Raw genomic sequence first — 57,671 nt, forward strand, 5'->3', positions numbered from 1 at the left:
CTCCTTGGGGTTGGACCGTGGGCCGGCCTCCCCGAAGGAAGGACGGCCCACCATGTGGGTTATAAATAGTCAGAGTGAAACCAGGGGGCGTCTTCCACATTTGAAAGTAAGGCATCGCGCAGGTCATCGGGATCGAGCTCGGCAGCACTGCAGCAAACGTAAAACGTGAAAGGGCCTAGTTCATCAGACTTGATCCATTCCAGCATCTCCTCGTGATTTATCCGGGGATCGGCAAGAGAATCAAGCGTAGTGACAAGAAGATGCACTCTCATGGAGATGATGTCTTCTTTTGTCCAGTGATAGTCGTTGCTATTCACTTCGGCCGGGCGTCCCCTCCCCCTTTTTGCTGGCTCAGCCGGCAAGGGTTTGGCAACATTAGGGGCTGGGAATGGAACCACCTTGCGACCAATCGATCGTAGAGTCGTAGGTCGGTCAGAAAGCTCAAGATCGACATCAAAACTGAAATCAAACCCGAGCTGAATCTCGCTGCGCAGTACCGAAAGTTTCTTGTGGCTGGAGTTTGTCATAGCACACCTCACAAAACGTGAGGGCAGCTACCCCCAAAGGGAGTAACTACCCTCTGGGTCATAATGCGTTAAAGCTTTATGCGGTATGGATGTCGTGCCCGGCTTGCGCCAAGGCCTTCATGTCCAGGTCGTTGAAGTCGCTCGGAAGTGTTCCTTCGATAGCACTCTCCACCAAACCAAGTTTGCAATCGTAAAGCGACTTGGTCGTGATAGTGATAATGGCTTGTGCCATGGCTTCGAGTTCTTGTAGAACAATATCCAGCCCGATCTCTTCAAACTTATGCCATACATTCGCGATTGACTCGTCCAGATCGGCAAAGTCGTTGTAGTAAGTCAAAAGTCTGGTATAGGCCTCGTAATGCTTGGCAGGATCGTCCCACTTATCGGCAATGATGAAGTAGTGAGAAAACGCATAAGCGTAGGCGCGCTGCTCTGTAGCAGTAGCTGTAGTGGATTGGGTCATGTTCATGCTCCGTAGTTCGGAAAGTACGGACTCACCACCCTAACGGGAAGTAAGGCCCGTGAAGGGAAAGAATCGAGTAAAGATTGTTACCCGATAGTCAAAGGGGAGAGATACGTACAAGGATATGATTGCGCGTGGCATCCTTCTGTACGTGGTACCGAACCTTCTGCATCAAGGCATCCCAATATGGGGCTGGCATGTCGCTATCAGTGCCTTCGCCATTGAGCGAAGGATCAACGCCGACAAATATGTCGGGATAACCCTCAGCGTCGTGACCATCGACACCCCAGCTTGCTGTCCCTTTGAGTCGAGCCTGATCAGCCCAACTTCGGAAGAGGGCATGTTCAAACCAGTCAACGGATAGGTGTACCGCTGGCTCAAGTGACGATTCAGCGACCAATGGAACTATAGCCTGTGTACCATGAATCATTTCAGAGTCATGTGTGTTTCCGCTAGGCATGGTGTTCTCCTAAGGTAGTTACGCTTAAGCGTGACCCTAACGGGCCGAGATCAAGACGTTGTATGCCACGGTGGGCAAAGGGATTCGTTCACTTCGGTGCACGTAGGCTAGCCCTGTGCAGCGGAAGGTTCGGAAGAAGTGGGATCAAGCTTCTCGATAAGGCCGTTGATTTCATCATGAATATCGTCAGCATTTACCAGTGTTAGGTAGTCCTGAAGGTTCTCAATGATGGAATCGGCAGTTTCGAGATCAAGTATGACGTTCTGTGACATGGATGAGCTCCAATTCAAGATCGGACTCATCCCCATAAGGGCGAAGAGCCCGGAAGGGATAGGTAGTGTAATGCAAGAATACTGGTTGGTTAGCGTGGCCAGTGCTACCACGTCAGTTCGCTGATGAGCGAATGAATGCCTAATATAGCATGATCATTTGAGGGTTCCATCCCCTATTAACGGAGGATGGCCCAGTAAGCTTCGATGGAGTTATTGAGTGAGCCCAAGGTGACACGATGAATTGGCGTTGGTGCTATCAGCGTATAAGGGCCCGCTTGTAAATGCGGTTCGAAAGCGAAGTCCATATAACTTTATTGACTACAGCTACTGCTATACGCTGAAAATCTACGAAGAAGAACTATTCCCTATTGAGTCCACGTTCTTTCCGAGTTTATCTCTCTCCTCGGAACGGGTTGAGTGATTATCTGTGGGTATTCGTAGTGCTCCCACGTCCTGAAGCATTGCCTGGCGAAACCTTATCGCCTGCCGACTGGTTATGGTTCCGGACTCATTGAAGCTGTTTTCTATGTCCAGGAGAGTCTCTCCATCGACAAACTCCCAGTTAGCATTGATAAACGCATAATCTGATTGAGAGGCTTCGCTGTGGAGCTGGCCATACGCAATTCCCATTGATAAAGCTGGGGGCAAACACAGCGCTAATAAATAAAGTGAATGCTTACGGCTCAACATTTTGTTCCCTCGTATCTTTAGAGAAAGTCTCTGACATTGAAGTCCAAAGACCAGTGTCAATCTGCCAGACGCGCCTCTCCAAGCCTATCCAGCCACAGCGGACGAACACACCATTGCCCTTCTCATATATTTCCAGTGGGCCTTCACATAATAGAGAAAGGTCCTGGACAGATTGTGCATCAGTTGGCAACGAGCGCGATAGCCACTGAGGATAGGTATCCCCATTTACCCACCAGAATCGTTCGACACCTGAAAGGGCTATATATCCTAGACCAAGCCCGAGAGCCAAGGTCAATGCATATCCAGCTTTCTTGAAGTAACCACCGGACGTGGTTAGCCAGGAGATAATACTCGGAGCGGCCAAGAGTAACGGGTAGAAAGAGAGTTCCCATAGCATTGAGAGGCGGTCGGATCGAACGGAAATGTAACCCACCACCGTGAGGTACAGAGAACATAAGATCGCCAGGGTCCAAAGCAGAGATTTTGTTTCACTGCGCAAAGTTAAACTCATTTATTCAAACTCGACATTGGTTAAGGCATTGTACGCCAATTCTGTGATGCTACGAACAACCGCCAGTTAGGTTTGAGGTTCGCTGTTGCGTTTAATTACGTCGATGCCATCTGTTACCGACAAGATCATGCTTGCGTTGAAGGCTGAGAGCTCCCGCCCAGACACCAGTAGGGATTGTACTTTCACCTGACTGACATCCTCTGTCATACGCGGGGCGCGCCAGTATAGCACTTGTCCAGCTTCTGCCAGCTTAGCAGGACCTTTTGACCTGATCTCATTAGTCGCCATAAAAAAACAAAGGGCACAACTTCTCAATTGAGAAGTTGTGCCCTTAGGGAGGGAATAAGAAGATCCGGGTTAAGGCTTAACGTTCGACATCAGCATGCGTTTCAGCGAGGAAATTATCTTCAGCAGTTTCAATTGCATGAAGAAAATCATTGTCATCTATTACGGCAAAATGCATACCGTCGCATAACAAGTCACTTAGCATCGATTGAACATCAAAATCAGCGTCACCCCGTAACATAGCATAAAACTTCAAAACCGCCTCAAATCGCTGAGTACGAATATCCAGCGAATCTACCGCGTTAATAGGTTCTTTGAGCTGGTTTAGGAATGAGGTAAGGAGAGCTTCAAAGCCAGGCCGGACGGAGCTACTTGCCAGCGATACCATCAATCGTTTGAAGTCAGGTGGGAGAACGTGATACTCAGAAAGCAAGGTCTCTGCCATGGCGAATGACCAAACTTTAGTATCATCACAGACTAGCTTGTAACCTCCGTCACGCCCCATGGGCTGTTCGATGCGCCATAGAGAACCGTCATGGGTAACGCGCTCTTCACCGTCTGAGTGATCATTTAAGAAGGGTTTTTTTCTTATCAACAACGTTCCAACGTCAAGACGTGTTGGGTCAACAGGGGTAGAGAAAAGAGTTAGATCGGTCATGAGAAATGCCCTTTGCAGAATGCCTAGGCACTTCTCCCGCTATCGGGTGAAGTGCCCGAATGGCGAGGTAGGAAAATGCTGGATAGTTTTGCGTGGTCAGCGCTACCACGATTACTCACTAAAGAGTGAGAATTGCCCAAAGGTAGCGTAATACAATACTCTAGGCAATATTTCTCCGGGAGCTTAATGGCTCACGCTCAAATCGGACCACGATAGCCCCAAGGCTTTTCCTATGTCGTTGCGAGGCTATTAATCGGGACCGGCCTCACTATCCTGGCGAGTCACATTGATGGCGAATACTTCAACCTCTTCGGTTCCGAAGTGAGCATGCGTAATGTTTCTTAGCCGGTATCCCTTCCATGGTAACGTCAATCGTCTAGTGCTATCACCGCGCTTAGGGTAACCACGGGTAAGCTCAATGTTGTCATATTGACGCCCTTCCAACCTTTTTTTCCAATACGGCGTAACACGGCGAAATTCTTCATTTTTAGTGCCCGCTTTAATCTCATCAAAGTACTCACCCTTCAGGGCTAATGTCAGAGTGGCCACAACATTTCCTATCTCATTTTATTAAAAATCAGTGTCAATGGGATTTAGTGGATTGCGTCTTGTCCACGTTTGTAGCGGTCTATCCTCAAACTCATCCAACTTGATTGTTCTTAAAGGTTTTCTGCTGAAAGCCCTCCTTCCATCTATAATTATAAAGCTTAGTAGTAGTGTTCCCATGCATAAGTAAAACAATTCTTTCATTTTATCTCCTTAAATTTGGTAGTTGCAGTCGACTGGCGAATAGCCCGGCCACAGTCACTCGCAGTGGTTGTCAACGTAGCACTGCGTCTCATTAATGTAATCTGGGTGCAACCCTGGCTGAAGGCGCTGGCCAGCGATCAGACGCTGCGCAGGCTCACAGTCCTGGGCGACGGTAATAGCCAAATAGGCATACATCAGCTCCTGCATCCGATTCCCTTTCTCGCTCATGTGGCTCAGAAGCCCCAGGACGGGGTGATTGAAGCGGGCACCGACAAGCGGTGCAGCCTCGGCTTGAAGCTGGTCGGTCAGGTAGGCCAGCAGCTCCGCTTCGGCGCTAGCGAACTCCTGGCCAGCCCGCTTCTGCCAGTCACTAAATTCTTCGATGGAATCGCTGAGGGCGCCCCAGGTAACTTGCTGGTTCGGCAACGTCTCTACTTGCATCGTGTTAGCTCCTTTCCTCGATCAGTTCACTATCTCAAACAGGAAGTCTTCGTGAGTCAGCCCGCGGCAGTATGGGGGGTTATCGTGGTCTGTTTCTGAAACGCCAATTTCATACGTGCTTCCTGAACTTTTCCACTGACCATTTACAAAATGTGGTTTTGTATCATGGACAAAACAACAGCCATCGTAACCACCCGCCACCTCTTTAACGTAAAACCGAGGTACGAACCAATCTGGGAAAGGAACGTTATGCAGATCCAATTGCGTTAATGTTGCTTGCTTAATGTTCACGGCCGATGTGTCAACCACTGCCTTCCCAGCACGAACCAAGTCGTAGAATACCTGGTTGTCTGGATGCCATGCTACGTTCTGCCCTGTTGCTCCATCAAGTAGCTCATCGACCAACTGTCCCAACATATTGGCGTCGTCCAGATAAATATTAAAATGCAATTTCTCTACTGCTGTCACGATGTCGTGACGTGGGTTTGTTGAGGTCGGTGGTTGATCGGCAGCGAGGTCTTGGGCAGTACAGATCAAAGTACGAAGGGCATTGGTAACATTACAAACATAATCTTCCTGATATTCATATTGATGCTCTCCCAGTATATTGAGTATATCCAACGCCACCAGACGGCATTTAACAGCCTGCAACTTGAGCCGGTAGGCGAGTTCCCCCTCTGTTCGACAATACGCTTCTTGCTCCCATGGTAGAGCTAAATAATGATAAAGCGCCCTGGGGTCACCCTGAGCAAGTCCACCATTGATATCCATAATAGGGAAGTACTCACCCTTCCAGTATTGCCCCTCACCCTCTTCAGCAGTTAGCCAAGTATCTCCGCGTACTAGCTGCTCCAGATGCACCATTTCATGGCGAAGAGCGGTGTCTCGAACATCCTCGGGAAGCCCGTCAAGGCCGTCACTTATAAGTAGCTTCGGGAGTGGGTACAGAATTACTGCACAGGGGTGGTTACAGAAGTTAATCTTCATGGCACGTTTGTCGTTATCACTTAGATCGGACGCTTGAATATACTCCGAAAAGAGTTCGCAATATTCGACCTCGACTCCCGCCAGCAAAGGAAATTCAGAGGCTATACGCTGCACCCTGTCTAAATGTATGAATTTTTGTTGGCGAGATACTGTATCCAGTAACCCCAGAGCTTTGGGCAGGTTTTCGTATGCTTGTGCATCAACCGCATCGTAAGAAAGCTGCATTCCAGTAATGATATTCAGTGCCATCGTGATCCTTGTTATTGAACATACTACGCATAAGTCATGACCGGCCAAAGGCCTTGAAACAAGCGCTGCTTTGCAACCTGAGGGACTTTACCTAGCCCAGTTTAAAATGCTTACAGGTCGTGGCGCTTGGAAAATTCACACCCACGCCCCTCTCAGTGGATGCTTTCGATAGAGGCCGACTTGATGATCGGCTATCGGAAGGCCCCTAGCCAGCCAGGGGCTTTTCCTTGAGCTATTCAAAGTGTGGCTTGAACAGGAAGTCGCAATTACATGCAGGGCACGTTACTCCATAGGTAACTGCCGGCGAGACAATGAATACGCCATCTGGATTGATCTTTTGCCAGGAAGTTGCGAAATGATAACGCGGAGCACTGCACTCCGGGCATGCCAGCTCTACACTGGACGTACCGGTAGAGATTGTTTGCTCAATCTCTGTCAGCTCTGAGATTGGCGTAGCTGCTTGCTCTGTCATGCTGTGGAATCCATTGTGGTGGTTACTTTCGACAAACGGTCTTTACTAGACCGGCTACCGGAAGGCCCCGGCGTGCCAAGACTGGCTTTGCCCTTGACTCATCTTCAAGCCTGCGGATATATCGTATCGGGCGCTTGTGGCCACTCTTGGCGAATCAACTCCCAGTCGCTTAGTTGCCAAGCTGTTAGGAACGCCTTCGGGGCCTCAAGGGTCAGTGCAAAATTTATCGCCTCTAACGGAGCAAAGCTTCCGCCTTTTGTTTCGGAAACCGCCTCAACCGCCTTTCTTGCCAGATCGGCCCGGTATTGAGGCAGTAGCGGGTCTTCGATAATCTCTGAAACAAGCACATTGAGGGTGGAAGCCAGGTTTAGCAGTTTCTCATGGGTAATGCTTTTGATTTTACCTGATTCCCAATACGAAATAGCTACATCTGAAACGTCAATCTTACGCGCCAACTCCGCCTTATTCATTTTTTGAGCGAGCCGTAATTCTTTCAATTTAGCAGCAAACATGGAGGTTTCCTTAATCAGTTTGGCGTCGTAGCAGTAGCCCGTAACTTGGCTATGACTTCTTGAGACGAAGCATGTAGCTTCGGCCAGCTTTCTTGTGGTTCAAGGGCTATTGCCTCTAACTGGCCTATTGAAATAGCGAGCCTGGGATGGGTATGGCCGACTGATGCTAGCCACCCAGCGCATGCAAATTCCTGCCCTACCTGAGACTGATCTGGGAAACTCAGAATCAGGCGTCATGTGTTTTCCATTCTTAGATGCTTTCTGCAGCGGCCCACTTGAGCCGCTATCGAAAGCCTCGGCACGCCCAGGGCTTTTTCCTTAATCGATCGATGGCATAGGAACCTTTGGTTCTTCGCCAAAGGTAGTCATAAAAGCCGCTCGGGCTTCTTCCAGCTTCTTCAGTAATCTCAGACCAGCTTGTTTACTGATACCACCAGACAGAGTGGCTCCACCGACCATCCCGCAAGCGAGTACGTACTGAATATGTGCATAAGCCTTGTCACGGCGCTCAATTGCAGTATTAAATTCCAACATCGCACCTGCCAAGGTGCGTGAATACGCGTTACGATGTTGATCAGTTTTCATTACTTTTCCTCTAACACTTCCAGTCGTCGACCTGGGCCAGCTTCTCGCGGTCATCTGCCGAGCCCCCTAATTGTTTCAGGAGGCTAGGCACACAGGGGAAGAGCGTGTATCACTTTAGCAAGCGGTAATCATTACAGTTTTCCTTGATCATCTTAATTGTCGTGCAAGCAATACATTAAAGAGGGATGCATTCAATCACATGCCTAGAAGCCACATGCTCTTGGCAATATATGAAAATCCCCCGACCGCCTTGCAATACTGAAACTTCTTTTGTTTGCCCAGCAAGAAATCCGTTAGCAACGCAGACCAAGGAAATTTCAAATGATGCATTTTCCACATTGGAACTTTCAGGGGTGGTTCCATCTGCTAACGAGCCAACCGGAATAGGCCAGTCCTTGCCATTCCAAAAATCAAATTTGCTGTTGCTTCCCTGCACGGTTTTCTTGTTGGCTACGAGTTCCAATTCGACCTTTCCGCAAAATTTATAATCAGTCAATGGCATTGGTTTTCCTATGACTTCGGTATATTCGGATCGGGAAAACAATCGCTGTTCAAAGTTGTGCCCGCTTCAATAAGAATTTTAGAATCTTGGTGGCTCTCAACATACTCAAAACGATGGTTTATCAGCTCTCCTTTGTGCGAGCGTATCTCGCATCCCGGTGCGCCAGGTACATGAACCCAGTCACTATCTGCGTACCCCCTTTTCCTATTTTTTATCAGAGCTTGGACATAAGGTTGCAGCTATATGCATAGACTGGATTACTAGAAGCCCTAAACCTGTAACGAGACAGGAAGCCCAAATTGGGTTATAGCCAGGCGTAGCCGGTGTAAATACTCCTAAGGTCACCAGTAGCCCCAATGGGAACAAGAGCAATCCGATACAGACACAGCTGTAAGCAAAATAAATTGCTAGCTTAACGTGCGCCTCGGCCAGATTTTCACTATCCGCAATAGACCCTTCATAAGGGAATCTTTTATGAACAAGAACCCATGTTTTTATTTTTTCCAAAAGATTATGCACACTTGCCCCCTTTTCCTTGATCAAATTTTTAATGGGTTTTCTTATTGGGCTTTGTGCTGTTCCTTATGTAGGACTCATTGGCTTCCTCTGTTGCACGTCTAGCTATCTCAGCCAGAACAAGGCCGATGACAATCAATGCATAAACCATAGTTATTGCAATTTGGAACCAGTGCGGCACCACACCAGGGAACTCGTTTATAACAACCTCTGCTAGCAAGTAGACAAGATAGACCGAGGGTGCTGCTATCATGAAGAGATTGAACACACTTGATAGGTTATCTTTCATCCAGTTATTCATTACATTCCTATTCAACAAATTTTTCTATAACGCTGTCAGCCCCAATTAGCGGGATCAGCCTTACCAGAACTTCATCCATTACGCCCCGCTCTGCACGGACAATGTACTTCACGCTACGATCTTGCCAAGCAAGTGTCTGAATAAGGCTTGCAGCAACAACACTGGGTTGATCCAGATTATTAACAGGAACCTCTGTTACACCACCCCGAACACTGGTGCTAATTGGGCAGCAGATCATCAAGCCACTCTGCTTGTTATATTCCTCAGAAGATAAAACTAGAGCAGGTCGATATTTGCCTATTTCTTTACCTTTCGTTGGCTCAAAATCAAGCCATACAATGTCGTTTCGCTTGGGTACATACTTACTCATGAATGCCCCATTTCGGCAGATGATGGCGTTGCTAGTTCGTCAGCGTGGGCGCTTTCTGGTGTTAATCCACGCAGCAACTCAGCTTCTGAGAAAGGCAGTTTTAGCATTTTCCGCTTCTTAACCAACGGTTCGATGACGATTTTACCGGCACGAACGTTAATGCTAATGGGCGTAGATACGTCAAGGTTGGCTTGTGCAAGCACCTTGCTTGATAGGCGAACTGCTGCGCTATTGCCCCACCGTTTAATTTCGCTATTCATTCTGACACTCCAATGTAGCTACTTATGTAGCTACTCTAGCTTTTGGGACGATACGTGTCAACATTAGTATCTACAAAGCTACCTCGAAAGCTCTGCGTATGGTGTCTTGGTCTACAGAAAGGTAGGGCTTTGTATGATCTAGCTCGGAGTGACCTAAAATGGCCTGCACCGATTCAATATCACCTGTTGCTGCAAGTACCCGAGCCGCGAGGGTACGACGACCGCTGTGGCTGCTACCTAGCTTGATTCCCGCTTGTCGATACAAGCGGCTAAATGTCTGCTGTAGCGAATCGCACGACGTATATCTTTAGGGCCTGTGTCCAATAATCGCTTTTTGGTAGCCAGCTCGAAGGCCTGGCCTTTGTGAGTGAGTACCAGCTTGCTATGCGGAAGAAAGCCTCTGTAGCTGGTTTCTTGAGAGCATCCCCACTGCCGGAGGTGGCGCACTTCAAGCCACGCCTCAATGGCTTGCACGCACTTAGGATGGGTGAAATGAATATTTCTCGCTTTGCAGCCTTTGGTGATTTGGGCTCGCAGATACACCTCTGCACGGACGGCACCGCTAGGAAGGAGAACATCGTCTATACGTAGCTGGGCTAGCTCTGTGACGCGAATGCCGGTTGTATGCGTTATCCAGAGCAACATTTGGTCGCGCTGTGGCATACGGCCAGTGACGCCCGCGACACGAATTAAGTGGCGAAACTGCCCTGGTCGAAGCGAAGTAGCTTGGCGGGAAGGTGTGGCCATAAAGCCCTCTGTCAGGATTGATGTTTAATCGCGTGCATTCCTGAGAGAGTTGCCTGGAGGCCTCCACATTAGCCTAACACCAGCAACCAAGCCCGTTCTAGGAAAATGTGCCAAGGCTACAAACTGCTTCTTTTGAGGAAGAAGAGAGTATGGAACGCTCAAAAAGGCCGGCTCGAAGCCGGCGCGATTAACTAGAGGCTCGGAGCTGGTAAACGTATGATGCCGGCCCAGTTCCCAACTAAAGGCGCGGCCAAAAAATTTCCGTAATTGGGTAATTCTGCTAGCACTTGGCTCAATTGCCTGATGCCTGGGATATCAAATAAGGGGGTTCGCAAATACTTGGTACGCCCCATTATCATCAAGCCAACGTCCGCTGGAACAGCGGGTTGAAATACTTCTGATGGAGACTGGCAGCAGACAATTAGCACTAGCCCTCGAGCGAGTGCGGTCTTTCTCCATTTCGAGAAGTCGACTGCAAATGTAGGGTTAAGCGAAACATCATCCACCAGAATCAGCGAGCCCGCCGGGGCATCAACAGGGAAGACACTTTCGGGTTCAAATGTCATGACCTTTACCCTTCCAGGATAGTTCTTCTCCAGGCTTACGAGCATGTGTTCAGGCATGTGCAAAGAGCGTGAGACTTCAGAAGGCTCGGTTGGTCTCCTACCAATGGGTGATGACCTGTAGAGGTTTGCATTGGGATGCTTAGAAAGGTGCTGCTTAGCTAGCTCAAGAGAAAGAATACTTTTCCCACATCCCGCATCGCCTGTAATCACTACAACTGGCGCATATTCAGGCACATCGACAATATGATTGTGGGAACTAGGCAATGGCAATGTAAACGATGCCACTACGTCATTTTTCTCAGCAAGCCATACGACTGCGTTACTCCATGGCATAGCAACGCCATTGCTTTGAGCAATAATATCCAATGCCGCGCTACGCGGTATCTCCTTGGATTTTGACAAAGCTCTGGCATCTTTTTTAGCTTGCTGGACTGTGATCCCTGAAGGGAATCGAAGGTGATCATTTACAGGCATGGCATGGTTCCGTTTACCTGGCGTTGAGTTCAGCCCACAAAACACGTCCCAGGAAGGATCATGCGTAGAAGATAGGATAAATCGACTGTCCTCAATCGGACTTCGCCATGGTGGGCTGTCGTGCTGTCGAAGAAGCACCCGTAAATGCTGTCATTAATAATAAATTCGTGCAAGTTATCGGTAAAAGGAAAATTTCAGGCATAAAAAATACCGCCTGGTAAACCGGGCGGAGACGATACTCGCTATGGTTGCGCCACCTCCAGCAAAAAGGGCTTTCAGATGAACACAAGCGCCTACTCACATACGTAACCAGCTACTTTCAACGCCGGAAAACCAGTGTCGGTAAGTCGAGCGAATGTAGAACGACTTTTTGACCTTTACGACCATGATGCCAAACGGCAGCATTACGTACTCCCCGTCGTTCTTGAAAGGCCAATCTGCACCTTTAAGGGGGAACTCAATATGCTCTATTCCCCGAACAGGTAAATGATCAGCCCCTTTTGCACGAACAGCTAAAGCTTTGCACGCTTCATACAAACTGGCTCCCGATAGAACAGCTTCCGGAGAAATACCAGGTCGAGTGCGGGCAATCGCTGCACGTGCCACCTGAGGTTCTAGGTCTAGCCATTCACGCTCAAGCTCACGCACCAGATCGGCAGGTAAGCTTTTAGAGCGTCTAAGCCAATAGTTATCACCAAAGACATGACCACGAGCTTTGTAAACCGCTTCCCATAGGCGCTCAAACTCTTGCTTGTGAGAACGGCCTAGTCGGGATTGCGACTGTTTAAACGCCGCTAGCTCTTTCAAGCTCCAGTGCTCGGGACGTTTCGGCAACAGAACCTCGCTACCAAGCAGCGGGCCAAACTCAGGACCCACTGTTTGCCACAGGCCTACGTAGGTGGACAACTGGCTCAATACAGCCTTTGGTTCAGTGACTTCACCTAATATCATTAGAATTGCTCCTGCATAGAAAAACAGGGGCAGCCACCCTAACGGGAATGGTCTGCCCCAATAGGGTTAGAAATAGCACCGGGTACGATGCTCAGAGTTGGAGATTGGGAACGCTAAGCGGCTTTGAGGGTAAACGTACCTTTTAGCAGCCAGGTATGTTCACCTTGTTCAAAGGGCACATAGTCGGAATTGGCATCTTGGTTATCATAGTCATTGCATCCTAAAAAATAAGGGCAACAACCCCTCAAGGAATGTTGCCCTTAAGGGTAGCGAAAGAATCACTGACGGCATGAGCCTGCAGTAATCACGTGGTATTGGACTGAAATCATGCCGCCGCCAGAAAGGTATCTTGGCTAGTGCATGGTTGATTCAGGTCTTCGAGAAGAAGGCGTCCTTGCTCACTGTTTAGATCGACGAAAATGGAGTCACCGTGTTGCCGTACGTGCTCCTGTATCCGCCAATCCAGGTTACTTTCAAGCTCAGGCTCAGGGCCCGGCTTGATCGCCTGGAGGGTTCGTGCCATTCCGTCCTTGGTACGCACGGAAATGGTATCGTCGCAAATGCTGATCGGCCAGCCGGGTTGCCGTCCTTCAGCGACCAAGCTTACACGTCCTGTGTGTGTATCAATCAGTGCCAAGCCTTCGCCCAGATCGTCTCCACCGATAAACCCATCATTTTCAGGGTCCAGCGTTTCAACTAAGACTTCTTGGTATCGGCTATTATCGATTCCTGCTGTCGCAAGTAGATCCCGGCCAAGGGCCATGGCTACTGCCTCAAACGCGGGATAGACAATGGATTGACCAAGAATCTCATGGGCTTTATTGGCACTTAGCCCCTGCACAAGCTGGAAAGGTATCCCCTTCACGGCCGCATGCTCCGCGGGTGTCAGAAGCCTGGAAAGGCCACAACCGTCTGGATGAACGATGTATGGCTCTGTGCTACGCGATTTTGCATATCCACGACCAATCGTTCCACAAAACCCTTCGTCGCCAGTGAGCAACTGACGGGCGAACCCTTTACCAGCCGCTTTGTCACGCACTTCCTTATCGGCCAGATATGAGTAGGGTTTCCAACGCTCCGAGTCCTTTGGAACATCCTCAAGCACGTCCGCCAGTTTTGAAGGCTTAGTGACGTGTGGCATGACCGTGCTCAGATCAAACGAAGAGCCTAAGCCTTTCGTAATGGCCACTGCACACAAACGCTTACGCGCCTCAAGTGCTCCAAACTCATTGCCATCGAGAATACGCTCATGGAGTTCATAGTTCAGCGAGCTGAGTACGGATCTAATGACCGCCATACTGGCAGTATTGGCATACTCACTAACGTTCTCAATGAGGACGATCGAGGGATTTATCACTTCAACGAAGCTTAAGAAGTGAAAGAACATCGCGCCAGCGGCTTCATGAGATTCCGCAAATTCCAGCTGGTTTTTCGATCTTCCTGATCGAGAGGCGCCAGTACAAGGAATTCCACCTATGACGACGTCCATCTGAGGTGGATTGCGTCCAAGATTGACATGCTGAATGGGCGATTCAATGGGTATTGAGGCCGAGTCCCAGAGTTCTGGATTGTTCAGGATCGAGGATTCCAGGTAGGCACGCTCTATTTCGACCGCGACACCAATTTTGCTGCTAATGCCGGCACGTTCCAACCCTGAGTGGAAGGCGGAATCCAGCACGCCCCCACCCAGGAATAACGAGCACACACGCAAAGGTTGGTTGGACTGTAAACGAGACATAAGCCTGTCGACGCGATCCTTAACCTTGGCATGCTGGTGATGTGCCGTAATGACGATTTTACCCTCGGTGACAAGCACGCGAAGAGCTTCCACTCCATCAAATAGCTCAGCCAGGTCCTGACGGGTAATGTCGATTACTGGAATGAGTTTACCGTTACGGGTTTTCTTGCTGATGACGTACTTGCCACGAGGGTTAGGCGTAATTACCAGCTTCGCCTTGGCTATGGTCATGTCGTACGTACGGCCTGGGGCGTAGCCCTCCCGAGAGAGTTTGGCGCCTTCTAGCCAAATACGCGGCGTACCGCGGTTATTACCAAGCGCAGTATTGACGATGTAGGTCATGATAAAGCTCCATGGGCATAGGACCTGGAGCACTTCATCCCTATCGGGATAAAGCGCCCGATAGGACCGGAGAGTGGTTAAGGAGAGGCAGAAAGAGGCGCCTCAATACTACGACAAGAATGCTGGTTAGATTACAGTGGCCAGCGCTACCACTTCAGATCGCATAGGCGATTGAAATATCAATATACCAGGTTCGATCGACGCATGCGACGACCACGTGACCGCGTTTTAACATTCATGCGTGACCTATGGTCGTGTAGTAGTCCAGGCTAATGACTCGCCAACCGTTGGATTAACTCCCAGAATCAGTTCAACGCCTTGAAAATTTCTTTTTATGCAAAAAAGGATGAAGTGCGAACCCCGCTACACTTATGAATCCAAAAATGTACATTAGCACTTCAACTAATCTGCGGAATTCTGCAAAGGTATTATTAATAGTCTCGATAATACTCTGTCGGTAACTTTCCAACCTTTGCGAGGGTTTTGATATAGGTTCAAACCTACACAGCTTATCATCGATAATAATTTTATGCGTCGCTCCATTGTCCGACTCTGCTTCCGAAACAAGTGATTGAACCTCTGAAACATAAAGTTTCATATCTACATCGAGAACCACTTTTGAAATTTCATAAATCGATAAAGTATAAAGTGTGATCAGCAGCAAAAAAGCCTTGAACATTGCGCTATAACCTGCCTTGCTTGTCAGCTCGTATAACGCATATTCGTATAAAGGCTCCAGCATTTTTTCAAAGAAAAAGCAAACACCTCTGCCAATTCCATTAAGGCAATTTCCAAAGAAAGAATGAACACCTCTGCCAATTTTTTTTAGACAATTTACTTTACCACGGATGTACTTATACATTTTTTTCATTTTTACACTTTAATTTTTAAATATAATAATTTCAGGTCTATGCTCAAAATACTTCAAACATATACAAATGTATATTGTGAGCATGGCATCATGCAGTTGTTTTTTGATGTTCCAGATTAACTTTTGCATAAAAATTCTGTAATGCGGTGCCGAGCTCTGGTAGATCTTCCAGTCTTATGGAGGATGGTATCGTCATTAATAACGAAGGCGGTTTATCTGTGTACAGTGTGGCTAACGCAATCCTTTCATCAGCTTTCTCTTGTCGCTCGCCTCTCAGCCTAGTTACGGGAAAAACTAGAGTGACAACGCCGCGTATATTCTCGGTGGGTTGGTTTAGAAAGCGTACTTCGAAATGCTCAACACCTGGATGTTGTTGTCGATCTGGTGTTATGGTCATGTCTTCTTGATTCGTTGCAGAGTTGAACGTGCCTTCACTACAAAAACCCATATCTTTCATAAGCCTCCATGTAGCACTTCTCGCTGGCTCCACCATGTACTCTAAAAGCCATTCGGCTTCATCTCTTGTAACTTCGGCAAGTGCTTCTTTCGAAGTAATACCATAATGCTTGGCAATTGACTTAAGAATGAAATCTCGATCATCCGAGGAGATTGTGTTTAGAAAGTCCGCATTGCCGCTATTCATGAAAGCACCTTGGTTAAGATCAGTTTATCGATTTGCATCAATTTTACCTGAGTAGATAGTTAGAGCCAAAAAAAAGCCCCTTCTACTGAAGGGGCTGTTAGTTGATGCTTCACGATGCGCGAAGCAGGCTTTTTCCAATGAGACTAAATAGGGTGCTTTGTAATTCTTCGACATTGTTAATGACGACTGAATTACTCAAGAACTCAGTAATCGCATTAGATTCTATGCCGATTCCGATTAACTCAATGTTAGAACCTTGGCAGCGTTGCACGACATCTTTCATCGCACTACCACTGTCAGGGTCGCCATCGGTAACAATAATGATGAGTTTTCGTGGCTCCTTTTGCTGCAAGAGCTCAAACCCAGCATACCAGACCGCCTCCGCCATTGGGGTTGTCCCCCTCGGGATAGCACTAAAGCGGTCAACGTTTCTTGTCACTGACTTTTGGTGCTTTACCGCGGCCAGCAACGGTTGATACCCCCCACTAAAGTAAGTAACGGCCGGATTAACTCCTGGGATTGCCTCTAAGCCCATTGCTAATGCCAACGCCGCTTCGTTTGCCACCACATAAGGGGGGCGTTCAGTCGACTCACCGACCACCATTGATCTCGACATATCGACGAGAAGATGGACGGCAGTATTCGGCTGCTCATGTTCCGTACGCTTCTGGAAGACACGTGTGTCTCCTCGACGTAAGCGGGACAAGTGTTTACCACTTAGACGGCCACCACTTCGTACCGTTCTAACACTGGAGCGCTTCGCTGACTGTACGAGTCCCATTAGCTGGGAGCGTATAGCCGTTGACACTAGGCGCGTGCGTTGCTTCAGATCAGATGCCAACTGGCCACCCATCGAATGAGCATCACCAGGCATGTGAATCTTCGTGCATAGAGGCGGCTCTGAGTCGGAAGAGGACTCAAGATCAGAGCGAAAGCGATCAAATGCGTCATGCAGGTGATCATCTTCGCCAGCCCCTAAGGCCCGAATTACTGCTTTCTGGCCGTTACCCTGGCTGTCGCCTGAGTCATCGCCCTTCGGGCCACCACCTTTCTGGCTGTTACCCTGGCTTGCGCCGGAGCCATCGCCTTTCTGGCCGTTGCCCTTGCTTGCGCCTGAGTCATCGCCCTTCGGGTCATCACCTTTCTGGCCGTTACCCTGGCTGGCGCCGGAGTCATCGCCCTGCGGGCCATCACCCTTCGGGTCATCACCTTCCTGGCCGTCACCCTGGCTGGCGCCTGAGTCATCACCCTTCGGGTCATCACCTTTCTGGTCGTTACCCTGGCTGGCGCCGGAATCATCGCCCTTCGGGTCATCACCTTTCTGGCCGTCACCCTGGCTGGCGCCGGAGTCATCGTCCTGCGGGTCATCACCATTCTGGCCGTTACCCTGGCTTGCGCCTGAGTCATCGCCCTTCGAGTCATCACCTTTCTGGTCGTTACCCTGGCTAGCGCCGGAGTCATCGCCCTTCGGGTCATCACCTTTCTGGCCGTTACCCTGGCTAGCGCCTGAGTCATCGCCCTTCGGGTCATCACCTTTCTGGCCGTTACCCTGGCTTGAGCCTGAGTCATCACCCTTCGGGTCATTACCTTTCTGGCCGTTATCACCCACTTGTGGCTTGGGTGGATTCAGGGAGGGATTTTCAGGTGCCTTATTTGCCTCATCCTGAAGCATCGAAAGGATGGCCATGGTTAGATCCATAGCGTCTTGCGACGTTTCCATATCAGGTACCCGACGGAAAAGGCTTTGCAAACGCACATACACAGCTTGGGGAAACACTGTCTTAAAAACCTTCTCGGTTTCCCTAAGCTCATGCTCAATGGCTTGCTGCCCAACGTATCGTGTCTGGAGATAATAGAGACAGTACGCCTCCAGTATAATAACCGGATGGGTTTGCTCGTTCGGAATAGCGTAATGTCCGGCACGAGACATGTATCGCGCGACTTCATTCAACGTATGCGACATCCCCGGATAAAGCTTGATCATCGCTCTCTCGATACGACAATCTTCCGTAATGTTGAACATGCTATGAACGAGCCCTTTCTTAGTGGGCACTACATCCCAGTCTGTTAAACGAACATGCGCCGATTCGTGAGCCAGATAGCCCCAGAGAGCATCATAGTTGCCCCATGATTCAGGTATGTTGGGAATAACGATGGTATTCCCGTCGGTATAAGCGCTCTGTCCACTTATAACGATCGGTACACCTACTTTTTGCGAGTACGCAGCGCACAGAATGGGCAGCGCGTTATGCAAGGTTTTACGATCAGTCATGGTATTTCACCAGTAGATGAGAAAACACCACACCCCAAAAGGGTGTGGTGCTATCAGCGTCAAAAAACGCGTTCAGGATAAAGGGCGTCAAACCCCATTGGTTAAGCGAAGGTGACAGGCAAGTTACCAGGCACCATCATCGATGTCGTCCATATCGAACACCGGCAACGCTTCTCCTGACAAGTCAGCAGAGGTGTCATTCGGCATAGCGCCCATTTCTTCCAGCAGGTTGGCTAGAGAATCACTTGCGAACGAATGCGCAGGCTCAACGTGAGTTTCGTCCAAATTAGCATCGGAGTTCACTTCACTAGCAGTAGACGCCTGAGTTGCTTCTGGTTCAGGTTCTTGCTTAATGGCATCCCTTTCTGGCACGGCATCGCTCACTGTATCGGATTGCTCACTTTTCACTGTGTAATCAGCAAAAAATGATGCGATATCCCCCAGAAGATCGACAGGTAGCGCAGAAGAAGAGTCGGCGGGAGTATTCGACGAGACTTCAGAGACGGTAGCCGGCTCAGAAACATCTGCGCCAGCCTGCTCTTGTGAAGCAGTTACTGAGGTCTCTTCGTCTGACATCAAAGAGTGCTGAGTCGGAGTCAGTAACTCAGCGGTAGCCGGGGCATCATCAAGAAGCCCTGCCCCACTGAAAGTGACTGAATCAACGGTCACACTTCCCTCGGCATAGCCATGGATTTTCTCACGATCGGCACAAATCAAAACCACGGTGGTTACCTGGTAGAGGTATGCGCCTTCAATCCGACTTTTAACCTTATGCGACTCGAAGCCATCGATGGTTTCCTTCAGCAACGTGGCCAAGGGTTCCAGCGAGGCATTCATGAAGCTTAAGCCGTCGATCTTGTCGTAGAGCTTTTCCAGGGTAGCCCTGGTCGAGGTATTGAGCTCCTTTCTACCGTTCAAATACTTGTGGTAGAAATTGTTGGCCTCTTTCTCAATTTCTGAGTAGAGATCGCTCGTAAGTGAATCCATTTGACGAGACAGCTGGTCAGCTGACTTCTCGTTGACGGCGTTGATGTTGTAGATCGTGTATTCAAACCCAATACGTTCACGGACCACATCGATAGGCATTCTGCCGGTACGAATAGACTGAGCAAACTCTGGATTATCATCGATCCACTTCTCAACAGTTGCTTCATAAGCATCCAGAAAGTCCTGACGCTCGGTGAGAAACTGCGCTTTGATAGTCTCCAGTTGACTCTCCACGTAGTCGAGCTTGTCAGCCGGAATGGCATAGCCGTTCATGAAGCGTAAGCCGTAATGGCGCAAAAACCGAAGACAAGCGGTTTTCAACGAGTTGAAAGGATTGAGCGCCGACGGTTCACAAATTTTCTTGTTGCCAAGACTGGCCAGTTTTTCAGGAGGTATCTCGCCTCCGGCTCCGAGTTTGATATCCTCGGGCCGAAGACGCGTTTTACCAGACCAGATGTTGAAGTCCGCATGGACCACACAAAGTTGGTTCAGGGTTTTCACGTTCAAGGTTGCGAGTGTTGTCATGGGATTCTCCAAATGAGAAAAGCCCAATCAAGACACACACCCCCAATGGGAGTATGTGTCCCATTGGGCGAGGTAATGCAGCAAGCTGCGAAAGGAAAAATACTGGTTATTTTGTGTGGTCAGTGCTGCCACATTCATCGCTAAAGAGCGATAAAGCGTTTTCTTAATGTCTCTGCCGGCAAAGGCATTAAGAAAACGGGGGTATACCCCCGTTTGTTGAGCAAGCATCGCTTGCTTATGAGATTGCGTCAAGAGGCGCTAACACGCTTCTGTCCACAATGTTACGTGGTGCCAAAGCATCAGTGACGGTCACTCGGTAGCGCGTAGAAGGATCTCCGCGATAACGGTCTTCGTCTACTTTCACACCCTGCTGCTTCAAGTCGTCGAGCAGAGAGGAGTATTTCACCTTCCCTTTCGACTTGTAGCGAGTCACCATTACGCCGGCATACTCAGCATGGAAGTACTCCCCCATCATTTTCTTCAGTGAAGATAATGAGCTGTCTCGACGTTTCTCCAGTTCCAGGACCTGAGCCTTTAGAGCGTCGATCTCGGTTTGCGCTTGGCGGTAAGCCTGCGCGTCTTTGATCCAGGCATCAGCCTGATTATCATCAGAAGGGAAATAAAGGTCGCGCTGGGGGTCTTTCTCAGGCTCGACACCCGATACCAGCATGTTCCAAAATTCCCGTGCCTTCTGTACGAGCACACGCAGCAAGGTGTCATTACGTTCAACCTTGAATTCCAGCAAGCCGTGTTCGGCGTGCCAGAATATAAGCCATCCGATGCGAGACTCAGTGACAAGCAATTGATGCTGTAGTTGGCAATAGTGATATTTAAACTCACGACTGTTTCGACCATGAGTGTTCACATCTTGCCAAACCGCATCACTTGGACACTTGATTTCTACTGGTTCATTGGAACTGCGTTCACCGTCCAGGGACGCCCTGAACAGCGGCATCCGAGTCGACTCCACACAAGCGGGAAGGATTAGCTCCCCCACCTGCGCCTCGTATTGACGTCGGGCCACAGCTTCGTTGCGCCTGCCATATTGCACCAGCGGGTTCAGACTTAGATCAACCTCGGTAGCGTACCCGGATTTTTCGGCCCACAAGCGCCACAGCGTCTTGTAAGGCGATAGTCCAAGAAGTACCGCGGCATCCGTTGCCGTTATCCCCCGAGTGCGCCAGAGGCGCCACTCAGTGGAGCCTTGCTCCAAATCGACGTATTTCATCGGGATCACCTATGACGGGGCTCTAAGAGCCCCTATCGACGTGGAGGTTAAGCAGCTGATTGAAGCTTCTGATCCTCGCCTTGAGCGATATCCAAAGCATCACGCACATACTGCTGTTGAACGGGGTTCGACAAACGCGACTCGACCCACTTATAGCCAAGCGAGTAATCACCCTGGTGACGACAAGCACTAATGAGCTCCGCAGTAGCCGTCTTCAGCTTCTCGGTTACTTCATCAGAGGAGGACGCCTTAGTGTCAGCGCTAGGTGCGGATGATCGTTGTGCCAAGGCATTCTGTGTTACATGCGCATTGGTATGCGATGAAACAGACTGTTCAGGCAACTGTTCACTATCCGATACCAGCGTTGAGCTCTGTGCTTCGGCGTTAGCCAGCTGCTCGCTTAGATACTCACGAGCGGCCGCATCCGGTTGAGAGTTAATCCACTCACGACCAGGTGCAAAGCTACCTTTAGATCGACATTGCTCGACCAATTGAGTCAGTACCTCATCGAGCTGTGTCTTGACCTCGACAGAAAGCGGGGCGTGCAGCGTATTGATATCATCCCCGTTACCTTGCTCAGGGCTAATAATACGCTCAGCTTCATCTTCGTCGTATATCCCGTGCAACCCAAAGGCGATGCGAGCGCACTGAATCAACGCCTTGTGCCGAAGCATACGCTTGGGGTGTGTTTGCCATGGACGTATCGAACCGGTGTACCGGTAGGTTTCATCGAGGAATTCACGAATTTTAACCGGCTTGGCCAAATCGCTCCGATGAATCCAACACTCGATCCAGTCCGGGGCTGGACTGCGTGCATTTTCCATATGCACATACCGATCGGAATACACGAACTCAACCCCTTCGTACGTGGGCTGGCGATTCACAAGGCTTACCCAGCCGTCCACACTCACCACAGGAATAATGCCACCCGTCTTATCGGGGAAAGCATAAATTTCCTTGATGAAGGGGTTCAGCTTGAACTCGTTACAGACCACCATCATGGCGGCCATCTGTTCATGTGTAATTTCACGCTTGTCTTGCTGTTTAAAGGCCGTTTTCCTTAGCGTATCCATCAGTTTGTCTTGATCGATGCCATAGCGCTCAGACATCTGGACGACAAATGAAGACGCTGCAGAAGCGGTTTGAGTTGATGCTGTCATGGTTCACTCCATCATGTAATTTGGAGAGAACACCACCCCCGAAGGAGTGGCGCCCCCCAGGGGTAAGGCGGAAAGCCGCCATATTAAAGAAGGTTTTAAAGAATGAAGTCGTTATCGTCGTCATCGTCGAGACCGAAGGAAAGCGGCCCCTGGATAAGTCCAAGCGAAATCAAGTCTTTTTTCACCTCAGATAGATCAATCCCCTGTTCAACCAAAGGATCGAAAAAAGCTTCGTAGTCCGCCCAGAATTTGAACTCTGGAACAGGCCTAACCGCTTCGTCTGACATCATTAGCTTGGGCTCGCCACGCTCGTTGATGGTGAATTGCGCATTGAGACGACTACTTGCAAAGTGCATGAGTAGAAATGGACGATGCCCCAAGGACCAGGGGACCTCGCCACCGCCCTCTCCGGCATCGCTGATCGTATTATTCTCACCACCATTGGAGGAATAAATTTTTAGACCACCGCAGGAGAACATACAACCAGATGTATCAGGCTCTTGCGCCAGGGGAAGGCCTAAACGACCGGCTCCCTCTGTTAGCGCCTTCACCAGCAAGACTTCCGCATTGTCAGGACAATGGGTTTCTGACACTTCGTTCACTCGCAACAGCCAGCACCAAAGCGAATTAGCGTTCGACATATTGGATCTCCACATGCGTACCGTATAGACAGAAAGCCGCACTTAAGGTGCGGCCGTTCGGGTTGGCCGTTACGCCGCTTCAGCCATAGTGGCGTCTGCAGTGTTTGCTTGCTCCGGCTCAGCCACAACTCCCTCTACCCAGCTGTCTTGACCAAATACATCCTTTGCTAATTGCAGCATGGCAGCTCGCTGCTCGGGCTTATCGCCCACTCGACGCAAAAGCGCCATTTCGAGTGCATAGCCCATACCGTTCGTCTTTCCGGACGGATCAACGCTAGCCCTGAAGCGCGAGGCCAGCCGGCACCAGCGCAGTAGGGTCCGCGTCGAGAACGTAACGGACAGATTGCCAGACTCGAACAATGCACGTACCTCGTTCGCGTACGTCACCATACTTGTCAGAAGCGCTTCAGGCACCTTGGTACCTGCATTAGCTAAAATGTCCTTTTCGACATGCGCAGGTGGGTAGTCCACCTGGGCAATACGATACCGGTCCATCGAAGCAAGGTTCTGCATCATCACACCCTGGTAGGCCTGACTTTCGTCCCCAGCACCCACCGTATTACCGGTGACAATGACACGAAACATGGGATGAGGCTTAATCACCTCACCGCCGTTGGCGCCAATGACAAGTGGCTTACCTTCCAGCACATCGTTGAAGGCAGCGAGCTCTTCTGGCGGCATCATATCCACTTCATTGAGAAGCAGAACGTGCCCAAAGCGCATGGCCACAGGCAGAGGCCCGTATTGCCATGACATGCTCGGCTCTTCACCGGGTTTCGCAGCTTTAAGCACGTATTGCCCTATCAGATCAGAGGCTTCCATACGGCCACTGCAGGTGAGAGATTGTACAGGCCAGTTCAAGCGACCCGCCGTCTCAAGTACTAACGACGTTTTGCCGGAACCGGTTGGCCCTGTGATGTAGAAGGCATCACCATCAGGTCGTTTCAGAAACGATAAAAGCTCCATTAATACAGTCGCCCGAAATACGTATGACGGTGAGGTCGTCGGTATATAAGGGTTGTCTGTGTTGGGAAAGCGAAACATTTCCGCCTTAGGTGATACCAAAACATTAAATGTTTTGGCGATATTCACTTTATTGGCGTTGGCGTTGTTTGTGGCTGTCATAAGAGAACTCCAAAGAGTGCTCCCTGAAACAGAGATCATTCCCCATAGGGGAAGGCCCCCGACAGGGAAGGTTTGAGCTAATAATAGCGAGAAGAATGCTGATTATTTCAAGAGGTCAGCGCTACCTCATTTTATTGTGCTTAGGCACAACAAACTGGTGATGGGTGAACTTTTCAGACCAAAAGCTTACCGATCTACAGTGTTAGGGTCATTGGGCATGGCAAGCCCGAGGGCTTGCCATATTACTTCAGTACCGCTTACGCGCCATGGGCTTCAAAACCCGACGCTTAGGCTTGGATAGACGTGCATGAGCCCACGTTATCGCTTTAGCCACTACGATAATGGCCAACAGGATTAGCGCATAATGCACAAATAACCAGACTACTAGATCCATAGACTGGTAGTTCGTCACAATACGGCCAATAAGGCGTTCAAGTAGGTTCATGGTAGCGCTCCAGAAATAATGGGGCGCAATACCCTCAAGGGGCAGTGAGCCCCTAAAGGGAAGTAAAACGGTCAGGACTTACCTGTTAGCTAGCCATTAACCCAGCTATATATAAATGCAACAGAGACGTAGCCGCACACACTAAGTGTGAAGATCGCTGTAGCGACGGTAGTTGTATCCATTGTGATGCCTCGATAGTCGAGACGAGACATGCCCCTGACGGGAAACATGTCCCGTCAAAGGGTGGTGTTACTGATTCGGGTGAATTAGTAACGTTTTAGCTTTCAGCCTCAAACGAAAGCGTCAATCCACGGCGCTGGTAGGCCGGTGCATCGTACGCTGCCCAACGTGGATCGTTGATGGGGTCAACTGGCCGAAGGATTGACACCTTCGCAGTCGTAACCTCACGCTTCCACGCAGAATGCAAACCTGCAGACTGCAAGGTGCAAAGAGCATGTAGCAAACGCTCCTGGAAACGAGACATCTTGCCTCTCCACTGGGTAGCCAAAACCTGGCCGAACAGGGAAAGAACAGTGATAGCCACGATCAAACCGAGGGCGTTGCTTACAGATAGTGAAGGGATCATCATAAACTCCATAGCTCAGAGAGCATTAGGCGCACATAACGTGCTGGATTAAGCGCCGATCAACCCGAAACGGGATGATCGGCACAGACATACGTTACCAAAAGGCAGCGTTGTAGAACCAAGGGTTAACGACTTGAACAACCAGCCGCTAAATCGCAATGCGATTTAGGAAGTGCCATGGGCGGAGCGAGAATGCCTGTCTGCTACATACAAGATGCAGCCTAAGGCGGGGAGGATGCTGGATGTTTGAGAAGGTCAGCTACCTTACGGGGATGTGAACTTAAGAGTTCAACACCACTAACTATATGTGAGCCGCTTCAGCGTGACAAGTCTTCAGACGTTGTAGAGCCGCCCTCCTTATTAAATTATGCAATTTCCTGTTTGATGCCTTTAAGGGCCTCTCCAGGGCCCCTTCGATTGGTAAAAATGGCGTTATCGTGATTTGGCGTACCGTTAGACATTTACCAAACCGTTGAGGAACCACCACCATGACGACCGAAACTCCGACCCTCCTAACCCAACCAAACGCTCAGAAGCCGGCCAGTCCGTCTACTCAGATGCGGCACCAGATGACGGTGCCCAGCAGTAACAAAGAACACGCCCAGCGCAAGAACGTCTATTCGCGTCCGATCATGGACCACACGCTCGTGCTGTACTCACTCCAGGCACAGCAGGTCATGGAGCGATCGTTCATCCGTGTCGCTTACAGTCTTTTCTCTACTGACGTTATCCTGCGCATCATTGGTAACGAAGATGAGATCGACGAAGTGTCCGACGTCATCGGTTCAATGCTTTCGGAGGCCGATAAGCAGCTGGATACAGTCATTGCTCAAATGGAGCATTTGCTGGAGAAGCACAAGGTTGACGGCGTTGATCGCTACTCAAACCCTGTAGAGTTGGCCGTTGAAATCACCGCGCCCACGGTAAGACAATTTATTCAGCTGGTCGAAAAGCTCGACAAGTTGGTTATGCTGGTCGACAGCCTCTGGCACGCTCAGGTCATGACCGGTAAGCAACGTACAGCTGCCGCGCGCACGTGGCGCCAGCACATCAACCGCACCGCCTCAAGAATCATTCAAACCGAAGGTCGCGCTCGCCGCTCCGCGACGAATCAGGGCAAGGATGCCGAAGTTAAAACTGAAGCACCGATGATGCCAGATCACGCAGAGCAGGATGCGAATATCGCCGAGGACGCCGGTGAGACGACCGAAGGCTTCCCTGTGGCCGACGCTCCAGCTGAGGTAGCCCACAACGAAGCATCCCCTCAAGAAACGGCTACGGTCGTCTGAGTACCAGGCCTGTCGGTCACCTGGAAAGAATGATCTCTTGCCGCCGTTGAACACGGCGGCATTTTGTTAACTGAACAAAAGGCAAACACATGCAGCATATCTATACTGCCACTGGTTTACTGACAAAATCCTTTATGTGCTTGTTCACCATATTCATCGTATGGCCGGCCTCTATAGCAGGCCTATTGCTAGCGTCCTATATGGCCATAACCCCCATATCGCCTGAGAGGCTTATTGCTGAGGCAGTAGATAGCGTTGCCGAATTTCAAGCATTGGGTCCAGCGACCGAGGGGAGTATCAATTACCTGGGCTGCGAGACCCCCTCAACCATAGTGCCGCTCGGAGAGAGTAACGCTGTACCTGGCCCTGTAGTTCTCTGTGAAAAAAGCACGGTCACAACCATTACAAATGAACAGGTTACAGCCACCTTAACCCGTATCGCGATATGGCTATATGCCTTTGCGGTTATGGTGCCTTATATCGTTTTATTGATCACCACTGGGCGCTTGTTTCCGTTCTTAAGCCCTAGACGTGGGCTCCTGGTCAGTTTGAGAAGTGGATATCAACCCGCTGTTTGTCGCGGGGAACAGCTTAAACAGCGGACTTAATCTCGCGGTTCATTACGGGGTTTAGAACCAGATTTCTCAAGGTCATTAAATTTGGGCCACCCCCCTATTGCGGTAAAATAGGCATACAAATGGACAGGATCATCAGGAAGACAACATGAATAAAGCGTTTACCCTCACGACAACTATTGCAGCATTCTCACTACTGGCGGGTTGCGCCGGTGTGCCGAGCGTTCCGATGGGGGATCGTAGCTACAGCGAAGACAACAGCCGAGCCTATAATCTGGCAAGGGCCGGCGGACTTCGGGAAGCGCGAGACACCAAACTAGGCGCCAACGAGTACAGCACTGTCATGGGTGATATGGCGGGAGGTGCTGGCACGGCTCTGGCGCTGAATAGCTCGGCTGGTTTTGGCTTGAACGGAGGAGCGTCTCTCGGTATCGGCTTGGCGTCTGCACTTCTGTCGGGGCCGGGAATGATGGGATACGACAGCGCCTTTGCTTTCGTTCCCGAGCGAGAAGCTGACAGCCCAGTTGATGCTAAAGAGGTGATTCGAGAGCACTTTATGTCTGCCGGACAGGTTGCAGCTGGTGAGAATGGTTTTACCCTCGAAGTAGTACCTGAAGCTCTGGATGCTCGGCTAAACTCTTCACGGAATATGCTAGCTTTGGGCCTCGTTAACGAGGAAATTGGATGCCTTAGCAATGACGACGCTAGCTCTGGCAGCGAGATTTGCTCTGTGGGCCTTATCTACCCCTCACAAAGCCAATCACTACGTGAAACGCCCTACGTAGCGAAGAGCGAGGCTGGGACACGTAGTTACCCTTTCTATGCAGATAAGCGAACCAACTCCTTACAGGTGGTGGCAAAGCTTTCAGATGAGCTTAAGGCTTCGTTAGGCCAAGAAGAGGCTGAACAGCTACGATTAGACATTATGACGAGCCTTTCCAACACCATGCCCGGCTGGTTCTATATCTACGAAAAAGGCAGGGATACCCTCCCCCCGATGATTTTGAATGAAGGGAAAGCAGAATTATTTATTACCCAAGAGTAATCAATGGGCCCTATTGAAGGGCACTTTGCAAGCTGGATAGAAAATAAAGGCCCGATATCACAATTTAATGATACCGGGCTTTTTTTCGGCTACTTGAAAGCTATCGGTAGCGGAATGGGTTAAGGACTCAGGCTATCCCAAACACCTTGGCTTCTAAGATCTCCTTGCGCATCCTGTCTGGCCCCATCGATATCGACATCATTAAAACGCTCCATGGAGCGATCTACAGTATTAAGTCGTCCACCAACGTCAAGCGCAGAGCCCGCCCCAGTCAATGAGTCCAAACTGAAATCACCGGCACCGTTGTAGAGGCCTTCCTGGGCCAAAAGGCCCAGCCATTCGTCAAGGTTTATTGCCTCCCAGTCAACGCTTGCAAGTTCTTCCACTGGAATGCCCGCGCATGATGGCGCCTCGGCGCTTCCCCAGCTAGCTCCGGTTTGAGCTCGCAACTGCTCCTGCAGGATGCGGGAGAGAGGCGAGCTGAAACAGCAGTGGGCTTCACGCTTTTCGATGCACATACCCAGCACCTTGGACTTGCAGTAGGACCCAACGAAGTGGCAGGAGTCCAGTTCACGCTGAGCATTCATTTCAAACTCGCTGTCCTCGCACTTCCAGATGAGCTGAATAGCCAACATCGCGGCTACATAGATCTGGTACGCAGTCATAGCGGCACCCAAAAAAGATGCTCCAGCTTCGCCCAGAAGTTGTTCGGAAAAGCTTTCTGCAGCTTCGCTTCCCGCACCTTCCACCAATGGTGCACCTGCGGATTCTGCAGCACCAAAGATTACATCACTAGTCATCTCTGCCACTTTTTCACGCAGGGGCTCGGTAAATTCAATGACCTTGTCTTGGACTGACCCTTTCAACGTATCCCAGGCGCCAGAAGCACTTTCTAGGCGAGACGTGAAGGGCTGCGTCACCGTCGACCAGGAGTTCATTGCAGGCTCTCGCAGCGCATTATAAGCCCCAAATACAGCATCAGCCGACGTCCCTTCTAGCGCCGTAATACCAGCATCGATTTTGGGCACCGTCATGATCATCGTGAGGTAATCACCAAGGTTAATGCCCTCAGGCGCCTCGCAGCAATCTACCGTACCACCTACTGCCTTTTTACACTCTCCAGGCGTGCCAGCGAAAACCGTACACTGAACGTCGGCGTCTCCAATAATCCCGCCGTCTTCATCAGTTCCGCTACAAGCGAGATCTTGGCCCATGAACTGTGCGGCATTAAGTAGAGCGCTGGCTCGGGCAAAGTCTGGACTGGCCTCAGCTTCGTGGTCAAAACACTCCGACCCCATGCAACGAATTGGCCCGCCGCAGGTGACCTCAGAGGACTTATTTAACGTTGGAACCGACTGACTGGAACCACAGTCATATGTATCTTCGCGAACGTAGCAGGTACCGGAGTCGCCTCGGGCGCCATCAACGCAGGTGGTCGAGATAAAGCCGCACTGAGGGTTGTCCTCGTAGGCCTGACAAGAGTCAAGCGTCCCACCTTCGTTGTGTTCGCACACCTCATTCCCGTTAACGTCCGTCCAGCAGTCCATCGAGCCTTTGTAGAAGTCGTAGCTTACGTCTACCTCGGCTAGTCTGCACAACGGAGATAGTTCTGGTATCGGAGAAGGTTTCAGCATATGGGGGCAAATGGTTACCCCGTTGGTTGCATAGCATCCATCGGAGCCAACAGGGCTATTTGTACAGGTGGCATCCGCCGTGGCAAAACCATCCCGCACACCGCTGACCGCTTCCAGACATTTCTCATCGCCCCACTCGTCCAGGGTGATCGCTTTCTTCGAATCGTACTGAATGTTGATCCGACCATAGCCTTCGCCTTCCCCAGTGACGGATACCCGTATTTTGAACCGAGCGACGCCACCTGGTTCTATACTTTTAAAAAGGTGGGTTATATCAAGGTTTGGGTTGGTATCCCAGCTCGTGTTGAGCTCACATGCACCTGGGGTTTCAGGGGGGAATACGCCTGGCATGCTTTCCCAAATAAGCGTTTCGCTTCCTACGGGACCAAAGTAGACCTGCATATAGTCATCCCAAAGGGCTCTGTCTAAAACAGCCGACGTAATTGCCTCTGGATTATCGACAGTTATATAGGTCTCCTCTTCGTAGATGGTGCAATTGCCACTCCAGTAGTCGTCACCCACTTGTCCAATCCAGGTATTGAGACATCCTTCACCGCAAGGCGCGATGTTCATAGGACCATCGAAGTGCGATATGACTTTCGCATCGTATTCATGGCGAAGCTGACAAGAGGCGGTACGATCCTCTACGACGTTACAACGGTGATAATCCGGCATGTGAACATCGAAACTGCCTTCATTAAAACTGTCATCGACGCTGCAATCCGCGAACTCATTCGAGAACGCCTCCATATCCGCAAAAACGTTACGTGACTGATTCATCATTGGGTCAGCGGCGAAATTCGGTCGGGAGTGATCGCTGGCTTTGTGAACAACCTCATAGGCCATGCCCTGAATAGAGCTTGGGCCACCAGGGCTGGTTACTTCAGATCGCATGTTGGTAAGCGCGTCGATACCCATGTTGGACAGACCGCTGTCGCTACCCGCTTCGCCTTTGAGTTCACCGTCGGCGCGCATGTGTGGATAGTTGCTGCTCCCCCCGGACCCCGTAGCCGTATCCGGGAAAAGGTCGCTGACGCTTATCGCGTCACCGCTGCCAAACGCGATATTACCTCCACTGACACCAGCGGGATCGCTAAGCCTAATGTCATCGGCAAATCCCTGGCCGCTACGGGCTGCATCCGTAAACGCATCGGCATAAAGCAGGACGGGATGAACAAGCATCAGAGCAATCAGTAGCCAGCACACCAGATTACGGAAGCAGTTGTGGCGAACAATGGCATTCATGAAGCAATATCTCCCAGACGTTGGACGGCCGCATCATCGACGTCCTGCCGGATGGTAACCAGGTCGTACTCTCTCGCGGTGGGATAGCGCAGCAAGGGAATTCCGGCCTCAGAAAAGGCGCCGTTGACGAACATATCCCGCGCCTGGCGATCTTTTCGCTGGTGGGAAGGGTCGTCTAGCTCAATGGCGGCCACTATCCGGCCCTCAAGAGGTTCCAGGATGAGATAGTCGACGTGCTTGCTTGAAATTTTGCGGAACGCGCTGGCCCAATCGCTTTTAGAAAGTCCCTTGCGGACATACAAGACATCGGCAATGCGAGGCTTGCCCATGATGAAGTACCGATCACCTAAGGCCTGTTGTAGTACCTGACAGAACACCCATTCCGTCTTGGTAAACAAATACTCCCGGCCATTGTACCTGGCTTGAGGCTGGCGTTTGCATAACAGGATAACCAGCGCTAGAAACCCGAGAATTACGATGGCCCCCAATGGCAGCCAAAGTTCATTGCTAGTGAAGTGCGCCAGGGCACCGCTTAGTTGGAAATCCATTTTTTCTCCTGGATCAGAGGTTGCAGCAGTCTTGCCAGCGCCAGATGGTATAAATAGGATCTTCGGCGACCCCTGGAATAATGCGAGCATTCCCCCAGCGCAGCGTGGACTCCCCCATCACGTGACCTCGCTTGGTCTCCGGCAGAGGGTGCAACAGGCTAAACCGGTACTGCGTTTTGGGTAATGTGGGGCTGATATGGCCACCCCGACACATGGCCTCATTCCCCATGGTTTTCCAGGCCAGGCCGCGGCGATGTAGCGCCGCTAACACTCGCGTTTTCAAAAGACTGGATTCACGGATCACATCATTGCCCCCGGTCATCCCCCCAGAAAGTGGGTAGATAGCCCCCCATGAGCCTGCACACCAGAACATGGAGTCCAAGGGCTTACCCGCCGTGGATGCGGCGGCATCAGCCGTGCACGCCGCCGCAGCAATTGGGTTCGCAACTGCAGCGGCTTCCGGGTTAGCAAAAAACGCCAGGTCAGCGTTATTCCAGGTGGGGTCCAACTCAGAAAGGTACATCAGGTCGAGATCGGTAAAACCATCGCTGTTACAAGAACCGGAGACAAACATGTCGAGCATCATTAGGAGCGGAAATGCATAGTAGTGATAGTGCATAAAGCTGCCATCACCACCGTCCATGTCTGTACCGCCATGGTGGCCCTGAAAAGTCCGATCCATGGGAAACCGTATGCCATTCAGTACAGATGAACATCCGGGTACCCGTTGAAATTCCACCAACCGTGCGGGTTCCCAGAAGCTCGTGACGACACCCGGCCGGGGCACGCCAAGGTTATCCTGGCATGAGCAGAGGACACGATTGGCCCCCCCGTCAGGCACACGATTGTTGTTGCCCCCCAAAAGCGCACCGGCAATTCGAATGGGAAACAGACAGTCCCAGCAAATATCCGTTATCAGCTTGGGGCCAATCACTTCAGCATTGGTGCAGCCTGCAAAGGCTTGTACGTTCGTAGCGCCTAGTGTGCCCACGATGGCCAACAACAAAGGCGCGAAAAAGCGGCGCAGTTTCATAGAGCGACCTCGGCGAGCGCGACGGGGGATGGTATGACAGCATATTCTGACGCCACGACACGGGGCCGCGCGTAGTAATAGCCTTGGTGAAGCGAGACCCCCGCTGCCTTGGCCCTCCGTACGTCGAGAGCGGACTCAACACGCTCGACGATAGTCAACATCTTCCGATCTTGTGCGTAACGGAGTCCTGCGGGGGAATCACCAAGCCCTAGGCATTGGCTTTGGAATTTGCACGTTGTCCAAGGGAAGGCGTGCAGCCGATCCAAAGAAGCATTGTCCGAACCAAAATCATCAAGGGCGAGGCCGACATTAAGGCCTGCCAGGGGTGACCAACGCCGGTCAATCACATCACCACTGACCTTCTCATTGAGCTCTAGCACTACAGGGGTATTGATATGTCCGAACAAAGCGTGGTATCGCTCGATCCATAACTCGAACGTGTCATCATCGGACATGGTTTCGGTAGACAAGTTGATATACAGCGGATGACGAAGCTGGTTGCCATGACAAGACCAGTCCCTCAACGAATTGATGATCCACAGATCGAGCTCAGCCCACTCCCCAGGCATTACATGACCACTGGGTCCATCGAATCGGCTGACGCCACTCTGGAATCGTGCAAGCACTTCGTAGGCGCGATATGAACCGGTCTGGCTGCAAACAATCGGCTGGAAGGCCATGCGGGCACTAGCCTTCATCACGCCCCCTTACAAGCTCCTGGATAATGAAGTTCGTGCCATCGCTGGTGATGACGGACGGAGTGAATTCCAATTGAAAACGCCCAATCAGCTCCGGTGTCAGGAGGTAGACAGGTGCATCGAAGTAGTCGGTCACCTCTTTATAAGCGTCCCAGCCCTCATCTGAGTCCATTTCAGTCGCAATGAAAGTGACTCTCGCCGCTTCATCTGTAAGCCCAGGCAATCGCTCGGCCACCAGCTCCATTTCCCTTGGGTCGGTGCCATTGAAAATGATAACCGTCTGGTCGAACGGGCGCGTATCCAGAGGATTGATGACGGTACCCTGCGCAGCAATAACCTGCCCATCAGGGCCCAAGATATCTTCGTATACCCGCACGCGTGGATCGAGCTCGCGCGTGCGCGGCCGCGTTGCTGAAGGTAGCCACTGGAATCGCTGTCCACTCCAGAAACGCTTTGCCGCATCCTCACGCTTTTGAGCCCAGTCTATGCCAGCGACACGCTCTTGCATGACCTCGATAAGATCTCGTTCGATCACCTCAGCCACTGGCCCTCTGGTACCGAAGTCGCCTCGATTACCCTGTATCAGGTGACGATCAAGCCATTGCGGCTCGGTGAGGCCTGTCACGCGCGCGATTACGTCGTCAGGGCTAGGGGTATCGCCTATACGAATGAGGGTTGGGACTACCGTTACGTTATGGTCTCTGTACAGCGTTGGATCGATTACCACTGTGGGTACTGGGTCATATTGCGTCGCCAGGCTCTGTATGAACATGACCCCTTGCGACACCTCCATATCGTCAGGAATCCCCCGGAAGATCACTGCGATGGAGGGGTCATCTGACGCCACCTGCAGAATGTCTTCTAACCCTTGGCGCTCAAGAGAGAACGAGGCAAACAACAGGGTTTCGTGCTCAGCATAACGTTCGCCGGGACCATTAGGATCTCCCTGCGGAGCGGTGTGCTCACGTAGCGTAGGATTGGTTCGAGAAAGATCTGAAAAGAACTTCTCGGCATCCCGCCGGTCGGTATTGGCATCCGGTGGGAAGTAATCATCAATGTTAAGCCGTTTAGGCGCCTGTTCTTGCAGTTCACGTCCTTGGTCGATAACGCTCATGTCAGCATCAGTTAGGATGGAAGCGCCTCCGCGCTCGCTAGCAATGGCCATCGACATGAAGGGCGAGATCAATAACACTGCCTGAATGGCTTTCACTAAGGTGGAGCGGCGATTAGATGAGTGGATATGAACGTCCAATGACCTGCTCCTCTTCGACAGTGCCCCAATAGCGCGAATCGAAGCTGAACGCTGATTCCCCCATAAACCAGTACTGACCCTCTTCCAATACCGTTTCGCCAGTGAACTGGCTGATATCGCCCCCCAGATCCATCAATAGGGCCATGTTCGAAGCAACAGTTTCACCATTGATAATCACTTCGCCTCGATCAGTAATGGCTACATGATCACCGGGAAGGCCTTTGAGGATTTTCACCATCTGTGTTCCGTCGGCAAAATAGGGCTGTACGTTGTTCGCTTCGAAGGCGTAGATAGCATCCCGCTCAAGCGTCTTATTGCCACGGTCAACCAGGAAAAAAGTGTAATTGCCTATGCACTTGATTTCCTGGGTATCCAGACCGATGTGGTAGCGGCTAACAAAGGCCGCACCGACGCCGACAATCGCTATTGCCACCACTCCCATCTTGACCAGATATCGGCGCCTGCTCGCCCAGAAGCCTTTCTGGGCGTACGGATAGGGAGGTTGTTTATCCACCGATTCCTCTAGCATTCAGGGCTCCTCCGTTAACAGCAAGGACCCATCCAGGCGTGTATCGGGGGGAGCGGCAAGAACGGCATTCGCATTGAGCACGATGAACCCGGCATCTTGTAAAGACAAAATGCGTTCATTTACTCGGCTAAAAACGCGTTCCGCCTCTTCACCGGTTACGTCCTCAGGAAGATTGGCAAAAAGGTTTTGGTAGTCGATCACTATAATGTCGCCGGTCGAGGAGGATGAAACCGCCTCTAGCGCGGCAATACGGTTATGCAAGAAGTAGCCCATAACCAGACAGATCATGGTGGTACAAATCAGAATCGTGCCGGTGATGGAGTCCCCTTTTCGAGATACCCGTGGGGGAGTCTGTGCTGAGGGGCTGTCAGGAGCTATCTTCTCGCCTGTATCCTGTTGGTCAGACGTGGCAGTTGCAGCTGTTTCTTCGCCTGCGCCTACTGGCATAGCTTCCGATACAGAGTCATCGGCACCCAACTGAGGGGTCGTCTGTTTAGGATCATGCGACATCGTTTAGCCCCCGGTCATTCAGCACTTGATGAATAGCATCGTGGATGTTGCGACCCTGTTTTTTGTAGCGGTTAATGTCGTTTCGATCGACAGGGTCGGTGCTGTAGAGGAGCTTCTGGTACTCCCCTACAATCAACCGTCCAGCGCCAATACCCGTCTTGGATCGGATAAAGATTTCGGAGTAAACACCAGAGATCGTGTTAACCGAGCGCAGCAGGTTGAATCCGCCCTCGCTCAAGGTAAGGCGGCCGGATTTTCGAATTGACTCGACGGTTTCAGTGGTTTGACCCAGCAAGTGCATTGAGCTGGAGTTTTCTGCGATCGCTCGGCCCACGGCGTTCTCATAGAGGTCGTTGATCGACTGCGTGGCAATGATGACCGAGCCACCGTACTTCCGAAATTTTCGGTAAGCGTGTTCGATGAAGGTAGCCACTTCCCCTTCCTTCAGAAGATCCCAGGCCTCATCGATAAAGCAGATTTTCTTGCGGTCGGGTTCACCCAAGAAGACTTCTTGCTGAATCTGGTAGATAAGCTGCAAAAGAACGACTTGGCGTAGGTGCTTGCGCCCTTGCAGTTCGTCAAGCTCCAGTACCGTAAAGGGGTTGGTGAATCGAACATTGTTTTCGTGTGCAAAATACTTACCGTAGTTACCCTTCGACGTGAACATAAATAGCTGTGAGCCGATATCCTGAACACGCGAGTCAGCATTCTCTAAGCAAGTATTGGCGATGTGATCGACCTTCATCCGCTGTCCCAAGTTATCCCAGAGAGCGGACATGATTTCCTTTAACTTGGCTTTTTGAAGCTCGGTCAGTAGTCCTTTTTCAGATGCCATGGTGGCCACTAGCGAAACCAGGGCATCCTCTTCGTCGGAGTAGTCTTTGACCAACGGAAAAGGGTTTAAGCAGATCTCGGTGTTATCACCGAACTGAAGGAAATCACCTTCCAGTACGTCGTTAAGGTTTTGGTAGGACTTACCGGCGTCGATCACCCAGACCTGCGCCCCTTCCGACATATAGGATAGTAGGAGCTCGTTCGCCCAGAATGACTTGCCCGAGCCAGACTCCGCCGCGATGACCAGGTTCTTGTTCGTGTCGGAGTCATGCAGACTCGTCGACATTAATTGCCCATTTCGCGAAAGCAGAGCGGCATGGAACGTGCCGGTCCCCTTCCACTCACCAAAAATCGGTACCAGAACTGCGGCTTGCTTGCTGGTCATGGTTTTGTAGCGCTTCAGGTGTTTGACGCTTTTCCGGTCGGTTACCAGCGGCAACGAATTTAGCAAGATGGGGAGTCCGACAAAGTTATCATCGAGCACTGTGAAGCGATTTTCTTTCCAGTAGCTTGCCATCGAGGTCGCCGCGGCCTGAGCACGCTCACGGGTGGGGGCAAAGATAACCGCATGGTAACTTAGCTGCAGCGGGCTGGCGCCATCCCCCAAGTCGTCGTACATGACATCAAAGTCGCCTTTCTTCTCTGCCAGTACCGGGACCATTTTAAGCATAGGGCCATAAGCCTGGTTAACAGTGATTTTACGCTTGGTTTCCAACCGATCCTTCGTTTTCTGGGTCCGCGGGTAGTAGATATTGGTGCAAATCATGTAGTTCTCTTTGACCGACGAACTACCCCCCGTAATATCACCCACATACGACATAGCGCTGCCGAAATAAAATGCAGGAGGCAATTTCTTCGCGCTAAGTAGCCGGACGTGCTGGTTGCCCAACATTAGTGAGTCCGGCGTGATTCGAATCTCGGTGTCGTAGTCGAATACCTGGTCGGCAATCGTCTTCTGATGGTCGTAGCTGTCACCGTTTCGCCAAGACGCATTGGGCCCCCAATTCAGCATGGTACCCATGATGCGAATGAACATCTTGGCGTCAATCAGGCGTGGCCCTAGCCCGATGGCACGCAGTGAAGATTCAACTTTCTCTTTGAGGAGGCTTACTTTTTCTAGCTCGGATTTAGATGGCTGGTGGTTATTGAGAGGTATTTTGCCCGTGATAATCAGCTTTTGGTCTTGCACCAGACCGTTGTCATAGGTTCCCTTCTTGCTTTTGACAACCAGCTTTTCGTCTGTGTACCTGCGCAAGAACTTAATCCGCTCCTTAACGACGTTGGTCAGCAATGGGTGCTGGTAACCATCCCTCAGCATCGACATGCTTGCCAGCTGGGCATTTACATCAGGCGATCGAAACAGAATAAATTGGAGGGTCGTCTCTTCTGGGAAAAGCTGATTGAATAACTCGGTGACTCGGTCCTGTATCTTTTCGTCACCGTAGGTCAAGGGCTGGCAAAGATAGGCGAATCCGAGCGTTTGATCATCATTCAGGTACAGGCCAAGATCAGGCTCATAAGCCAGTACGGGGATCAGGGACGATGCTTCCATGCTCTTGGGATAAAGCCTGTCTTTAAACCCCCGATTAACAACTACTTCCATTTTAAAGCTCCCCCTCTAGCCACTGCTCCAAGTGCTGGGGACGACCACGATTTATCCGACCGTCTTCATGAATCAAGAAAGGCACAGCATTGACGCCGAGAATGTCGCCTGCCATCAGTGTCTTTTCGTAGCCTTCCATATCACAGGGCTCGCGCTGGGCGAGCTGCTCGATTGTCCCGGTCAGGTAGGCATCGCGCGTCTGGCTGGGTTCTTTCGCGCAGTGAATACGCTTTGACAAGCCTTCGGACTCATCGGAAAGCGCCGGCACAACCACGAAGTAGAAGGTGTAATCATCCAAGTAAGCTTTGAGCTCTTGGGCCAACGCATGACAGTGATCGCATAGCGGGTCGGTGAAGATGGTGATCTCGGTTGGGCCATGCCCCATGGTGACGCTGTTAAGGTCACTTGCATGTAGCTGTAGTTTGTCCAGATAGATACGGGTAGCCGCTTGTTGAATATCCTCCATGGTGTCGAGGCTGGCTCCACGCCATAAGTCATACATTTGTCCAATAAAGACAAAGCGGCCGTTTCCTGAGCTATAGAGAATTTGCCCGGCATTGTTTACAGCACTCAACGCCGTAATGGGTAATGGGATAATCTGACGTATATCCATGTCGGAATGCTTTAGCTCTTCAAACGGGATATCGGCAAACAGGGGGGTGTCCTGGATCGGGGAGGCAGGCTCCATGGCCGCTTGGGCGCAAGAAACTGCAGCCACGGTGGTTAAAGTGACGGTCAAATTGCGGATTAAAGCTTTCATGGGTGGTCTCGGCACAGTGGTGTATTGGCCAAGCTTAAAGGCAGGCCTTAAAACCGGGGGGGCACCGAAACATCCCTTAAGGGCGCCTACAGGGATATAGGCAAAGAAAATAGATAACACCAAAAAAAACCGCCACCCTAAGGTGGCGGTAATAGCTATTCCTGGTGTGTTATTGAACGGTGATGGGGTCTGATGCACCGCCCGAATCGTCCACTGCGATCAGGATAACTTCTGGCATTTCGTCGTCGAAGTCCTTCTTCGAAATACCTAGCCTGTTTGATGTTCGGGCACTTTCTTCGCCGTCCACCATCCAGTGGTACCTCGTTACCCGACCGTCCACGTCGACACAATTGGCACGAATGATCCAGTTGCGGCTCGATTCGCTGGTTTCAAGCTCGCACGTGGGGACTTGGTTTTCAGCCACATCGATGAATACCCTCTCTTCGTCTGATACCCCGTAGCTGGTTTCAATCTCAAAGATGACTTCATGCCGGCCGGCATTCAGGGTGGCCACCGCCGAATTAGAGCCTTCGGAGATTACATCGCCATTCACCCGGAATCGCTGGTTGTTCACACGATCATGTGGGTGTCCGCCACGATAGATCGGGCGAAGCCGAACATCGAGTGGCTCTCGCATGAACGAGTTCGACGGTGTATAGCGCAAGTTGATGTCGTAGGGATCTGGCTCAGCGAGCTCAATGACTTTCTCAACAGTCGTCGAGTGCCCACGTACGTCAGTCACCTCAACCTGGATACGATGCGTCCCAGGTTCAGTGATCATAAACCTACGTGTGATGTCACCACGCTCTTGCAGTTCATCTATGGCTTCGGGTAGCTCCCAATTGTAGGTTGGCTCGTCGAGACGACGAGCACCGTTACGATGGCGAAGCGAAAGTGATACTTCTGCCGGGGCTGCTGGTGCAGACACCCGATCGGTGAAGTAGAACTCAGGCCAGACGTATTGCCACACGCGACTTTTCCGATCACCGGTTGCGGTCGTTTCGTCCTTGAAGCCTTCAATCCAGGCCGTGTAAAGGAAGGTAGCTGAGCCCAATTCAGAGTCCGCCGCAGTTGGGATATACTCGATTACATCCCCATCCTGTCGCGTGCCATCCGGCAACGTGAAATAACCATTTATTTCATATTCCATACCCCGGTATGGGACGCTCGCCGTGGCGCTGACCGTATAGGGAATACCTTGCTCAAGACTTGTTGGAGTCCGCACACGAACGCGTGGCGAAACGACGTTCCGGAAGTCTACATTCAAGCGACCTTCCTGATAAGCATACCGATCGTCTGCTGGTGCCTCGGGCATACGTGTACGCGCCCGCATCGGGAATCGGTCTTCAGTGTCTGAATGAAGCTCCAGTTCACGTCCGCTGTAAGGCCAAGTTTTACCACCATCCAATGACCAATCGACCACCGCTTCATCGGCGGATTTGATCGCCTCATCGGATACCTCTACCTCGGCAACATACGTGTGTGTGTCCCCAACAAAGAGAACACCAGGCCCCTTAATTGCGACCTCAGGTTGGGCGTAACTGACAATTTCTACCTGCTCTGTATAGGACTCTGCACCCGAGTTCCTATTATGCAAGTACGCACGCAACAAGTAGGTGCCTTCATCGAAGGACTTATAAAATTGCATGGGCCGGCGTGGATCGATCTCTTGGTCTTCCCAAGTGCTGCCTTCATCTGTGCTGACTTGCCAAATGACATCGCCCAGCGCCTGTTGATCGAGACGATCTTCCAGCGCGATTCGGAAAATCGCGGTGAGGGGCGCAGGTCCCGTGAATTGGCGACTTGTGATGTCACCTTCAATGGCACCACCCCGAAGAACCTGTACATAGGTCGGTCGTGAGACGACCGTCCGCTCATACCCTTCAATGGGGGATATCAGTTGAGCTTCTGCTACCAGGCGCAGTCCAGCATCGGAAAGCCGCTCCATTTCAATCTCGAACTCAAACTCGCCGTTTACCGCTTCGACAAACTCAGTTAGGGGTTCCTGATTCGAAAAGGACTGCTGATTGAGCAATCGCACATTCCAAAGGCCCATTTCTTCGGGTACGTAGTCCCCATCGAAATCCATCATGTTGCGGACTTTAACGCGTACCTTAAGCGGTTCAGTGTCCAATACGGTATCACTGTCTAACTCGACGAGCGGTTGGATGTTGTCGGATGGGGCTGCCACCACCCGGTAGCTCGCGTCGGTACGTAGATCAGGGACTTTCTCATAAATTGCCGCAACCTGGTGCAACGTCTCGCCCCACACAGGCTGATGGGAAGTACGGATGTTACGAATAAGCCGGTTGCGAGCACCCCACCCTGCTTGGTAAACCTCGTTTTCGATCTGCTCTTGACCACGGCGTAGGTCCACACGAATTTCCGTTGGCAGGCCATCGATGGTCAGGCCACCGAGAGAATTACGGTTTTGAGGAACGATATAAAGGTTGTCCTCGTGCTGATACTCCGAATCCAGCTCGACAGTCGGCACTTCGGGATCTTTTACAGTGATCTCCAGGGTTTGCAGGGTAACAGGGGCTTTAAAGCCTTCCGGGGAGTAGATGTAAGCCTTCCAGCCCAGCGTGTACTGACCATTGGAACCAATGAAGCCGGTCAGCTGCGGGATGTCAGTACCCTCTGCCTGTTCGAGGCCTGTGGGTATAGGGGACCATTCAAAGAAGCAACTGCGCCGACTGGGATCGTATCCATTTCGTTCAGCGGCCTGACGGGCCAGGCTTTCCGTTAACGTTGGTGTACAGGTAGGTCCACTGCTTTGGGACATCCTTAGATCAAATTCGTGTAGGACACGATCAACCTCGGAATAATCGCTTGCACTTACGTACTGCACGGAGTTCATCGCAGAGACGACGTTCAAAGTATCGCTACCGCTGCCTACTTTGACCTTATGGCCCTGTGCATCGTACATATACAGGCTATAAGCGATCGGTTGGGCTCCCAATCGAGTACCCATCCCCTCAATTGCGATTGCCTCGGTATTTTCATTATTACTACGAGAGTCAACTGGGAATATTTCGTCCGGCAATCTGTCCCACTCCATAAAGCAAACTGGACTACTAATAGCATCAGCTTGACGCGACACTGACTCTCGTCTTGTTAAGCGACAGTAAGTGCTAGCAGTCGGGTTTGCAGTAAGTTTAACATGATCAATTACCTGTCGGACTTCCAGACTGCTACCAGATAAGTTAGCTTCCCCTTCCCATGTTTCGATATCTACAAGTAATACCGGGGCATTTGGTGCAGTAGTTGTAACCAAGATGGACGAAGTACCCACTAAACCATCCTCTGCGGGCATTACGGGAATACTTAAGCGTCCTTTACTTGAAGAAAAATCATGGCGACCCATAATTTCTTGAGTATCACCAGGGGTAACGCGAACACCGTTTATAATGAGCGGTATCTCAGCATCACTTCGCAGAGTGGCATAAACGTCGTATGTACCAGCAACATTTGAACCATCAGAAAGTTTTAACGGTTCACTTTGTAAGACTTGTCCCCCATCAGATCGAAGGAATGAAGCGGCACGGGCCGGTATTTTGATTGCGCCCTGATCACCGGTTGTTAACGATACTATAGCCGGAGAATAGGTAAAGCTCGTTTTTTGTAATATGGTATTACCGCTAGCATCCTCAGCAGTAATCTCTAATTGATAATTCTCTCCTTCGGTAAGGCTCGGAAATATCACAGGATACTCTAGCCGGTATGTTGGAATACCTCCAGCCTGTAAGACAGTTGCCAAATTAATGTCATCATTAGCTGGCCCCCCATGAATACGAGCGTTAGTTACTTGCGGTGAAACATCAATATTATCCGTAACTTGAATTGTTATATCATCGAGAGAACTAATAACAGCATCATGCTTGACATTAATTACAGGAGGGGTTCGATCCACAACAAATTCTTCAGTGAATCTTTTAGAAGCGATATTACCATGAGAATCATGGATATTAGCAATAACGTTAGTATAAACACCTTCTGGAACATCATTCAGTCTGAACAAAACATCTCTTGTCCAATGGCTATGTGCAATCTCACCAGAAGATCGTATGGTATAGCTATTTGAGTCATTAGCAATATCTATAGTAGAGCTTGAGCTATCTACATGATAGTTCCTCCAACGCGTTGTACTTGAAACCCGGTCTTCTTCAGACTCATAAGCATTGATTAATATAGTATTTGGCTCTATTACCATAGAGTTAATTTCGGGTGGAGTTACATCAAATTCCATCCAAATGTGCTTCGTTGTTTGAGTATTTAGCCCTTTAGCTGGGCCTTCGCCATACACAACAAAATACAATGCCACAGAAACGTTGCTATTGGTAAGACCATCATCTACACGATTGTAGTTATACGATACTGATGCCTCTGTTTCACCTGGCTCTACATATACAGTCTCTGAACCATATGCAGATGAACCACTCATTCTGATAACCACTCTTTGCCTATAAGGCCTTGGTTCGACTGTGACTCGAGCACCTATCAAGTTTGCATTTTGGTCAGACTGAGAGAATTTTCGATGTGCTGTGGTATAACCAATATCACTATACCGCATTTCTGCTCTTACTAACTGCGGGGCAATTACAGCAGATTCGGCTAACTTAACGGTAAGGTTAACCGCGTTTGTGTTTCTCATTCGATCATAACCACGAACAGATATTTTACTTTCCTCATATTTAAGCAGTGATACATTTTCCCTTGTTGGGGCGTATACATGAGAACGCGTTTCTTTTATAGGCTTGTTTTGAATATGTGTTAGTCCACCTGTATGAAACCCTACTCCATAGGGAGAGTAACTTACGTAGTAAGTTTTAGGAATTTTTGCTAAGAATCTAACTGGATTTTCATGAACCGTCATGCCTGGTACATAAGGGACGTAATTTTCAACTACTTCGCCATCGTGAAGGGGTTCTCCACTATAAACACTAGGTTCGTACACACCAACGATGTCAAAGTTACTATGATTACCGTTTGAAATATAAAACTCTTGGCTGTTCTCACTGAAGTTACCAGCTACATCATAAGCGCGGGTGACTAATGTCATTTTTTGCCAACTATTACTGGGCATGACATTACGACTTATACTGGCCTCATTTCCATCTATAGGTATGTCACTATCGTAATAAACACTTCCATTCTCATTTATAAGTCTGAAATTCGCATAAGACAGACCAACTTCAGATTCGAGATTTTTTAAAAAGAAGCCCTGGAAATAAGTACCTCCAACTATCGGTAAGCCATGGTCATTCTCATAATTACCAATCGAAGATGATAATTCAATATCCCCGACCGAAGGAGCACCCCGATAAACTGTAATGGGATAGGTCATTTCCGTGATTACATCGTTACTTGAGCTTAAGATCGATGATCTTAAAAAGTAGCTTCCGTCTTTGGGTGCACTTAATTTTAAGGCTTTTCCGTAATGCGTACTTCCCCCATGTTCGATTCGATCATTTGCACCAATTAATTCACTAAGATTTTCCTCAATTACGCGTTCACGCTCATTTAAGAATTCAATCTTGAGCCTTCTGTCTACACCTGCGCGCATATAGAAAGTCAATTCACTTTCGGGATTTATGTGGGTTTGATCAGGACCCACCTCCCGCTGCTCACCGTAAACGTCAGTAAAATGATAACCCAATAACTCGGCATAGGCCGTAGTAGAGGTTATGGCCATAACCCCTACTAACGCCGCTTTTACCAGCCGCTTAGGACTTAAAAAATGGCTACTCATTTGTAACCCTCCTGTATGTTTACTCTAGCTAGAGAGCGCATTCCAAACGGATAGCGCCACTAGAAAGCGTAATATGACTTCTCTACTGAGGAGGGGTGCTGGCATATCCCTTAAGAGCATCAAACGGCGAAGAGGCACAATAAAGGATAGACATAAAAAAGGCTGCCGGGGATGGCAGCCAAGTAGGACTCAAGGAGGGAATGCGATGTTACGGTGCTAAAGGGTAAATTTGCCCCGGTTTAGAGGCCCAGTCCGTTGGTGATCGTCATGCCGGTGCCTACTACCGTCGCAGCATTTGTCAGCGTGGCTGATACGATGGAATCGATAATGGTGGGGGCGTTATAGAGGCCCATGCCCATGGCAAAGCCGACAGCAAAGGTCATTAGGGACTGGCGTACTACCCCAATCACCGCACCTACCACGATGATGGAAAGGGTGATAATCCGGCCTAATGTACCCTGAGTCCAATCTTCCAGGGTGCCCCAGACTTCCTCAAATTCGTTCCCCCCCGCGCCTGCGAGGGCTTGAGAGGAGATGACGAATGCAATTAGGGCTAGCACTGCGACCCCTAGCATCATCGTCCCATTACGTTGCATCAGTGCGTTCATTTAAGTGTTCTCCACAAATATTCATAACTGGTTTAGTCGTCGCTGGGTTGCTGAATGCTTTGCAGCGGACGTAACGAGGGCTGGGTATCGGCAGCTTGTTCACCTATCACCCAGCGCCGGGGTTCAACCTCGGTATAGAGATAGCCTGTCACAATTAAGTCACCTATATCGTTCTCCCAAGGCGCGATCCAAACGCGCATTACCTCTGCAGGTGTGCGAATAGGGACCGGCTGATCAGGAAGACGTGGGGCAACGTAGTTGCTCACGACATCATTAGGATCAGACGAACCCTCCCCTACGCCGCTGCCTGCATTAGCCTCAGATCGTGATACTTGCCCAGAGCGCTCAGACGAATTGGTGATTGGATCAGGAACATAGCCATCGTTGGTGAGGTTATAAACGTCACGAGTTGACATACACTTCACCCCTTCTGGCATTCCACTACATCCGTACTCCGGGTCACCGATGTTCCAACCAGCACAACCAGATACCACGATCGCAACGCCAAAACTGGCAGCGAGCTTGGTGAAAGATGTTAAAGAGATATTCATAAATGACCCCGGTCCCAAAGATGCCCTTAAGAGCATTAATCGAATTTCATTAAAATCATTAATTACGGATTTTCAGCGTGGCGCCTTTCGTTAGAATCAACTCAACTTCACGACCTGCGTCTACTTCAATGACAGGAAAGATGTTCTCGGCCATGTCGACGTAGAACTGCGCGATCCGGTCCAAGGCGGAAGAAGCACCTGATGCAGCGGCCCCCTGGAACATCGAAGGAGAGAAATTGGATTGATACTGCGTGTTGCCCCCCGTGCTGCTGCCGGTCTGGATCACAGGTACAGCGTCAACATCAAACGCCTTGGCAGCGCCTGACATGAAACCAGCCACCATGCTTCGGGCTATCATGGCCCCTTGTTTCGAAACCAGACGTCCACGCACACCGACTTTGCCGTCTTCACCTACTGCGTATCCATTCAACTGCGCCTCGATGACGCCCCCATCGTTACGGACGCAACTGATTGTTTCACTGCGTAAAAAAGCGCGCTCAGAGGACAAGTCACCGTGGCCCGCGATAAGCATGTGACACTCGCGAATGTCCGCCGTGAACCGGTTGGGCAAAATGGCCTCATGATTCAAGCGCAGCAAAGACGGATGGGGATCTCGCCGCGATCCAGAATTCGTGGGTGCATCCATCCCGTTCAGAAGAATTCCCGTCAGTATCGAGCCTGAAGGGATGTACATGGCCTCATCATCCTCCTGAGCGCTTTCGCGGGCTCGTCGCTCCTCCTCGCTTTCCTCTGCGACATGGCGATAAATGGTGGCGCCGTTAGAGCCACTTGTAGCAGACCCTCCCCCCTGCCCCTCACCCTGATTCGCGAACTCTTCGTTTCCATCGGTACGGGACGAGTCTCGACCAGCACCAGCTGTATCACGACCATTGCCAGCTTCGTCCCAATTAGAGCGAGGCTGTGAACGTGGACGGGAGAAGACTTCATCGGCATCAACTTCGTACGGATCACGGTCTTCAGTGGATTGACTACCCGAGGAATAGCCGTACGCTTCAAATGGGCTCTCACCATCCTCCAGCGCTCGCCGGTCACTGCCTCCTCCTACTTGGTTAGGCGCCGCTGCCGCAAAGGTTTGCTCCTCGGCCAGCCGGGCCAAATCCATATTTTGCTCAATGAGCAATTCAATCTGACTGCGAAGCCCATCAAGTTCGCCACGTACCGCCGCGGTTGATTCGTTCCGCTGTTGACTTAATTCAACCTCGCGTTTCAAACTGCCGAAATCGTTGCGTAGGTCATCAGTTTGCTGATTCGAACGGCGAATTTCGGCAGCTAGTCCGTCGATTGATACATCACGCGTATCGCGATCGGTTAACACGTGCCGTACAGTATCGTTAGAGCCCCGACTCTCCCGCTCAGGCGTATCACCGGAAAATATCCATATCACGGCCACCATGAGAAAAATCGCGCCTCCGATAACGGCCCAACGCTTATGCGTCCCCGATAATCCGTCCCAGCTCTCCTTTAACATTATTGACGACCTCCTAGCAGCGAGGGACGGGCGTTGCCTGTTGGCTGCGGCGTACTTGATTCGACTCGACGAACCACATAAACCTCAGTGCCCTCGCCAGGCGCCAGCACATTGTTCGGCCAGGCCGCTACGGCCGCGACATCCCAGTTCCCACAGGACTGTTCCAGGAACTCAAGGGGCTGGCCAGAAACGTTAGTCGCTACCCCAATATTTACCGTTAAACGATGGCCAACCATGGTCTGGCCGCCGGCAAACCGAAAATCCATTCCCGGCTGCTGGCAAGACGGCATCGGTGTACCCGGCTGGGTATCATGAAGGGTGTAGCCTTGGGGTATGTCCCCAAGTGCCAAACTTCGCATGATAGTCCGCAATGTATCGACGTAGGGCTGCGAGGTTTCCCAGCGCTCCGCCTTTGGATTCCCAATCAGGCCGGCAACCTGCGCACCGCCTTCCAACTCAATGAACAGCTCACGAGGTGGAATTTTTCGCGGGACCAGCGTTAACGACAGCGCGCGTGCCTGAGAGCCCTCTTGAGTAATGAATAGCGTGACTGGGTCTTCGGTACTCGTTGCCACGTACACGACGTTCTCTTCGATGGTGATCGTAGCGTTGGAAGTGGTGTTGACCGAGGGTTCACCGAAGGGGGTCACGATGCGATTTAGGTGGGATACCGCCACGGGTACCAGTTCATTAACACCCGGAGACATAACCAGTCGGGGGTTATCGTTCACTTGCATCTGATTAGCGCTTCTTGATGACTCCCCGCTACTATTCCCCCCATCCGCGCTACCGCGCAGGGGCGGCACGTTATCCCTCAGCACGCTTGCTGGAACACTCATGTTGACCGGCTCAACCGGTATTTGAACATCGGCATAGACCGAGCCGAAGCTCAGGACCGTCATTACTGCCATGCCGCCTAAAACACGACTGAATCGATTAGGATTAGTCACGACGGCGCTCCTCTTGTCGTTCAAGATTCCGCTCCATTTGTTGACGGACACGCTCGGTGCGCGGGCGTCCAGCATAGGTCTCAATGTGGGTTACTACGGGGGAGTAATTACGAACATCAATGATGTACTCGTAAGTACGTTCTTCGCGCTCAGGATCACCCGTGGCGCCTTGAATAAACGAGTGTCCGTACACGTAAACCACATCCGCTTCGGGCTCATACTCGACGGCACGAGGCTCAAACTTCATGGTGACGCGATCGCGCCTGATACTCAGCGCCTGATCCTCTATGGCTTGCATGACGTCTCGGTAAATTTCTGGCGATAGTAGCGGCTCTATCCGTTCCTTTACGAAATTGACGCTACCTGGAGTTACGTTACCCGTCAGTGAGGCCAGCATCATCGCCCAAGACTCTTTATAGCTACTGGAAGCCTGGTTCTGACTTACCCATGCTTCTTCATTGAGGGTATAGGGCTGAATGACGACGATCGTATCAACTGTGAAGGCTTTGATTAGCGCCAGCACCAAGCCAACAGCCAGTACCATCGTAATGATTCGATGGAACCAGTTTTCTTTCAGGACTCCGTTCCATGTTTTGAGACAGTGATCCAAGGTCACGGTAGGTACCTCCTGATGAATGGGTTCACCATAGAGCGCGTCGACTGATAGAAACCTGACCAATAAAACATGTGGAATAGGTAACCATCGGGGTGGCGATCTCGGTACTTGCGGTAGTTATTCGTGATCAGAAGGCCAATGCCAAAGCCGATCATTGCTTGGCTAACCGCCATGCCCAGTATTAGCCCAACAAAAATTGGGCCCATTTCGTCGAGGGACCACATAAGGACGTGGATCGGCTCGTCTATTCGGCCAGGTATTTGAACGGGTTCCATGAATGGCTCCAGGGGGATGTTCGGAATGGAGGCTATTTTGGGGGTTAAACGCCATATCCCCCCCGCCCCGTGCTGCCCTTAAAGGCCTTCAGCAGAATATTGGCGAAAAAAAAGCCCTTCAGGCTTCCCGAAAGGGAGGCCTGAAGGGCCAGGGAGCGATCAAATAGTGTCGAACATGGCGGACACTTGACCGCGAGTTTAGATACGCTTTTGGAGGTTGGCTGCGGCCAGTCCCAGCATAATGCAGACCGCCATCATGGCGACCGGTATGACGATCGGATTTAGCGCGATAGGTGCAATGAATGTAATGAACAGACACTGGATGACGAAAAAGACCCCTCGAATACCATAACGATGCCACACTGGAGAAGCATAATCGAAATTCGTTCGCTTGATTTTCCAGGTCATATACCCATCCCACAAGGCAGGCACCAATAGGATCAACATGTACGGGGCCCAAACCATCAGAAGTGCCACACGAGCAAACACCTGGTAGACGACATGCATCATGGATGCTAAGCGGTCCTCTACCCATGGAAAGATTTTTCCACCAATACCTTCCATCCCCCGGCTTGCATCCCGCTCTTCAGGTGTGGGTACCAACAGCGTATGAAGCGTTCGGTAGATCCCTGTATCCCACATCGCTGCGTTGTACCAGGAAAGCGCCTTACGATCGATCCACTCGACGGTTGCTGGGCCCAATTGGCTCTCTACCATAGCCGCCTCCTTCTCGATCACTCGCTCGGTCCAGTGACCAGGCACGAACACTAAAATGATGAAAATTTCAGCAAACAACAGCCAAGCTATTAGCCAGAATGGCGTCTTCATAATCAGCCCTTTTTAGAATCTTCTTTACCGAGTCCGGTGCAAACGTTCCATACAGGAGGGCTCGAACTGGTAACTCATCGTTAAGAGATTGATGGTAAACGGCCAGATCACCCTGCTCTCTATCCAGCCAGCTCGAAAAGGCTTCCCCGCCTGGCAGAGTCCATTGGCTTCCACGCTCCGACTCAACGGCAATTTGCAGTTCCCGGACAGCTACAGTTACTAGGGCATTGACAAAGGTGGCCAATCGAAGCGCGTCATCAACTTTCTCGGTCCATGATCGTCGCGAAAAAAGGGTCACCTCACTGTAAGCATTTAATGCCTCACATAAGATGGCCAGGGCGAGCGATTCCTCGCGACGCCGAAGATGGAGACCTACGTGCTCAATGAATGAAACGGCCACCTCCTTCGCCTTAGGCCAATCGTAAAAAAGCAGCTCCGCATTGTGCGCATGGCGCTGATAATCTCTGCGCAGCACTTCCATTAATGGGCGTTTTTCAATACAAAAACTCACTGGTATGTCCTTGGTCGTGATCTAACAAACGGGTCTAGGCGGTGAGTATGGGTATCCGTCCCTTAACGAACTGACCCCCGGAAATGTTGGCCACAAACTCTAGGTTTGGAAGCATCCCGAGCAATGCTGCCGGGAAGAGCTCACTCTCTTCCTCCATGAGCCGTTCACCCTGATTACCCCCGTGCATAATCGGCTGATCGGCTAAGGTGTTTTGCCCTTGAGTTCGCATTACGTATTTGACCCGTGTAGGGGGTAACCCAGCCGTTATAAACTCCTGGGTCTCCGTATCTTTTACCCTTAACGCAATCGTATTGTTGATGTTACCGAGCACCTGAGAGGCTTTGTCTTTGCTCCCAAGTCGAGCCACAAAGTCAGCATAAGTCTGTGTTGCGACAAATAGCCGGAACAAGGCACCGCGTCCCTTGTTCAGCAGCTGTATCATGGGGTCGTTGATACACTCTGCGGCCTCATCAACAAATAGGTTGATGGGCTTGAGGTTTTCACCGTAGTTGTACCGCTTACCGGCCACGGCGGTCAGGTCACTCAAGAAAATGGAACCTATCGCACTGGCGACCATATTGTCCGTCAGGGAGTCCAGACCAACGTAGCAAACCATCGCGTTATTGATGATCTTTTCAGAGTCCATAATCGGACGTTCGTCCGTCATGTTGTAAGGGTCCGGAGAAAGCAGCTCTCCCAAATCCCCTGAGGTCAGCATGTTAAGAATGGGTAGCAATGAGGCGACCATTTTTCCGAAGTGCGCCGCATCGTGCAGGAACATCGAAATCAGACCCTCGAGCTCCGAGCTGGGCTTCTTCGGTTTTACGACTTCAGAGTAAAAATGACACAAAAGCCGTGCCCGTTTTTGCCGTGGGCCTCCTGCTGCTTTCTCAAGATAAGGGGCAGCTAACGATTGCCAGTCTTCGATGTGCTTTTCGCTATAAGTTGAAATAGCCTCGATTACTAGACCGTCGGCGCCTCCTTCCATCAAACTACGAAGGTTTTTAAGCGTTGGACGCTGGTTAATAATTCCCAGCCCTTGGGAAAAGTTGTTGAGAGCTTGCCAGCCAAAGGACTGGAAGACATCCCCACCCCCTTCGGTAGGTATCAGATTGGCAATTCGTGAAGGTATCTCAGTCAGGCGAGAGAAATTGCGCAATGGGTTGATACGTACCGACTCACTGGGGAACCCAGGGTGAAACTGAATGAAGCGCTCAGGTGTACCAAGCTTTTCGCAGGCACGCCGAGCGTTATCGCGCATTTCACGGTCGCCCTTGGGGTCAAGAATGATGACGCACTCGCCACGGGCTATGGCCTGGCTAATTTGCAGATCGAAGTAACGCGTTTTCCCGCTACCCGTGGTCCCCACTATCAAGGTGTGGGACTCGGAGTGTCCAATGGGCTGCCTCAGGGTTATTTCCTTCGGTTCAAGCCCGTGTATCCACGTATGACCGATTGGGGGGGCTTTTTCCTTACCAGAAAGCTTCTTCATTGTTTGCTCAAGCTTGCCGTCAGCATTGACGATGCTGGACCAATCCCGCTTAAGAATTTCAAAGGCTCGCTGAGCGTGCCGGGATTCCCAATAGAACCCGGTACCCAGCCACAGGTAGTCCGGCTTCTTGTTCAGGTTCTTAAGCAGTTTCTTGAACGTAATGAACTCCAGCTCACGTCCTGACAAATGCTTCTGCAGCGTGTGTAGTTTTATTGCTTTGGGTATGCGCGCGACCGCCATGGTGACGCAGATGCCCCCCATATAGTAGAACGGTTCTGGCGGCAAGCTTGCTAAATGGTTAATTCCGTAGGCCGCGACCCCCGATACGCACCACCCTGCAATTGCCATGGCTTCGTAATTACTACGCCAAGGCATTTCATAGGAAATGTCTTCACTCATTGATTTTTATTCCTTCACGTATAAACGCTTGTTCTTCGCCACAAGAGACATCTTCAGGTGCTTGGCCGAGCGCAGCGCATTTTTAATCTGTGTACGACTTAGAGACGGGTTTGCCGCTAGCAGGGCATCAATACAGATATCGCTCGTGCTCCAGTCATCCCCCTCTTTTGAAACACTTCCCGTTAACCATTCGCCTTCCCCGGCCAGAACCATTTCCCGCAAACGCTTCAACGCATCGTTGGCTGATAAGCTCTGAGGAGGAGCGGGTACCGAGATTTCATCCTCGGCCTGTTCCCAATACGCTGAAGCACCAGGACCAGAATCGTGTATATCGTTAGGCTTACCAGGATGCTCATTCACAAGGCTGGAAGACGGTGAACCAGCTGTCTCAGGCGTTGAGGCGCGCACGGAGATACTGGTGCTTCGAGGTGTGTCCAAGGTTGGTGAGCCACGCACCTTTCTACGGACCAAAGACGTAGAAGGTTTTTCTTCCCCTCCCTCGCCATCCAATGCCAAGGCCATTTCACGTATGCGTTCCGACTCCCTTTCCTTGAGGCGTGCGCCAACCCACTCAGACGTCATATCGCTGAGAGGAGCCTGGTTAGCGGATTGATCCAGGCCCTCCCCAGCGATAGCCCCACCCTTGGCAAGGTCAACGAGAAGACGACTGGCGCTCAATCCGAGTTCTTTGCTAGCTGGCTCCGTTTGCAAATTGAGGTGGCCAAATTCATCCCGGTAGAGAATGCGTCCGAGCGTATCGTTGCCCTTTAAGATCGGCTCCAGGATGACCTGAATATACTTATTGGCGCGTTCAAGGTCCGTTTCCACGCCACTTCGTTCGGGTAGCGCCAGATCGGGAGTAACGTGATTACTTTTACCGGACGGCTCTCCTTCCAACGAAGCGGTTGTCACCGGCTCTACCCCGGCGACCGAAGAACGAATCCCCTCTTCAATCGGCGGCTCTGTCTCAGTAGCAACAGGGTCTTTGGGCGGCAACGACTGGCTTCCGTCCGAGAGAGTGCCCGCAGACGGGGGATCATTCAGGAGAACCTCATCGTCCTGTCCAAAATCCGGCATGCCAACCGGGTCCGAGCAGACACTTGAATGTGTTGCTGGGGCCGGTTTGTTCGGGAGTGATTGAGTCGGTGAGTCAATCTTCAATGAACCATCAACGCCTATAGGCTGAGCAGGCTCAACGGATGGGTTGTCTGGAGCAGCGGCACTCTTTGGGGTTCCCGTACCCTTGGAGGGCATCGACTTTCGCACAGAGCTCGACCGTACGGCTTTCTTACCGTTCTGACCGTTCTTACTGTTTGAGCCAACATTTAGGAGAAAGTCCAGGTCATGTCCCACATCGGCATGACCGCTCGTCGGGGCATCCATTGCGGCGGATTCAATCTTGGGAGACGCCAATAAGGGCTCTGCCAGCTCCAGCGTCATGACTGCTTCGGAAGACGATGCCTGAGTATCTTCTGAATGTTCGGCCTTATTGAGTGACGATCCAGTTGCCGTATGCTTACTACTTGATGGGGTTATCTTACGATCTGATTGCGATTCGTCGTTACGCTTCTTATTAGTGGCAGTGTGGAAGTCTTCAGGCGGGTTTGTACTTACCGGATACTCGGTGTCAGCCTCTGGCAGGCCGAATGAGAACGGCACCTCACTTGGCTTATCCTCTGGCATCGGTAAATCTTCATAAACGATCGCGTCGTCGTCGCTGCCTTCTTTTCTCATCGATTCGCCAGAATTACCCTCCGGAATGCTAAAGGGCAAATCCATACCGATATCACCGCCCAATGAGCTGGAAAGCTCTTGTAAGCGTGCGAGGGGGCTGTCTTCTGGTTCTGGACTATCAATGGTCGGTTTTTCCGTAACAGCGGGTACGGAGCCGGACATCATAGGCTGGGGCTTAGCTTTACCTGTTGCCTTCCTAGCGTCTTGTTGAAGAGTTTCCGGCATAAAGTCGGGTACAGCCCAGGCGTCAGGAGAGACTGATACCGCATCGACTGGCGTGCTTACGGGTGTGTGTGTGGGCTCCTGGGTAGAGGGGGTGCCTGTCACATCCTTTTCCGGCACAGTGCTGGCGCTGTTTTTACCCGGACAGAGTAAATCGCCAAAGATATCATCTTGTAACGGCGCGTCCGACGTGGATGTATTTGCTTTCTTCTCCGGTTTTTTACCGCTACCTGCAGCTGCTTTTTTCCCTTTCTTGGGGGGAGTCAGCGAGGAGAGAATATCCTCAATCGCGTTAATGCTATCAGGTGTACCAATACTGGGGGCCGACTCTGGCCCCACTCCATTATCAGTAATATCCGTATTACCGCTATTATCTTTATTATCTGGAGTCGAAATTTTGTCTTGAGGTTTTGGTCCACTCGCTACTGGAAGGGGGTTAACCGCAGCCCCCCCGTTCAAGACCTTGAGCATATTCTCCGGTAAAGTCGCGCTATCCACGTTCTTAACCTGATTCAGCCTCTCTCTCATGGAGGCAGGGGTCACCGTGTTATCTGCCGTATTCTGCGTATTCTCGTCTGGCGTTGATCCGCCACTTTCTTCCGTAGCCGCGGTGCCCTCTTCATTTTGCTCTGCTGGCGTTTCATCACGAACAACCTGCTGTCCGGACGCATCCAGCCCCGGCACGGTAGCTGACATTGGCTGGGGCGGGTTCTGTGCAGCGCCGAAGACCAAGGATGAGTCTTCCATTCGCAACATTAGGATCGTTGGCTCTACCGTTAGGCCCTCCTCGGCCTCCACCTCCACGGTGACTTCCCAATAGCGATAGTAGTTCTCCTCCGACTCACTCTCACGCCCTGGAATAGGCCGAGGTACCGCGAATCCTCTATCAATCAAATAGTCGGCCAGGGTATCCGGATCGTGGGGGACGGCAGGAATAGAATTGTCCTTGAGCCTTTGGACGAGCGATGGCACCGCTTGGCGCCAAGCAATGAAGGTTCCCTGTTCAAGATGCCAGACCTGGGCATCCATTTGGTTACTTTTCCAGCGTCCGCTATGCACGAGACCCCGGATAGCATCAATGATGTAGGGCTCGATCGAGACCCCAAGAGAGTTGCTATCGATGTTAAGCCGGCTTTCCTTGAGATCCCGTTTAACACTTTCGCTGTCAGCGAGCATGATGAGCTTGGCCATAGGGTGAAGCGCGCTGGTACCGGATATTGCTTCTATCAGCGTCTTCATGAGCTCTGGGCCAGGCAGGCGAAGATAACGCTTGGCATCCGCCGTCAGCACCATGTTTAGCGCCAGCGTTGCGAGCCGCTCGTGTCGCTGGTGACGAGCCTTGTTCCAGCGCAGGAAGTAGCGAGTTACTCCCGTCTCGTCAAGCCATTGCTCCAAAGTTTCTGCGTAGGGGTTCCATTCGTGGTGACCTTGTTTGTCAGTAACGACCACATCCGAAAGTGGCTTTCCCAGATCGTGCATTAATGCACCCAGGAAAACACCATAGCGCCAACGTGGCTCTTTCTGGTTTTTTTCGTTGGGCGAGCCTTCTGGTACGAAAATGATGTCTTCCGATGCCTGCGTTGCGTAGAACGCCACTTCTAACCCATGTCGAAATAAGCCGCCAGCGCCGCGGTGATGATGCCCTTCCGATGCCGGTAGCAAGTGAACGAAAGACGCATAATTACGTAAAACCGGATACAACAGCTGGTCGGCGTCCTCGCCGGAAAAGCCTAGCGACAGCTTTATCCGGGCAATGAGTTTGCGCTGGGTGGCCATAAGTTTATCGATCGGCGTTACAGGCAACCCCTTTGCAAACGGGGGGTACCGTGGAATTTCGGGATCTTCTAAATCCTCTAGGTGCTCATACACGCCAGGCTGTTCGAATGCTGACGACGCTGTACTACCTGCCCTAAAAGGCCACCATTTCTTAAGCGTGTTCAACATCAACCCTGCTTCCCTTAGTAATTGCGCGTAGTTTGCCACGGCAAATTAAAAAGCATTGGGCCCCGAAGAGTCCCTTAAGGGCACTCTCAGCGCCCCAGAGTAAATTCGTTCAAGAGGTAGACTTCAGCCGTCACGCTGTCCGCACTGTCACAAACAAGCAAAGGAGATGAGGGTGTTGAAGACCAATACACCCTCTGGGGAAATATGAACGTCTATCTAAACTCTGAGGAAAAGGTGGTTCTGGAATTTGATTCGCAGCGTGAGATCGATGCGCTGTGGTTGTTAGTCAGTCACATAGGGGGGGGCACCGATACCCTTCGGTCCGTCTTCTCCAATGCCAACGCACCTTCTAAAGGGCTTTACGAACAGCTTAAGCCTTACGTTACCCGGTTGTGCGTAGAAAAGGGCATTCGTCACCCGCTGGCCACCCCGCGCTCAACGTCTGAGTTACTTGATCACCACCACGAGGTGATTACTGGCAATATTATCTTCCAGCGACAGGTCGATGATCCCTCACCGGCTCATGATACAAGCGTCTCACGCTTTATCCGAAGTGGAGGTGGTCACTGATGAAAGCATGGCCGCTTTTCGCCTGCTCCCTTGTGATTACCCTTTCAGCATGCGCTACACAGGGGAATCATGAGCTTCTTCCCGAACCACCCGCCTATCCAAGCGATGAGTGGCTCGAGCTCAATGTGCCGCTTTATGTTGAAGCCGCAGAACGCTATCCCAAGGCCTACGGCGAATCTGCCGATCAGCTGAGCGCGCTTTGGGAGCGTCGCCAGCAAGCAATGGCCAAAATAGCGCAGGTCGAGCGCGAACTGACACTCACCTACGGCAACCGTGGACGTGCCGGCGCGGCTATCCGCCAGCCAGCCTACATTCACGTACTGGGAGAGCCTCTGAATGATATGTATGAAATCGACATAGCCCTCTTTTCCGCCCCAGCTGGAAATTACCCCACCACTACAGATGACGAGTTTGAGTATTCATGGATCACCGAAGGGGCTTCCATGTATGAGCTACAGCGGTGGGAACGCTTCTGTGATGGTGGGCAAGGTATGGACGAGCCCGACTGGCAGTTTGTAACCAAGGCTGGAGGGGAAAACAACATCCCAGAGGTATTGCTCGTAGGGTGTGAGCCACCTTCGCACGGTTTAGACGATTACTTCCAAGCGTGGTCACTCTTTTGCGAGCTGGAACCGACTACGGCTGAGCAGAGGAAGATTGTGCGTAACAGCGTTCGACCTCGTTCTGTCGCCAACCCATGTCGTGCACTCAACTAAGGCCGGGTATTTGTATGTCCGAAACACCATCTAAAACCCCGAAGTCAGGTACTAAAACCACGAAGTCATCCACTCGCCAAAGTACCCGGAAGTACATGGTGAGCGGTGTTGCGTTCGCTTTCATTTGTGCGGGTTTGTATCTAAATTTCAAGGACCATTTCCAGCTGAATGACCCGGCAACCGAAACTACCGCTGAAGGCCATGCAGGGCAACCAATAGAGGACGATCCATCAGAAGAACCAGGCGATGCATCGTTGATGGTGGCCACTGGGCCTGAGGATCTCGTGAAAGATGCTCAATTTGCCACCAATACCCCGGTAGCGGTAGAGGAGAATCAACCGCCTCTT

55 protein-coding genes (1 of these 55 running past the window's edge) are annotated in these 57,671 nt (G+C 51.0%); 5 read left to right on the forward strand and 50 right to left on the reverse strand.

Features of this window, described 5'->3' with window-relative positions; translation table 11 throughout:
- Positions 1-59: 59 nt before the first annotated feature.
- The 30 genes from ACT3T7_RS08235 to ACT3T7_RS08380 all read right to left on the reverse strand — a co-directional run bounded on the left by ACT3T7_RS08235 (position 60) and on the right by ACT3T7_RS08380 (position 25,115).
- Complete coding sequence (locus ACT3T7_RS08235) at positions 60-527, reverse strand: hypothetical protein (protein ID WP_444630644.1); 468 nt, start codon at positions 525-527, stop codon at positions 60-62.
- Between the two features lie 76 nt (positions 528-603).
- Entirely contained in the window at positions 604-990 is a 387-nt protein-coding gene (locus ACT3T7_RS08240; RefSeq protein WP_444630645.1) for a hypothetical protein, read from the reverse strand.
- A gap of 97 nt (positions 991-1,087) precedes the next feature.
- Complete coding sequence (locus tag ACT3T7_RS08245; protein WP_444630646.1) at positions 1,088-1,450, reverse strand: hypothetical protein; 363 nt, start codon at positions 1,448-1,450, stop codon at positions 1,088-1,090.
- 107 nt (positions 1,451-1,557) lie between these two features.
- Positions 1,558-1,722, reverse strand: coding sequence for a hypothetical protein (locus tag ACT3T7_RS08250; protein ID WP_444630647.1), 165 nt, complete (start codon positions 1,720-1,722; stop codon positions 1,558-1,560).
- A gap of 1,565 nt (positions 1,723-3,287) precedes the next feature.
- On the reverse strand, positions 3,288-3,866 hold the full coding sequence (locus ACT3T7_RS08255) for a hypothetical protein (RefSeq protein ID WP_444630648.1): 579 nt from the start codon (positions 3,864-3,866) through the stop codon (positions 3,288-3,290).
- 249 nt (positions 3,867-4,115) lie between these two features.
- The gene (locus ACT3T7_RS08260) at positions 4,116-4,415 is read right to left on the reverse strand and encodes a hypothetical protein (RefSeq protein ID WP_444630649.1); all 300 of its coding nucleotides are present in this window, start codon (positions 4,413-4,415) and stop codon (positions 4,116-4,118) included.
- Positions 4,416-4,670: 255 nt separating this feature from the next.
- On the reverse strand, positions 4,671-5,057 hold the full coding sequence (locus ACT3T7_RS08265) for a hypothetical protein (RefSeq protein ID WP_444630650.1): 387 nt from the start codon (positions 5,055-5,057) through the stop codon (positions 4,671-4,673).
- A gap of 21 nt (positions 5,058-5,078) precedes the next feature.
- Positions 5,079-6,293: a hypothetical protein gene (locus ACT3T7_RS08270; RefSeq protein ID WP_444630651.1), complete on the reverse strand. Its 1,215-nt coding sequence runs from the start codon at positions 6,291-6,293 to the stop codon at positions 5,079-5,081.
- A gap of 576 nt (positions 6,294-6,869) precedes the next feature.
- On the reverse strand, positions 6,870-7,277 hold the full coding sequence (locus tag ACT3T7_RS08275; RefSeq protein WP_444630652.1) for a helix-turn-helix transcriptional regulator: 408 nt from the start codon (positions 7,275-7,277) through the stop codon (positions 6,870-6,872).
- A 318-nt stretch (positions 7,278-7,595) separates the two neighbouring features.
- Positions 7,596-7,862, reverse strand: coding sequence for a hypothetical protein (locus ACT3T7_RS08280; protein WP_444630653.1), 267 nt, complete (start codon positions 7,860-7,862; stop codon positions 7,596-7,598).
- 175 nt (positions 7,863-8,037) lie between these two features.
- Entirely contained in the window at positions 8,038-8,364 is a 327-nt protein-coding gene (locus ACT3T7_RS08285; RefSeq protein ID WP_427047098.1) for a hypothetical protein, read from the reverse strand.
- Between the two features lie 204 nt (positions 8,365-8,568).
- Positions 8,569-8,883 carry a hypothetical protein gene (locus ACT3T7_RS08290; protein ID WP_444630654.1) on the reverse strand — a complete coding sequence of 105 codons (315 nt, stop codon included), beginning with the start codon at positions 8,881-8,883 and terminating at the stop codon, positions 8,569-8,571.
- A gap of 28 nt (positions 8,884-8,911) precedes the next feature.
- Complete coding sequence (locus tag ACT3T7_RS08295; RefSeq protein WP_444630655.1) at positions 8,912-9,181, reverse strand: hypothetical protein; 270 nt, start codon at positions 9,179-9,181, stop codon at positions 8,912-8,914.
- A 7-nt stretch (positions 9,182-9,188) separates the two neighbouring features.
- The gene (locus ACT3T7_RS08300) at positions 9,189-9,551 is read right to left on the reverse strand and encodes a type II toxin-antitoxin system PemK/MazF family toxin (protein ID WP_444630656.1); all 363 of its coding nucleotides are present in this window, start codon (positions 9,549-9,551) and stop codon (positions 9,189-9,191) included.
- Positions 9,548-9,811, reverse strand: coding sequence for an AbrB/MazE/SpoVT family DNA-binding domain-containing protein (locus ACT3T7_RS08305; RefSeq protein ID WP_444630657.1), 264 nt, complete (start codon positions 9,809-9,811; stop codon positions 9,548-9,550). The genes ACT3T7_RS08300 and ACT3T7_RS08305 overlap by 4 nt, the downstream gene beginning before the upstream one ends.
- A gap of 70 nt (positions 9,812-9,881) precedes the next feature.
- Positions 9,882-10,076 carry a tyrosine-type recombinase/integrase gene (locus tag ACT3T7_RS08310; protein ID WP_444630658.1) on the reverse strand — a complete coding sequence of 65 codons (195 nt, stop codon included), beginning with the start codon at positions 10,074-10,076 and terminating at the stop codon, positions 9,882-9,884.
- Entirely contained in the window at positions 10,049-10,558 is a 510-nt protein-coding gene (locus ACT3T7_RS08315; RefSeq protein ID WP_444630659.1) for a tyrosine-type recombinase/integrase, read from the reverse strand. Before ACT3T7_RS08315 ends, ACT3T7_RS08310 begins: the two co-directional genes overlap by 28 nt.
- 191 nt (positions 10,559-10,749) lie before the next feature.
- The gene (locus ACT3T7_RS08320; RefSeq protein ID WP_444630660.1) at positions 10,750-11,598 is read right to left on the reverse strand and encodes a hypothetical protein; all 849 of its coding nucleotides are present in this window, start codon (positions 11,596-11,598) and stop codon (positions 10,750-10,752) included.
- Between the two features lie 297 nt (positions 11,599-11,895).
- Positions 11,896-12,549, reverse strand: coding sequence for a hypothetical protein (locus tag ACT3T7_RS08325; RefSeq protein ID WP_444630661.1), 654 nt, complete (start codon positions 12,547-12,549; stop codon positions 11,896-11,898).
- Positions 12,550-12,874: 325 nt separating this feature from the next.
- Positions 12,875-14,629 (reverse strand): DNA cytosine methyltransferase, encoded by a 1,755-nt coding sequence (locus ACT3T7_RS08330; RefSeq protein WP_444630662.1) that lies wholly within the window; start codon positions 14,627-14,629, stop codon positions 12,875-12,877.
- Positions 14,630-14,939: 310 nt separating this feature from the next.
- Positions 14,940-15,500, reverse strand: a complete 561-nt coding sequence (locus ACT3T7_RS08335; RefSeq protein ID WP_444630663.1) for a hypothetical protein — start codon at positions 15,498-15,500, stop codon at positions 14,940-14,942.
- Positions 15,501-15,588: 88 nt separating this feature from the next.
- Positions 15,589-16,143, reverse strand: coding sequence for a hypothetical protein (locus ACT3T7_RS08340; protein WP_444630664.1), 555 nt, complete (start codon positions 16,141-16,143; stop codon positions 15,589-15,591).
- Between the two features lie 109 nt (positions 16,144-16,252).
- The gene (locus tag ACT3T7_RS08345; protein WP_444630665.1) at positions 16,253-18,415 is read right to left on the reverse strand and encodes a VWA domain-containing protein; all 2,163 of its coding nucleotides are present in this window, start codon (positions 18,413-18,415) and stop codon (positions 16,253-16,255) included.
- Between the two features lie 123 nt (positions 18,416-18,538).
- On the reverse strand, positions 18,539-19,927 hold the full coding sequence (locus tag ACT3T7_RS08350; RefSeq protein WP_444630666.1) for a DUF3150 domain-containing protein: 1,389 nt from the start codon (positions 19,925-19,927) through the stop codon (positions 18,539-18,541).
- 235 nt (positions 19,928-20,162) lie between these two features.
- The gene (locus tag ACT3T7_RS08355; RefSeq protein WP_444630667.1) at positions 20,163-21,155 is read right to left on the reverse strand and encodes a YqaJ viral recombinase family nuclease; all 993 of its coding nucleotides are present in this window, start codon (positions 21,153-21,155) and stop codon (positions 20,163-20,165) included.
- Positions 21,156-21,202: 47 nt separating this feature from the next.
- Positions 21,203-22,315, reverse strand: coding sequence for a phage recombination protein Bet (gene bet, locus ACT3T7_RS08360; RefSeq protein WP_444630668.1), 1,113 nt, complete (start codon positions 22,313-22,315; stop codon positions 21,203-21,205).
- A 95-nt stretch (positions 22,316-22,410) separates the two neighbouring features.
- A complete protein-coding gene (locus tag ACT3T7_RS08365) occupies positions 22,411-22,956 on the reverse strand; it encodes a hypothetical protein (RefSeq protein ID WP_444630669.1) in 546 nt (181 codons plus the stop codon).
- A gap of 69 nt (positions 22,957-23,025) precedes the next feature.
- Positions 23,026-24,081: an AAA family ATPase gene (locus tag ACT3T7_RS08370; RefSeq protein ID WP_444630670.1), complete on the reverse strand. Its 1,056-nt coding sequence runs from the start codon at positions 24,079-24,081 to the stop codon at positions 23,026-23,028.
- A gap of 247 nt (positions 24,082-24,328) precedes the next feature.
- Complete coding sequence (locus ACT3T7_RS08375; protein WP_444630671.1) at positions 24,329-24,526, reverse strand: hypothetical protein; 198 nt, start codon at positions 24,524-24,526, stop codon at positions 24,329-24,331.
- A 277-nt stretch (positions 24,527-24,803) separates the two neighbouring features.
- A complete protein-coding gene (locus ACT3T7_RS08380; protein ID WP_444630672.1) occupies positions 24,804-25,115 on the reverse strand; it encodes a hypothetical protein in 312 nt (103 codons plus the stop codon).
- A 485-nt stretch (positions 25,116-25,600) separates the two neighbouring features.
- On the opposite strand from ACT3T7_RS08380, the gene ACT3T7_RS08385 reads away from it, so the two are divergent.
- Both ACT3T7_RS08385 and ACT3T7_RS08390 read left to right on the forward strand, forming a co-directional pair.
- Complete coding sequence (locus ACT3T7_RS08385; protein ID WP_444630673.1) at positions 25,601-26,401, forward strand: hypothetical protein; 801 nt, start codon at positions 25,601-25,603, stop codon at positions 26,399-26,401.
- Positions 26,402-27,124: 723 nt separating this feature from the next.
- Positions 27,125-28,021: a hypothetical protein gene (locus tag ACT3T7_RS08390; protein ID WP_444630674.1), complete on the forward strand. Its 897-nt coding sequence runs from the start codon at positions 27,125-27,127 to the stop codon at positions 28,019-28,021.
- A 119-nt stretch (positions 28,022-28,140) separates the two neighbouring features.
- On the opposite strand, the gene traN is transcribed toward ACT3T7_RS08390, so the two are convergent.
- The 20 genes from traN to mobH all read right to left on the reverse strand — a co-directional run bounded on the left by traN (position 28,141) and on the right by mobH (position 56,038).
- Positions 28,141-30,900 (reverse strand): conjugal transfer mating pair stabilization protein TraN, encoded by a 2,760-nt coding sequence (gene traN / locus ACT3T7_RS08395; protein WP_444630675.1) that lies wholly within the window; start codon positions 30,898-30,900, stop codon positions 28,141-28,143.
- Entirely contained in the window at positions 30,897-31,448 is a 552-nt protein-coding gene (locus ACT3T7_RS08400; protein WP_444630676.1) for a DUF2726 domain-containing protein, read from the reverse strand. Before ACT3T7_RS08400 ends, traN begins: the two co-directional genes overlap by 4 nt.
- Positions 31,449-31,461: 13 nt before the next feature.
- Positions 31,462-32,481 (reverse strand): TraU family protein, encoded by a 1,020-nt coding sequence (locus ACT3T7_RS08405; protein ID WP_444630677.1) that lies wholly within the window; start codon positions 32,479-32,481, stop codon positions 31,462-31,464.
- Positions 32,478-33,179: an EAL domain-containing protein gene (locus ACT3T7_RS08410; RefSeq protein WP_444630678.1), complete on the reverse strand. Its 702-nt coding sequence runs from the start codon at positions 33,177-33,179 to the stop codon at positions 32,478-32,480. The genes ACT3T7_RS08405 and ACT3T7_RS08410 overlap by 4 nt, the downstream gene beginning before the upstream one ends.
- Positions 33,169-34,431: a TrbC family F-type conjugative pilus assembly protein gene (locus ACT3T7_RS08415; RefSeq protein WP_444630679.1), complete on the reverse strand. Its 1,263-nt coding sequence runs from the start codon at positions 34,429-34,431 to the stop codon at positions 33,169-33,171. The genes ACT3T7_RS08410 and ACT3T7_RS08415 overlap by 11 nt, the downstream gene beginning before the upstream one ends.
- Positions 34,406-34,960 (reverse strand): signal peptidase I, encoded by a 555-nt coding sequence (gene lepB / locus ACT3T7_RS08420; RefSeq protein WP_444630680.1) that lies wholly within the window; start codon positions 34,958-34,960, stop codon positions 34,406-34,408. The genes ACT3T7_RS08415 and lepB overlap by 26 nt, the downstream gene beginning before the upstream one ends.
- A complete protein-coding gene (locus tag ACT3T7_RS08425; RefSeq protein WP_444630681.1) occupies positions 34,961-35,470 on the reverse strand; it encodes a hypothetical protein in 510 nt (169 codons plus the stop codon).
- The gene (gene traC / locus ACT3T7_RS08430) at positions 35,460-37,907 is read right to left on the reverse strand and encodes a type IV secretion system protein TraC (protein WP_444630682.1); all 2,448 of its coding nucleotides are present in this window, start codon (positions 37,905-37,907) and stop codon (positions 35,460-35,462) included. The genes ACT3T7_RS08425 and traC overlap by 11 nt, the downstream gene beginning before the upstream one ends.
- A 1-nt stretch (position 37,908) precedes the next feature.
- A complete protein-coding gene (locus ACT3T7_RS08435; RefSeq protein WP_444630683.1) occupies positions 37,909-38,667 on the reverse strand; it encodes a DsbC family protein in 759 nt (252 codons plus the stop codon).
- Positions 38,668-38,836: 169 nt separating this feature from the next.
- Complete coding sequence (locus ACT3T7_RS08440; protein ID WP_444630684.1) at positions 38,837-44,419, reverse strand: Ig-like domain-containing protein; 5,583 nt, start codon at positions 44,417-44,419, stop codon at positions 38,837-38,839.
- Between the two features lie 239 nt (positions 44,420-44,658).
- Entirely contained in the window at positions 44,659-45,027 is a 369-nt protein-coding gene (gene traA, locus ACT3T7_RS08445; protein ID WP_444630685.1) for a TraA family conjugative transfer protein, read from the reverse strand.
- 32 nt (positions 45,028-45,059) lie between these two features.
- Complete coding sequence (locus ACT3T7_RS08450; protein WP_444630686.1) at positions 45,060-45,614, reverse strand: TraV family lipoprotein; 555 nt, start codon at positions 45,612-45,614, stop codon at positions 45,060-45,062.
- A 22-nt stretch (positions 45,615-45,636) separates the two neighbouring features.
- Positions 45,637-47,067, reverse strand: a complete 1,431-nt coding sequence (locus ACT3T7_RS08455) for a TraB/VirB10 family protein (protein ID WP_444630687.1) — start codon at positions 47,065-47,067, stop codon at positions 45,637-45,639.
- Positions 47,067-48,017 (reverse strand): hypothetical protein, encoded by a 951-nt coding sequence (locus ACT3T7_RS08460; protein WP_444630688.1) that lies wholly within the window; start codon positions 48,015-48,017, stop codon positions 47,067-47,069. Before ACT3T7_RS08460 ends, ACT3T7_RS08455 begins: the two co-directional genes overlap by 1 nt.
- On the reverse strand, positions 48,010-48,633 hold the full coding sequence (locus ACT3T7_RS08465; protein WP_444630689.1) for a TraE/TraK family type IV conjugative transfer system protein: 624 nt from the start codon (positions 48,631-48,633) through the stop codon (positions 48,010-48,012). Before ACT3T7_RS08465 ends, ACT3T7_RS08460 begins: the two co-directional genes overlap by 8 nt.
- A complete protein-coding gene (gene traL / locus ACT3T7_RS08470; protein ID WP_444630690.1) occupies positions 48,630-48,908 on the reverse strand; it encodes a type IV conjugative transfer system protein TraL in 279 nt (92 codons plus the stop codon). The genes ACT3T7_RS08465 and traL overlap by 4 nt, the downstream gene beginning before the upstream one ends.
- 198 nt (positions 48,909-49,106) lie before the next feature.
- The gene (locus tag ACT3T7_RS08475) at positions 49,107-49,736 is read right to left on the reverse strand and encodes a DUF4400 domain-containing protein (protein WP_444630691.1); all 630 of its coding nucleotides are present in this window, start codon (positions 49,734-49,736) and stop codon (positions 49,107-49,109) included.
- Complete coding sequence (locus ACT3T7_RS08480; RefSeq protein ID WP_444630692.1) at positions 49,693-50,247, reverse strand: hypothetical protein; 555 nt, start codon at positions 50,245-50,247, stop codon at positions 49,693-49,695. The genes ACT3T7_RS08475 and ACT3T7_RS08480 overlap by 44 nt, the downstream gene beginning before the upstream one ends.
- A gap of 34 nt (positions 50,248-50,281) precedes the next feature.
- The gene (traD, locus tag ACT3T7_RS08485; RefSeq protein WP_444630693.1) at positions 50,282-52,138 is read right to left on the reverse strand and encodes a conjugative transfer system coupling protein TraD; all 1,857 of its coding nucleotides are present in this window, start codon (positions 52,136-52,138) and stop codon (positions 50,282-50,284) included.
- 6 nt (positions 52,139-52,144) lie between these two features.
- The gene (gene mobH, locus ACT3T7_RS08490) at positions 52,145-56,038 is read right to left on the reverse strand and encodes a MobH family relaxase (protein ID WP_444630694.1); all 3,894 of its coding nucleotides are present in this window, start codon (positions 56,036-56,038) and stop codon (positions 52,145-52,147) included.
- 204 nt (positions 56,039-56,242) lie between these two features.
- On the opposite strand from mobH, the gene ACT3T7_RS08495 reads away from it, so the two are divergent.
- The 3 genes from ACT3T7_RS08495 to ACT3T7_RS08505 all read left to right on the forward strand — a co-directional run.
- Complete coding sequence (locus ACT3T7_RS08495; RefSeq protein ID WP_444630695.1) at positions 56,243-56,608, forward strand: hypothetical protein; 366 nt, start codon at positions 56,243-56,245, stop codon at positions 56,606-56,608.
- The gene (locus ACT3T7_RS08500) at positions 56,608-57,324 is read left to right on the forward strand and encodes a hypothetical protein (protein WP_444630696.1); all 717 of its coding nucleotides are present in this window, start codon (positions 56,608-56,610) and stop codon (positions 57,322-57,324) included. The genes ACT3T7_RS08495 and ACT3T7_RS08500 overlap by 1 nt, the downstream gene beginning before the upstream one ends.
- A gap of 95 nt (positions 57,325-57,419) precedes the next feature.
- Positions 57,420-57,671 carry the beginning of a TonB C-terminal domain-containing protein gene (locus tag ACT3T7_RS08505; protein WP_444630697.1) on the forward strand. 1,026 nt of this gene lie beyond the right edge of the window, so 252 of the gene's 1,278 nt are visible here — the first part of the coding sequence; it begins with the start codon at positions 57,420-57,422; the stop codon falls past the right edge of the window.

Origin of the sequence: Halomonas sp. 111 (genome assembly GCF_052379685.1) — a bacterium.
Lineage (GTDB): Bacteria > Pseudomonadota > Gammaproteobacteria > Pseudomonadales > Halomonadaceae > Vreelandella > Vreelandella citrativorans.

Excerpts from the sequence above, each read along its gene's own strand:
- ACT3T7_RS08235 (WP_444630644.1), bottom strand. The coding sequence starts at position 527 with ATGACAAACTCCAGCCACAAGAAACTTTCGGTACTGCGCAGCGAGATT.
- ACT3T7_RS08240 (WP_444630645.1), bottom strand. The coding sequence starts at position 990 with ATGACCCAATCCACTACAGCTACTGCTACAGAGCAGCGCGCCTACGCT.
- ACT3T7_RS08245 (WP_444630646.1), bottom strand. The coding sequence starts at position 1,450 with ATGCCTAGCGGAAACACACATGACTCTGAAATGATTCATGGTACACAG.
- ACT3T7_RS08250 (WP_444630647.1), bottom strand. The coding sequence starts at position 1,722 with ATGTCACAGAACGTCATACTTGATCTCGAAACTGCCGATTCCATCATT.
- ACT3T7_RS08255 (WP_444630648.1), bottom strand. The coding sequence starts at position 3,866 with ATGACCGATCTAACTCTTTTCTCTACCCCTGTTGACCCAACACGTCTT.
- ACT3T7_RS08265 (WP_444630650.1), bottom strand. The coding sequence starts at position 5,057 with ATGCAAGTAGAGACGTTGCCGAACCAGCAAGTTACCTGGGGCGCCCTC.
- ACT3T7_RS08270 (WP_444630651.1), bottom strand. The coding sequence starts at position 6,293 with ATGGCACTGAATATCATTACTGGAATGCAGCTTTCTTACGATGCGGTT.
- ACT3T7_RS08275 (WP_444630652.1), bottom strand. The coding sequence starts at position 7,277 with ATGTTTGCTGCTAAATTGAAAGAATTACGGCTCGCTCAAAAAATGAAT.
- ACT3T7_RS08280 (WP_444630653.1), bottom strand. The coding sequence starts at position 7,862 with ATGAAAACTGATCAACATCGTAACGCGTATTCACGCACCTTGGCAGGT.
- ACT3T7_RS08285 (WP_427047098.1), bottom strand. The coding sequence starts at position 8,364 with ATGCCATTGACTGATTATAAATTTTGCGGAAAGGTCGAATTGGAACTC.
- ACT3T7_RS08295 (WP_444630655.1), bottom strand. The coding sequence starts at position 9,181 with ATGAATAACTGGATGAAAGATAACCTATCAAGTGTGTTCAATCTCTTC.
- ACT3T7_RS08300 (WP_444630656.1), bottom strand. The coding sequence starts at position 9,551 with ATGAGTAAGTATGTACCCAAGCGAAACGACATTGTATGGCTTGATTTT.
- ACT3T7_RS08305 (WP_444630657.1), bottom strand. The coding sequence starts at position 9,811 with ATGAATAGCGAAATTAAACGGTGGGGCAATAGCGCAGCAGTTCGCCTA.
- ACT3T7_RS08315 (WP_444630659.1), bottom strand. The coding sequence starts at position 10,558 with ATGGCCACACCTTCCCGCCAAGCTACTTCGCTTCGACCAGGGCAGTTT.
- ACT3T7_RS08320 (WP_444630660.1), bottom strand. The coding sequence starts at position 11,598 with ATGCCTGTAAATGATCACCTTCGATTCCCTTCAGGGATCACAGTCCAG.
- ACT3T7_RS08325 (WP_444630661.1), bottom strand. The coding sequence starts at position 12,549 with ATGATATTAGGTGAAGTCACTGAACCAAAGGCTGTATTGAGCCAGTTG.
- ACT3T7_RS08330 (WP_444630662.1), bottom strand. The coding sequence starts at position 14,629 with ATGACCTACATCGTCAATACTGCGCTTGGTAATAACCGCGGTACGCCG.
- ACT3T7_RS08335 (WP_444630663.1), bottom strand. The coding sequence starts at position 15,500 with ATGAAAAAAATGTATAAGTACATCCGTGGTAAAGTAAATTGTCTAAAA.
- ACT3T7_RS08340 (WP_444630664.1), bottom strand. The coding sequence starts at position 16,143 with ATGAATAGCGGCAATGCGGACTTTCTAAACACAATCTCCTCGGATGAT.
- ACT3T7_RS08345 (WP_444630665.1), bottom strand. The coding sequence starts at position 18,415 with ATGACTGATCGTAAAACCTTGCATAACGCGCTGCCCATTCTGTGCGCT.
- ACT3T7_RS08350 (WP_444630666.1), bottom strand. The coding sequence starts at position 19,927 with ATGACAACACTCGCAACCTTGAACGTGAAAACCCTGAACCAACTTTGT.
- ACT3T7_RS08355 (WP_444630667.1), bottom strand. The coding sequence starts at position 21,155 with ATGAAATACGTCGATTTGGAGCAAGGCTCCACTGAGTGGCGCCTCTGG.
- bet (WP_444630668.1), bottom strand. The coding sequence starts at position 22,315 with ATGACAGCATCAACTCAAACCGCTTCTGCAGCGTCTTCATTTGTCGTC.
- ACT3T7_RS08365 (WP_444630669.1), bottom strand. The coding sequence starts at position 22,956 with ATGTCGAACGCTAATTCGCTTTGGTGCTGGCTGTTGCGAGTGAACGAA.
- ACT3T7_RS08370 (WP_444630670.1), bottom strand. The coding sequence starts at position 24,081 with ATGACAGCCACAAACAACGCCAACGCCAATAAAGTGAATATCGCCAAA.
- ACT3T7_RS08375 (WP_444630671.1), bottom strand. The coding sequence starts at position 24,526 with ATGAACCTACTTGAACGCCTTATTGGCCGTATTGTGACGAACTACCAG.
- ACT3T7_RS08380 (WP_444630672.1), bottom strand. The coding sequence starts at position 25,115 with ATGATGATCCCTTCACTATCTGTAAGCAACGCCCTCGGTTTGATCGTG.
- ACT3T7_RS08385 (WP_444630673.1), top strand. The coding sequence starts at position 25,601 with ATGACGACCGAAACTCCGACCCTCCTAACCCAACCAAACGCTCAGAAG.
- ACT3T7_RS08390 (WP_444630674.1), top strand. The coding sequence starts at position 27,125 with ATGAATAAAGCGTTTACCCTCACGACAACTATTGCAGCATTCTCACTA.
- traN (WP_444630675.1), bottom strand. The coding sequence starts at position 30,900 with ATGAATGCCATTGTTCGCCACAACTGCTTCCGTAATCTGGTGTGCTGG.
- ACT3T7_RS08400 (WP_444630676.1), bottom strand. The coding sequence starts at position 31,448 with ATGGATTTCCAACTAAGCGGTGCCCTGGCGCACTTCACTAGCAATGAA.
- ACT3T7_RS08405 (WP_444630677.1), bottom strand. The coding sequence starts at position 32,481 with ATGAAACTGCGCCGCTTTTTCGCGCCTTTGTTGTTGGCCATCGTGGGC.
- ACT3T7_RS08410 (WP_444630678.1), bottom strand. The coding sequence starts at position 33,179 with ATGAAGGCTAGTGCCCGCATGGCCTTCCAGCCGATTGTTTGCAGCCAG.
- lepB (WP_444630680.1), bottom strand. The coding sequence starts at position 34,960 with ATGCTAGAGGAATCGGTGGATAAACAACCTCCCTATCCGTACGCCCAG.
- ACT3T7_RS08425 (WP_444630681.1), bottom strand. The coding sequence starts at position 35,470 with ATGTCGCATGATCCTAAACAGACGACCCCTCAGTTGGGTGCCGATGAC.
- traC (WP_444630682.1), bottom strand. The coding sequence starts at position 37,907 with ATGGAAGTAGTTGTTAATCGGGGGTTTAAAGACAGGCTTTATCCCAAG.
- ACT3T7_RS08435 (WP_444630683.1), bottom strand. The coding sequence starts at position 38,667 with ATGAAAGCTTTAATCCGCAATTTGACCGTCACTTTAACCACCGTGGCT.
- ACT3T7_RS08440 (WP_444630684.1), bottom strand. The coding sequence starts at position 44,419 with ATGAGTAGCCATTTTTTAAGTCCTAAGCGGCTGGTAAAAGCGGCGTTA.
- traA (WP_444630685.1), bottom strand. The coding sequence starts at position 45,027 with ATGAACGCACTGATGCAACGTAATGGGACGATGATGCTAGGGGTCGCA.
- ACT3T7_RS08450 (WP_444630686.1), bottom strand. The coding sequence starts at position 45,614 with ATGCTCTTAAGGGCATCTTTGGGACCGGGGTCATTTATGAATATCTCT.
- ACT3T7_RS08455 (WP_444630687.1), bottom strand. The coding sequence starts at position 47,067 with ATGTTAAAGGAGAGCTGGGACGGATTATCGGGGACGCATAAGCGTTGG.
- traL (WP_444630690.1), bottom strand. The coding sequence starts at position 48,908 with ATGGAACCCGTTCAAATACCTGGCCGAATAGACGAGCCGATCCACGTC.
- ACT3T7_RS08475 (WP_444630691.1), bottom strand. The coding sequence starts at position 49,736 with ATGAAGACGCCATTCTGGCTAATAGCTTGGCTGTTGTTTGCTGAAATT.
- traD (WP_444630693.1), bottom strand. The coding sequence starts at position 52,138 with ATGAGTGAAGACATTTCCTATGAAATGCCTTGGCGTAGTAATTACGAA.
- mobH (WP_444630694.1), bottom strand. The coding sequence starts at position 56,038 with ATGTTGAACACGCTTAAGAAATGGTGGCCTTTTAGGGCAGGTAGTACA.
- ACT3T7_RS08495 (WP_444630695.1), top strand. The coding sequence starts at position 56,243 with ATGAACGTCTATCTAAACTCTGAGGAAAAGGTGGTTCTGGAATTTGAT.
- ACT3T7_RS08500 (WP_444630696.1), top strand. The coding sequence starts at position 56,608 with ATGAAAGCATGGCCGCTTTTCGCCTGCTCCCTTGTGATTACCCTTTCA.